This window comes from Candidatus Chryseopegocella kryptomonas, assembly GCF_001536065.1.
Classification (GTDB): Bacteria; Bacteroidota; Ignavibacteria; order Kryptoniales; family Kryptoniaceae; genus Kryptonium; species Kryptonium kryptomonas.
In genome coordinates this window covers 1-57,671 of sequence record NZ_CZVW01000005.1, presented here as the reverse complement: position 1 = coordinate 57,671, position 57,671 = coordinate 1, and the positions used below count along the sequence as shown (strand labels likewise).

Annotated in this window: 55 protein-coding genes and 1 tRNA gene (1 of these 56 running past the window's edge); 42 read left to right on the top strand and 14 right to left on the bottom strand. The window is 36.3% G+C overall.

Annotated features, from left to right (window positions below):
* The 20 genes from AWW83_RS03065 to AWW83_RS02970 form a co-directional block, all read left to right on the top strand.
* Positions 1 to 93, top strand: the 3' portion of a protein-coding gene (locus AWW83_RS03065) for an NADH-quinone oxidoreductase subunit C (protein ID WP_092348272.1). Its footprint begins 414 nt before the window's first position; only the last 93 of its 507 coding nucleotides appear in the window; its start codon lies beyond the left edge, outside the window; its stop codon occupies positions 91 to 93.
* Positions 94 to 95: 2 nt separating this feature from the next.
* Positions 96 to 1,337: an NADH dehydrogenase (quinone) subunit D gene (gene nuoD / locus AWW83_RS03060; protein ID WP_092348269.1), complete on the top strand. Its 1,242-nt coding sequence runs from the start codon at positions 96 to 98 to the stop codon at positions 1,335 to 1,337.
* An 84-nt stretch (positions 1,338 to 1,421) separates the two neighbouring features.
* A complete protein-coding gene (gene nuoE, locus AWW83_RS03055; RefSeq protein ID WP_092348267.1) occupies positions 1,422 to 1,898 on the top strand; it encodes an NADH-quinone oxidoreductase subunit NuoE in 477 nt (158 codons plus the stop codon).
* Positions 1,898 to 3,163: an NADH-quinone oxidoreductase subunit NuoF gene (nuoF, locus tag AWW83_RS03050; RefSeq protein WP_092348264.1), complete on the top strand. Its 1,266-nt coding sequence runs from the start codon at positions 1,898 to 1,900 to the stop codon at positions 3,161 to 3,163. Before nuoE ends, nuoF begins: the two co-directional genes overlap by 1 nt.
* 3 nt (positions 3,164 to 3,166) lie before the next feature.
* On the top strand, positions 3,167 to 3,754 hold the full coding sequence (locus AWW83_RS03045) for a hypothetical protein (protein WP_143713872.1): 588 nt from the start codon (positions 3,167 to 3,169) through the stop codon (positions 3,752 to 3,754).
* A 2-nt stretch (positions 3,755 to 3,756) separates the two neighbouring features.
* The gene (locus AWW83_RS03040) at positions 3,757 to 4,254 is read left to right on the top strand and encodes a hypothetical protein (protein WP_092348260.1); all 498 of its coding nucleotides are present in this window, start codon (positions 3,757 to 3,759) and stop codon (positions 4,252 to 4,254) included.
* Positions 4,251 to 5,108 carry a prephenate dehydratase gene (gene pheA, locus AWW83_RS03035; protein WP_234697232.1) on the top strand — a complete coding sequence of 286 codons (858 nt, stop codon included), beginning with the start codon at positions 4,251 to 4,253 and terminating at the stop codon, positions 5,106 to 5,108. The genes AWW83_RS03040 and pheA overlap by 4 nt, the downstream gene beginning before the upstream one ends.
* Positions 5,105 to 5,983: a cell division protein FtsX gene (locus AWW83_RS03030; protein ID WP_092348259.1), complete on the top strand. Its 879-nt coding sequence runs from the start codon at positions 5,105 to 5,107 to the stop codon at positions 5,981 to 5,983. Before pheA ends, AWW83_RS03030 begins: the two co-directional genes overlap by 4 nt.
* 20 nt (positions 5,984 to 6,003) lie before the next feature.
* Positions 6,004 to 6,348 carry a histidine triad nucleotide-binding protein gene (locus AWW83_RS03025; RefSeq protein WP_092348258.1) on the top strand — a complete coding sequence of 115 codons (345 nt, stop codon included), beginning with the start codon at positions 6,004 to 6,006 and terminating at the stop codon, positions 6,346 to 6,348.
* A gap of 24 nt (positions 6,349 to 6,372) precedes the next feature.
* Positions 6,373 to 6,801: a DUF2231 domain-containing protein gene (locus AWW83_RS03020; protein WP_092348255.1), complete on the top strand. Its 429-nt coding sequence runs from the start codon at positions 6,373 to 6,375 to the stop codon at positions 6,799 to 6,801.
* A gap of 11 nt (positions 6,802 to 6,812) precedes the next feature.
* A complete protein-coding gene (gene trmB / locus AWW83_RS03015) occupies positions 6,813 to 7,517 on the top strand; it encodes a tRNA (guanosine(46)-N7)-methyltransferase TrmB (RefSeq protein WP_092348252.1) in 705 nt (234 codons plus the stop codon).
* 112 nt (positions 7,518 to 7,629) lie between these two features.
* Positions 7,630 to 9,282 carry a discoidin domain-containing protein gene (locus tag AWW83_RS03010; protein ID WP_092348249.1) on the top strand — a complete coding sequence of 551 codons (1,653 nt, stop codon included), beginning with the start codon at positions 7,630 to 7,632 and terminating at the stop codon, positions 9,280 to 9,282.
* A gap of 19 nt (positions 9,283 to 9,301) precedes the next feature.
* Entirely contained in the window at positions 9,302 to 10,219 is a 918-nt protein-coding gene (locus tag AWW83_RS03005; protein ID WP_092348246.1) for a PorV/PorQ family protein, read from the top strand.
* A gap of 17 nt (positions 10,220 to 10,236) precedes the next feature.
* Positions 10,237 to 13,203 (top strand): hypothetical protein, encoded by a 2,967-nt coding sequence (locus AWW83_RS03000; RefSeq protein ID WP_092348242.1) that lies wholly within the window; start codon positions 10,237 to 10,239, stop codon positions 13,201 to 13,203.
* A gap of 18 nt (positions 13,204 to 13,221) precedes the next feature.
* Positions 13,222 to 16,377, top strand: a complete 3,156-nt coding sequence (locus AWW83_RS02995) for a tetratricopeptide repeat protein (RefSeq protein ID WP_092348239.1) — start codon at positions 13,222 to 13,224, stop codon at positions 16,375 to 16,377.
* 22 nt (positions 16,378 to 16,399) lie between these two features.
* Positions 16,400 to 17,263 (top strand): MotA/TolQ/ExbB proton channel family protein, encoded by an 864-nt coding sequence (locus tag AWW83_RS02990; protein WP_092348233.1) that lies wholly within the window; start codon positions 16,400 to 16,402, stop codon positions 17,261 to 17,263.
* 10 nt (positions 17,264 to 17,273) lie between these two features.
* Positions 17,274 to 17,693 carry an ExbD/TolR family protein gene (locus AWW83_RS02985; RefSeq protein ID WP_092348229.1) on the top strand — a complete coding sequence of 140 codons (420 nt, stop codon included), beginning with the start codon at positions 17,274 to 17,276 and terminating at the stop codon, positions 17,691 to 17,693.
* 13 nt (positions 17,694 to 17,706) lie between these two features.
* Entirely contained in the window at positions 17,707 to 18,963 is a 1,257-nt protein-coding gene (locus tag AWW83_RS02980; protein ID WP_092348226.1) for a DUF4159 domain-containing protein, read from the top strand.
* A gap of 25 nt (positions 18,964 to 18,988) precedes the next feature.
* Positions 18,989 to 19,828 (top strand): hypothetical protein, encoded by an 840-nt coding sequence (locus AWW83_RS02975; RefSeq protein ID WP_092348220.1) that lies wholly within the window; start codon positions 18,989 to 18,991, stop codon positions 19,826 to 19,828.
* Entirely contained in the window at positions 19,818 to 21,323 is a 1,506-nt protein-coding gene (locus AWW83_RS02970) for a DUF4159 domain-containing protein (RefSeq protein WP_092348217.1), read from the top strand. The genes AWW83_RS02975 and AWW83_RS02970 overlap by 11 nt, the downstream gene beginning before the upstream one ends.
* A 3-nt stretch (positions 21,324 to 21,326) precedes the next feature.
* On the opposite strand, the gene AWW83_RS02965 is transcribed toward AWW83_RS02970, so the two are convergent.
* The 3 genes from AWW83_RS02965 to AWW83_RS02955 form a co-directional block, all read right to left on the bottom strand.
* Positions 21,327 to 23,501, bottom strand: coding sequence for a S9 family peptidase (locus AWW83_RS02965; protein WP_143713871.1), 2,175 nt, complete (start codon positions 23,499 to 23,501; stop codon positions 21,327 to 21,329).
* Between the two features lie 69 nt (positions 23,502 to 23,570).
* On the bottom strand, positions 23,571 to 24,197 hold the full coding sequence (locus AWW83_RS02960) for a MarR family winged helix-turn-helix transcriptional regulator (protein ID WP_092348215.1): 627 nt from the start codon (positions 24,195 to 24,197) through the stop codon (positions 23,571 to 23,573).
* 60 nt (positions 24,198 to 24,257) lie between these two features.
* Positions 24,258 to 24,749: a cytochrome P460 family protein gene (locus AWW83_RS02955; protein WP_092348212.1), complete on the bottom strand. Its 492-nt coding sequence runs from the start codon at positions 24,747 to 24,749 to the stop codon at positions 24,258 to 24,260.
* A 222-nt stretch (positions 24,750 to 24,971) separates the two neighbouring features.
* Here AWW83_RS02955 and hflX point away from each other — a divergent pair, with 222 nt between their 5' ends.
* Positions 24,972 to 26,234, top strand: coding sequence for a GTPase HflX (gene hflX, locus AWW83_RS02950; RefSeq protein ID WP_092348210.1), 1,263 nt, complete (start codon positions 24,972 to 24,974; stop codon positions 26,232 to 26,234).
* Between the two features lie 2 nt (positions 26,235 to 26,236).
* Here hflX and AWW83_RS02945 read toward each other — a convergent pair whose 3' ends face one another.
* The 7 genes from AWW83_RS02945 to AWW83_RS02915 form a co-directional block, all read right to left on the bottom strand.
* Positions 26,237 to 27,262 carry a bis-aminopropyl spermidine synthase family protein gene (locus AWW83_RS02945; protein ID WP_092348207.1) on the bottom strand — a complete coding sequence of 342 codons (1,026 nt, stop codon included), beginning with the start codon at positions 27,260 to 27,262 and terminating at the stop codon, positions 26,237 to 26,239.
* A gap of 65 nt (positions 27,263 to 27,327) precedes the next feature.
* Positions 27,328 to 28,638: an NAD(P)-binding domain-containing protein gene (locus tag AWW83_RS02940; protein WP_092348204.1), complete on the bottom strand. Its 1,311-nt coding sequence runs from the start codon at positions 28,636 to 28,638 to the stop codon at positions 27,328 to 27,330.
* Positions 28,639 to 28,657: 19 nt separating this feature from the next.
* A complete protein-coding gene (locus AWW83_RS02935) occupies positions 28,658 to 30,286 on the bottom strand; it encodes a hypothetical protein (protein ID WP_092348202.1) in 1,629 nt (542 codons plus the stop codon).
* Between the two features lie 19 nt (positions 30,287 to 30,305).
* Positions 30,306 to 31,421 carry a hypothetical protein gene (locus tag AWW83_RS02930; RefSeq protein WP_143713870.1) on the bottom strand — a complete coding sequence of 372 codons (1,116 nt, stop codon included), beginning with the start codon at positions 31,419 to 31,421 and terminating at the stop codon, positions 30,306 to 30,308.
* On the bottom strand, positions 31,351 to 33,009 hold the full coding sequence (locus tag AWW83_RS02925; RefSeq protein ID WP_092348196.1) for a hypothetical protein: 1,659 nt from the start codon (positions 33,007 to 33,009) through the stop codon (positions 31,351 to 31,353). The genes AWW83_RS02930 and AWW83_RS02925 overlap by 71 nt, the downstream gene beginning before the upstream one ends.
* Positions 32,999 to 34,588 carry a hypothetical protein gene (locus tag AWW83_RS02920; protein WP_092348193.1) on the bottom strand — a complete coding sequence of 530 codons (1,590 nt, stop codon included), beginning with the start codon at positions 34,586 to 34,588 and terminating at the stop codon, positions 32,999 to 33,001. The genes AWW83_RS02925 and AWW83_RS02920 overlap by 11 nt, the downstream gene beginning before the upstream one ends.
* Before the next feature lie 16 nt (positions 34,589 to 34,604).
* Entirely contained in the window at positions 34,605 to 35,459 is an 855-nt protein-coding gene (locus AWW83_RS02915) for a hypothetical protein (protein WP_092348190.1), read from the bottom strand.
* Between the two features lie 266 nt (positions 35,460 to 35,725).
* On the opposite strand from AWW83_RS02915, the gene AWW83_RS02905 reads away from it, so the two are divergent.
* The 4 genes from AWW83_RS02905 (at position 35,726) to AWW83_RS02890 (ending at position 38,918) form a co-directional block, all read left to right on the top strand.
* Positions 35,726 to 36,043, top strand: coding sequence for a hypothetical protein (locus tag AWW83_RS02905; protein WP_092348186.1), 318 nt, complete (start codon positions 35,726 to 35,728; stop codon positions 36,041 to 36,043).
* 21 nt (positions 36,044 to 36,064) lie between these two features.
* Positions 36,065 to 36,325 carry a 4Fe-4S dicluster domain-containing protein gene (locus tag AWW83_RS02900; protein ID WP_092348184.1) on the top strand — a complete coding sequence of 87 codons (261 nt, stop codon included), beginning with the start codon at positions 36,065 to 36,067 and terminating at the stop codon, positions 36,323 to 36,325.
* 79 nt (positions 36,326 to 36,404) lie between these two features.
* Entirely contained in the window at positions 36,405 to 37,481 is a 1,077-nt protein-coding gene (locus tag AWW83_RS02895; protein ID WP_092348182.1) for a 3-methyl-2-oxobutanoate dehydrogenase subunit VorB, read from the top strand.
* 9 nt (positions 37,482 to 37,490) lie between these two features.
* Complete coding sequence (locus tag AWW83_RS02890) at positions 37,491 to 38,918, top strand: 2-oxoacid:acceptor oxidoreductase family protein (RefSeq protein ID WP_092348180.1); 1,428 nt, start codon at positions 37,491 to 37,493, stop codon at positions 38,916 to 38,918.
* A gap of 20 nt (positions 38,919 to 38,938) precedes the next feature.
* On the opposite strand, the gene AWW83_RS02885 is transcribed toward AWW83_RS02890, so the two are convergent.
* From AWW83_RS02885 to AWW83_RS09805, 3 genes are all read right to left on the bottom strand, one after another.
* On the bottom strand, positions 38,939 to 39,973 hold the full coding sequence (locus tag AWW83_RS02885) for a glycosyltransferase family 9 protein (RefSeq protein WP_092348178.1): 1,035 nt from the start codon (positions 39,971 to 39,973) through the stop codon (positions 38,939 to 38,941).
* Positions 39,974 to 40,120: 147 nt separating this feature from the next.
* Positions 40,121 to 41,716 (bottom strand): T9SS type A sorting domain-containing protein, encoded by a 1,596-nt coding sequence (locus AWW83_RS02880; protein WP_159421089.1) that lies wholly within the window; start codon positions 41,714 to 41,716, stop codon positions 40,121 to 40,123.
* Positions 41,601 to 42,911, bottom strand: coding sequence for a PQQ-binding-like beta-propeller repeat protein (locus AWW83_RS09805; RefSeq protein ID WP_143713868.1), 1,311 nt, complete (start codon positions 42,909 to 42,911; stop codon positions 41,601 to 41,603). The genes AWW83_RS02880 and AWW83_RS09805 overlap by 116 nt, the downstream gene beginning before the upstream one ends.
* A 190-nt stretch (positions 42,912 to 43,101) precedes the next feature.
* On the opposite strand from AWW83_RS09805, the gene AWW83_RS02875 reads away from it, so the two are divergent.
* From AWW83_RS02875 to AWW83_RS02835, 10 genes are all read left to right on the top strand, one after another.
* On the top strand, positions 43,102 to 43,533 hold the full coding sequence (locus AWW83_RS02875) for a bis(5'-nucleosyl)-tetraphosphatase (protein ID WP_092348174.1): 432 nt from the start codon (positions 43,102 to 43,104) through the stop codon (positions 43,531 to 43,533).
* Complete coding sequence (locus AWW83_RS09860; RefSeq protein ID WP_159421088.1) at positions 43,530 to 43,667, top strand: hypothetical protein; 138 nt, start codon at positions 43,530 to 43,532, stop codon at positions 43,665 to 43,667. The genes AWW83_RS02875 and AWW83_RS09860 overlap by 4 nt, the downstream gene beginning before the upstream one ends.
* Before the next feature lie 86 nt (positions 43,668 to 43,753).
* Positions 43,754 to 44,701, top strand: a complete 948-nt coding sequence (gene ybgF, locus AWW83_RS02870) for a tol-pal system protein YbgF (RefSeq protein ID WP_092348172.1) — start codon at positions 43,754 to 43,756, stop codon at positions 44,699 to 44,701.
* Positions 44,698 to 45,267 (top strand): hypothetical protein, encoded by a 570-nt coding sequence (locus AWW83_RS02865; protein WP_092348171.1) that lies wholly within the window; start codon positions 44,698 to 44,700, stop codon positions 45,265 to 45,267. Before ybgF ends, AWW83_RS02865 begins: the two co-directional genes overlap by 4 nt.
* Positions 45,268 to 45,441: 174 nt before the next feature.
* The gene (gene gpmI, locus AWW83_RS02860) at positions 45,442 to 47,001 is read left to right on the top strand and encodes a 2,3-bisphosphoglycerate-independent phosphoglycerate mutase (RefSeq protein WP_092348169.1); all 1,560 of its coding nucleotides are present in this window, start codon (positions 45,442 to 45,444) and stop codon (positions 46,999 to 47,001) included.
* A 38-nt stretch (positions 47,002 to 47,039) separates the two neighbouring features.
* Positions 47,040 to 47,252, top strand: a complete 213-nt coding sequence (locus AWW83_RS02855; RefSeq protein WP_092348168.1) for a hypothetical protein — start codon at positions 47,040 to 47,042, stop codon at positions 47,250 to 47,252.
* Between the two features lie 78 nt (positions 47,253 to 47,330).
* Entirely contained in the window at positions 47,331 to 48,611 is a 1,281-nt protein-coding gene (aroA, locus tag AWW83_RS02850) for a 3-phosphoshikimate 1-carboxyvinyltransferase (RefSeq protein WP_092348512.1), read from the top strand.
* A gap of 20 nt (positions 48,612 to 48,631) precedes the next feature.
* On the top strand, positions 48,632 to 49,741 hold the full coding sequence (locus AWW83_RS02845; protein WP_092348165.1) for an ABC transporter ATP-binding protein: 1,110 nt from the start codon (positions 48,632 to 48,634) through the stop codon (positions 49,739 to 49,741).
* Between the two features lie 3 nt (positions 49,742 to 49,744).
* Positions 49,745 to 50,263, top strand: coding sequence for a hypothetical protein (locus tag AWW83_RS02840; RefSeq protein WP_092348161.1), 519 nt, complete (start codon positions 49,745 to 49,747; stop codon positions 50,261 to 50,263).
* Positions 50,264 to 50,321: 58 nt separating this feature from the next.
* The gene (locus tag AWW83_RS02835; RefSeq protein WP_092348158.1) at positions 50,322 to 50,660 is read left to right on the top strand and encodes a metal-sulfur cluster assembly factor; all 339 of its coding nucleotides are present in this window, start codon (positions 50,322 to 50,324) and stop codon (positions 50,658 to 50,660) included.
* An 8-nt stretch (positions 50,661 to 50,668) separates the two neighbouring features.
* Here AWW83_RS02835 and AWW83_RS02830 read toward each other — a convergent pair.
* Positions 50,669 to 50,742, bottom strand: a tRNA-Arg gene (locus tag AWW83_RS02830).
* Positions 50,743 to 50,942: 200 nt separating this feature from the next.
* On the opposite strand from AWW83_RS02830, the gene AWW83_RS02825 reads away from it, so the two are divergent.
* From AWW83_RS02825 to AWW83_RS02795, 7 genes are all read left to right on the top strand, one after another.
* Positions 50,943 to 51,644, top strand: a complete 702-nt coding sequence (locus AWW83_RS02825) for a carboxypeptidase regulatory-like domain-containing protein (RefSeq protein WP_092348155.1) — start codon at positions 50,943 to 50,945, stop codon at positions 51,642 to 51,644.
* Positions 51,645 to 51,659: 15 nt separating this feature from the next.
* Positions 51,660 to 52,508: a cytochrome c oxidase subunit II gene (locus tag AWW83_RS02820; protein ID WP_092348153.1), complete on the top strand. Its 849-nt coding sequence runs from the start codon at positions 51,660 to 51,662 to the stop codon at positions 52,506 to 52,508.
* 23 nt (positions 52,509 to 52,531) lie between these two features.
* Positions 52,532 to 54,298: a cytochrome c oxidase subunit I gene (locus tag AWW83_RS02815; protein ID WP_092348147.1), complete on the top strand. Its 1,767-nt coding sequence runs from the start codon at positions 52,532 to 52,534 to the stop codon at positions 54,296 to 54,298.
* A 63-nt stretch (positions 54,299 to 54,361) separates the two neighbouring features.
* Positions 54,362 to 55,408 (top strand): COX15/CtaA family protein, encoded by a 1,047-nt coding sequence (locus AWW83_RS02810; RefSeq protein WP_092348145.1) that lies wholly within the window; start codon positions 54,362 to 54,364, stop codon positions 55,406 to 55,408.
* 2 nt (positions 55,409 to 55,410) lie between these two features.
* Positions 55,411 to 56,274: a heme o synthase gene (gene cyoE, locus AWW83_RS02805; RefSeq protein ID WP_092348143.1), complete on the top strand. Its 864-nt coding sequence runs from the start codon at positions 55,411 to 55,413 to the stop codon at positions 56,272 to 56,274.
* 23 nt (positions 56,275 to 56,297) lie between these two features.
* Complete coding sequence (locus AWW83_RS02800) at positions 56,298 to 56,948, top strand: cytochrome c oxidase subunit 3 (RefSeq protein ID WP_092348141.1); 651 nt, start codon at positions 56,298 to 56,300, stop codon at positions 56,946 to 56,948.
* Between the two features lie 25 nt (positions 56,949 to 56,973).
* A complete protein-coding gene (locus AWW83_RS02795) occupies positions 56,974 to 57,636 on the top strand; it encodes a cytochrome c oxidase subunit 3 (RefSeq protein ID WP_092348139.1) in 663 nt (220 codons plus the stop codon).
* The last annotated feature ends 35 nt before the right edge of the window (positions 57,637 to 57,671 follow it).

Here is a 57,671-nt window from a genome sequence, read left to right as displayed (position 1 = left end):
TATTATCCGTTGCGTAAAGATTTTCCATTGCAGGGAATTCCAGGTTCAATCCCTTTACCGGGTCAGGAGAAAATAAAAACTCAGCGAGGTTAAAGATGGAAGAGAAAATAGATAAAATAGTTGAATCACTTGGACGAAGGAACATAGAAGCTGAAATCAGACAAGATCCACTTGGGACGGAGATGATTTTAAATGTAGGACCACAACATCCTGCAACGCATGGGGTTTTGAGATTGGTTTTAAAGCTTGATGGTGAATATATCGTTGACGCAGTTCCGGAACTTGGCTATTTGCATCGTGGTAAGGAGAAAATTGCTGAAAATATGACATTTCTTGAATTTCTACCGCATACAGACAGAATGGATTACCTTGCACCTCTTTCAAATAATACCGCATATATGCTTGCGGTTGAAAAACTTTTCGGAATTGAGGCACCAAAAAGAGCTCAGTATATTCGTGTCATTTTAAATGAACTTTCAAGGATTTCTTCGCATCTTGTTTGGCTTGGGACATTTGCTATGGATGTTGGGGCTTTGACCGTTTTTATGTGGTGTTTCAGGGAAAGAGAAAAAATTTTGAGCATATTTGACATCGTCACTGGAGTTAGATTTACAACAAGTTATGCAAGAATTGGTGGTGTGGCTCAGGATATAACCGATGAAGGAATACATGCGATAAAAGAATTTATTGACAATTTCCCGAAAGAACTTGAACAGTGCGAAAAATTACTTAACAAAAATAGAATTTTCATTGAAAGAACCGATGGCATAGGTATGATAACGAAAGAACAAGCGATTGACATTGGTTTGAGTGGACCAAATCTTAGGGCTTCTGGGGTGCCGAGAGATTTGAGAAAAGATGAACCTTATCTTGTTTATAATGAGCTTGATTTTGATATTCCAGTTTATGAAGAGGGAGATTGCCTTGCCAGATATTATGTGCGACTTGATGAGATGAAGGAAAGTGTTAAGATAGTAAGACAGTGCATTGAGAAATTGCCATCAGGTCCGGTTAAAGCTGATGAACCAAAAGCGACTTTACCGAAGAAGGAAAAGGTTTACACAAAGATGGAGGAGTTGATCCACGATTTTATTCTCACGAATTTTGGTGGAACTCCACCAGTTGGAGAAGTTTATCATGCAGTTGAAAATCCAAAAGGCGAACTTGGATTTTATATTGTAAGTGATGGCACGGGTTATCCGTGGAGGTTGAAGGTCAGATCACCTTCATTTACGAACATTCAAGAGTTGAAAGTGAGGGGAAAGGGGAATAGGAGAGATGATATGGTAGGAAGAAGGGGAAGTATTGATACAGTTATGGGAGAAGCGGATAAGTGAGGTTAAAATTTTATAGCTCAAGAGTTCAAGAGTTCAAAAGTTCAAGAGTTCAAATGATTGAAAAATAAATTTTGACTCTGGAAAATGTTCACAGAAGAAAATTTGAAAAAGGTTGAAGAAATCAAAAAAAGGTATCCAACAGCGCAAGCAGCACTTTTACCCGTTCTCTGGATTGCACAGGAACAATTTGGTTGGATTTCGGAAGATGTCATGCGTTATGTTGCAGAACTTCTTGGCTTGCCTTATAGCCATGTTTATGGCGTCGTCACTTTTTACACGATGTATAACAAAAAACCTGTTGGTAAGTATCACATTCAGGTTTGCACTAATGTAAGTTGTATGTTGAATGGAGCATATGAAAATCTTGAATATTTGCAGAAAAAACTTAACATTAAGGTTGGTCAAACAACACCTGATATGAAGTTTACACTCACTGAGGTTGAATGTCTTGGCTCCTGTGGAACTGCTCCTGTCATTCAAGTTAATGATGACTACTACGAAAATATGAACAAGGAAAAACTTGACAAATTAATTGAACAACTAAGTCGGGATAAGAGATAATGGAAGAGATAAAGCTCATACTCAGGGACATACCTGAACTTCACAGAATAGAAGTTTACGAAGCAAATGGTGGATATTCAGCGCTAAAAAAAGCACTTGGAATGAAGCCGGATGATGTGATTGAAGAAGTGAAAAAATCCGGTTTAAGAGGCAGGGGTGGTGCAGCGTTTCCAACTGGTTTAAAATGGAGTTTTATGCCGAAAGATTCACGCCCAAAGTATTTAATTGTCAATGCTGATGAAGGAGAACCCGGAACTTTCAAAGACAGAGCAATAATTGAGAAAAATCCACATCAATTGATTGAGGGCGCTTTGATCGCAGCTTACGCAATAGGAGCTCAGACAATTTATGTTTATATCCGTGGTGAATATGTTAAGTGGATGAAAATACTTCAAATCGCAATTGACGAAGCTTATTCAAGAGGTTACATAGGGAAAAATGTTCTCGGTTCAAGTTTTAGCGTTGATATGTATATCCATCGTGGTGCAGGTGCTTATATCTGTGGTGAGGAATCGGCGCTGATGGAATCAATTGAAGGCAAGCGTGGTTATCCAAGAGTTAAACCACCATTTCCAGCTCAATACGGGCTATGGGGCTATCCAACGACGATAAATAATGTTGAAACTCTTGCAAATGTCCCAGTGATAATTGAAAAAGGTGGTGAATGGTATGCAAAGATTGGCGCCCCAAAACATCCGGGAACAATTCTCTTTGGTGTCAGCGGTCATGTGAATAAACCAGGAATTTACGAGTTGCCAACGGGAATTCTTTTAACTGATTTGATTTACAAATATGCTGGTGGAGTAAGAAACAATAAAAAAATCAAAGCAGTAATCCCCGGCGGTTCATCAACTCCAGCTTTGCGTGGCGATCAAATTGAAGGTGTAACGATGGATTTTGACGGATTGAGAAACGCTGGTTCAATGATAGGAACGGGTGGAGTAATTGTTATGGATGAGGATACGGATATGGTTAAAGTTTTATGGCGAATTGCTAAATTTTACTGGCATGAATCCTGCGGTCAATGTACGCCTTGTAGAGAAGGGACAGGGTGGATGTTTAAAATTCTTGACAGAATTTTAAAAGGAAACGGAAGACCTGAAGACCTTGATCTTTTAATAGATGTTGCTGGAAACATTGAGGGTAATACAATTTGCGCACTTGGTGATGCAGCAGCATGGCCTATAAAGTTTGGGGTTCAAAGATTTAGAGAGGACTTTGAAAAATACATAAAGTTTAAATCAACTGTGCTTGTAGAAAAATAATTTATGGCTAAAATTTTACAGGTAATTTTAGTGTGTTTACTTTTTATCTCGTGTCAACTTTTTAAAACTCGTTCGCCTGAATTGCCAGCGGAGGTCTCAGGTCAATCAAATTGGAAACAGCCCATCACGCCAGATATAACTCTTGAAAATTTACGCAACGCAATTTACGATAGAAACACTGAAAATTACATACGCTGTTTCATTGACTCAAACTTTTCAGATAAAAAATTTACATTTATTCCTACGCAGGAAGCGCAGGTTCAGTATCCAGAAATTTTTAGAAACTGGAATTTAAACAGCGAAAGAAATTATTTCAACAACATAAAGGCAAATGTTCCATCCGGAAATGTTTCTGAACTTATACTTTCTGGAAGTTTTCAAAGTTTGGGAACGGATTCAGCGGTTTATTATGCAACTTACCTTGTGAGTTTTCAACATACTTTGAAAGATGTTCCGCAAAGTGCGAAAGGGAATTTGCAATTTTATCTTGCATCTGATAGAAATGGGAACTGGGCAATTTACAAGTGGATTGATTTAAAAATTCAAAATGAATTCAGCTGGAGCGAGTTAAAAGCAAAATTTAGCTATTGAGAATGAGAATTTTTTATCTTGTGTTTTCAATTTTGTTTATCTCGTGTGTTAATCCCTTTGCACCGGGACTTGACAGAAGCACTGAGGAATCTGAATTGCTCGGAGATCAAAGAACAATTGAAGGAGTTTTTCAAAATTTTAGATATGCCTATACATTTAAGGATACCGCAGTTTACAGCAGGTTGCTTGATGAAAATTTCGTCTTCGTTTATCGTGATTATGACAAAGGTCAAGATATATCCTGGGGAAAGGTTGATGAAATGAGAGCAACTTATGGATTGTTCAGAAATACGCAAAATCTTGACCTGATTTGGAACAACATAATCGTTGACACTGGAGATTCTCTTTACAGAAATGTCGTCCGAAGTTTTAATTTAACCGTGACATTTAATCCTGCTGATATAGTTAAAGTTGATGGCAGGGCAAATTTCATTTTGCAACGACGCAGTCCATCTGAACCGTGGCTTATCGTTTTCTGGCGTGATGAGTCAAATTATTGACGAAAAACAAAATTTTATTTGAAGTGAGTTTAAAAGTTGCTTTTCAAGGGGAAAGAGGAGCTTTCAGCGAACAGGCTGGTTATGCCTTTTTCGGAGACAAGATGAGCGCAGTCCCGCTTCCGACTTTTGAAGATGTTTTCAAATATGTTAAAAATGGGAGAGTTGATTTCGGCATTATTCCAATTGAAAATTCGCTTTACGGTAGCATACATCAAAATTATGATTTACTCAGAAAGTATAATGTTTTCATTGTTGGTGAAGTTAAGTTGAGGATAAAACATTATTTGCTCGCAAATTATGGAGTGAAATTAAGCGATGTGAGAAAAATTTATTCTCATCCTCAAGCACTTGCTCAGTGTGAAGATTTTTTAAAAAAGCTTCGCAATGTTGAAATAATCCCTGTCTATGACACTGCTGGCTCAGCCAAGATGATAAAAGAGAAGAAAATTCTTGACGGTGCAGCTATAGCAGGAAAACAAGCCGGGATTTACTATGGATTGAAAATTTTAAAAGCAGGTATTGAAAATCACAGAAAAAATTTCACAAGGTTTTTGATCCTATCAAGAAAAAAAATAATCGCAAAGGAAAATCCCAAAACATCAATAATTTTTGTCACGAAGAACATCCCCGGCGCTTTATATACTGCGCTTGGTGTATTTGCCCGAAGAAGGATAAATCTTTTAAAAATTGAATCAAGACCGATAATAGGGCAACCGTGGAATTATATGTTTTATCTTGATTTTGAGGGAAGCGTTGCAGATAAAGTTTGCTCTGATGCGTTGAGAGAATTGAACGAATTGGCGAATTATTACAAATTTCTTGGAACTTATGAGAAGGGGAGGGAGGTCGGATGAGATTTGGTTATGTAATTAAAGAAGCGATTTCTGGTTTCAGGAAGTCAAAATTTTCATCTTTTGCCTCAATTTTTGTCCTTTTCATTTCTCTATTTGCGATCGGCTCGTTTGTTGTCGCAGGTTATAATCTTAACAGATTAATCAAGGCGATAAAAGAGAAAATTGAAATTGAAGTTTTCTTGAAAGACGGACTTTCAAATTCTCAGATAGATTCGCTTCGTAGGAAAATTATCTCAATGGATGAAGTTGAAAGAGTTGTTTTCATTTCCAAAGATGAAGCAGCGAAGATATTTGAGGAAGAATTTGGAGAAAATATCTTCAACATCCTTGATTTTAATCCTTTGCCAGCGTCATTTAAAATAAAATTGAAAGAAAATTACAGGACAACGCAGGGCGTTGAAAATCTTGTGAGAAAATTGAGAAGATTTCCGGAGTTTGAGGAGGTAAGATATAGAAAAGCTTTGTTAAGCATCCTTGAGAGGAGATTTAAAATCTTGACCCAATCGTTTCTTTTAAGCGGGGTTCTGCTTGCTTTAATTTCAATTCTTCTTGTGATAAATACAATACGTTTAACTATTCAGGCGAAGAGAAAACTTATAAACACGATGCAACTTGTGGGCGCAACGCGTGGCTTTATAATGTCGCCGTTTTTAATTCAAGGATTTTTGCAGGGATTGATCGCTGGTTTGTTTTCATCAGGTTTGATTTATTTGCTCGTTGAGGTTATAATTCCACAGTTGCCGGATGATGTGATAACGAATGTCAATATACCTTTGTTTTTTTATTTGCTCGTTGTTTTTGCGGGTTGTCTTCTTGGTTTTGTCGGTAGCTGGATCTCAGCACGAAAATACATAACTTATAAAATTATCACATAAAACAAACGAAGACATTGAAAATGAAAGAATGCGTTTTTTGTGAAATCATAGCTGGAAAGATGCCTGCGGATTTTGTTTATGAAGATGATGAAATCGTCGCTTTCCGTGATATTAATCCTCAAGCTCCGGTGCATATTCTCGTTGTCCCGAGAAAACATTATTCAACGCTTCTTGATCTAAAAAGCGAAGATACCGAGCTTGCGGGAAAGATGATACTTGTTGCGAATGAAGTTGCAAAGAAGTTTAACATTCACAACCGTGGATATCGTCTTGTGTTTAATTGCAATCGTGAAGCTGGGCAAAGTATCTATCACCTGCATCTTCATCTTCTTGGCGGAAGAATTATGATGTGGCCACCGGGATAAGCAACAAAGTTAAATCCTGAAAATATGCTTCTTCATCCAATCGTTGTCCATTTCCCAATTTCACTCGTTTTGCTTTCGTTTATTTTTGAATTTCTTGAATTTTTTGGCAAAAGTAAATTTAAAAACTCAACTTTTCTTTTTTCAGGTCTTGCTCTTTTTTTCGCTATCATTTCCGTTCAAACAGGAAACATTGATTCGCAACCTTTGAATTTAAACGAAGAAGTTAAAATTATTTTAAACAATCACCAATCAAATGCAAATTTTTCATTGCTTGCTCTGTCAATAATTTTTCTTTTCAAACTTCATAACATTTTACGCAAAAAAGAGATTAACTTGAAAGTGTTTATCATCTTGCTGTCTTTTTATCTTGTCGCATTGTTTTTCATTTTCAGGACAGCTTACTTTGGAGTTAAACTTGTATATGACCTTGGAGTTAGAGTAAAATTAAATTAGAGTTTTGCGGTATGGACACATTCATAGTTAGCTGGAAAAATTCAACTTTCCCACTTAATCTTGATTTGTTGTTTGGTAGGAATTCGCAGGTTGAGCTTGAAATTGGATTTGGCAACGGAATTTTTCTCGTTCAGATTGCAAGTGATAATCTTGATAAAAATTTTGTTGGAATTGAAATTGTTAATTTTTTTGCTAAGAAAGCGGATAAAAAATTAAAAAAAGCAGGACTTGACAATGTGAGATTATTTGTCGGCGATGCTAAGCTGTTGCTTTTGATTCTGTTTGATGATAAGAGTTTTGACCATATTTATTTTAATTTTCCAGACCCTTGGTTTAAGAAAAGGCATAAAAAAAGAAGATTGTTGAAGTTAAACTTCAATCGCTTGCTCGCAAAACGACTTAAAGATGGAGGATTTGTTTCTGTCACAACCGACCATCCAGAGTTTAGAGATTTTGTTGTTGAGTCAATGATTGATTCTGGTGTTTTTGAAAGTGTTTATCCAGATGGATTTACAACTCAAAATCCTGGTTATTACCCAACCAAATACGAGCAAAAGTGGAGAAGTCAGGGAAAGGAGATTTATTATATGAAGTTTAGAAAAATCTACCATCCTCTTGTTTTTGACATCAATGAATATCTGACAGAAGAAAACCTTTGGTATGTTGTTTATTCAAAAGGTCTTGATAGAGTTATAAAAAAGTTTCAATCGCTCTGATTTTTAGGACATTTTTAGAAAACCCGATTTTTAAGCCAAATTTCCTTGACTTGATAGATCAAAATTTGATAAATTCAATAACTGAAACAGAAAAATATCGCAATGAAATTTTATGCGAATAAAAATTCTGCTTGCTTTTGTCATAATAACAGCATTAACCGCAAAATCACAGGTTGTCACAGATTCTATTGTCATTTCAAATTTCACACAATATTTTGATAGCACATCAAGTCAAGGGGTGGCTCTTTTAAATTCATCAGGGCATGTGATTTTAAAAACTGGGGAACAAGAAAACCTTGCAAAAGGCAGACGGGCAACGATAACTTATTACGGAACAGGTGCACCCAGAACTTCAACGGGCGATATTGACACTGTGACTGGAAATCCGATGAAGGTAATTGACGGAGATACAAGAACTTTTTGCCAAATAAGACCGGGTGGTGAGGGAAGTTATATTTTGATTGACCTTCTGGCTGTTAGAAGAATTAACAAAGTTGTAATTGTGACATTTGGCGGGAATGCATCTTTAAGACCGAGAGCATACACAATTTTTGCCGGCTTGGATTCTCTGCAACTGACAAGAATCGTTCAAAAGACAGATAATCTTGATGTTAAAACACTTGACATTTTTGATCCGATGCTTGCCAGGTTTGTTAAGGTGAGTTTTGATGTCATTGATAGATTTAGTTCAACTGTGATATCTGAAATTGAAATTTATGGAGTTGGATACCTTTCATCCGGAAGTTATGTATCAAAAGTTATAGATGCTGGGCGACCGGTTAATTGGGGATGGGCAGAATTTGATTTTGAATTGCCTGAGGGAACAGATATTGGTTTACAATTTAGAACTGGAGAATTAAATAACACAAACTTTTTCAGTCAATGGTCGCCTGAAATAAAAGTTAAAGATATTTTAAAGGTTGCTGAACCAAGAAGATACATTCAATTTAAAGCAAATCTTAGAACTGCAAGCACGGAAACCCCTGTTTTAAGGAAACTTGCAATTTACTACAACAAAAATCTTGTCGCTAAAAATATCTTCATTGAAGTTGAACCGCAAGTTGTTCCAATTTTAAAGAGAACTCAAATAACTTGCAATTTTGATATTGATGTTGATGAAAATTCGCTTGGAATTGACACTCTTGTTATATTCACACCTTCACCCGCAACTATTGACGCAGTTACTTTGAACGGGAATCCAGTGACTTTTAATGCGATAGTTTCGCCTGATTATGTTAAAATTTCTTTTCCGCAGTCAATTAAAGCAAGTTCAAGATTGGCAGTTAAATTAAGTTTGACGCTTTATCTTGATGTTAACGAGTTTCCAGCGGTTGCGATAAGCAAATTAACTCCAGATAATCCGCAATTTATTGATTCAAAGATAAGGGGAAGCACAAACACTCAAACTGTATTTACCACAGATGTTCCGGAAAAGTTAATCGTTGACTTACAGATAAATCCAAATCCATTTTCTCCAAATGGAGATGGATTAAACGATAGGACGCAAATAAGTTTTTTCCTTGCTAATTTAAATGTTGAGAGAAATTTGAAAATTCAAATTTTTGATTTAACTGGAAAGCTTGTTAAAACCATTTACGATGGGCAAAGCAAAGCGTTTGCTTATATATCTTCAAACTCATTCCTTTGGGACGGTAGAGATGACTCTGGAAGGACAGTTAGACCCGGTGTTTATCTGTTGAGAGTTGCTATTGAAGCTGATAAAGGAGTTGAAACGATCTTTAAAACGATAACCGTTGTTTATTGAAAATTAACACAATTGAAATATGCGAAAAATTTTTTTCGTAATATGTTTTTTGGTTGTGTTTGATTTTGGTTTTGCAGGTGCGTTCAAAGACCTTGGAAATGGTGCAAGGGCTTTTTCACTTGGCTTATCTTATGTTGCGATTTCAAATAACGCATACGGAATTTTTTATAATCCCGCTGGAATTGGACAATTAAAAAATTTATCCTTCGCTTCAACATATTCAAGATTGTATCCTTTCGTTGAAGACGAAAATTTATATTACCTTACGCTTGGTGCGGTTTTGCCAGTGTTTTCAATTTTTGATCTCGGTGCAGGAGTTACATTTTTCAAAACTGGAATGTGGAACGAAAATCAATTGATTTTTTCAGTTGCGAGAGAATTTAAGTATATCAAGGGTTTATCGCTTGGTGGAAGTGTTAAGTTCCTTCGCTGGTCTTCTGTTGCACCTGTTGGTGAATCTGCATATTCATATTTTAACTTCACATTTGATGCGGGGGCTATTTTTGTGTGGCAAAATTTTATCAACGGTTCAGATTTAAGATTTGGGGTTTCAGCAAGAAATATAACTCAACCGAGCATTGCGGTTAATAAATCAAAAGATGCGAAATTGCCTTTGGAAATAGTGGGTGGAATTGTCTATGTCTCAAACTCTTTCAATTATCTTTTTGGGATTGGCGTTTTTAAATCTGATGAGGATTTTAAAGTTGATCTTGGTTTTGAAATTTCTGCATTTTCGGAAAAATTTTTGAATAGTGAATTTGAGTTTGTTTTGAGAGGTTCAGCGGGAACAAGTTTAAACGGAGTTAAACAAAGTAGTGTAAATCCTGGCTTCGGGTTAAGATATTGGAAGTTTAAAATTGATTATGTTTATGTTTATCAATTTGAAATTCCCGATGCTGGTGGAAGCCATAAGTTCAGCGTTGAATTCAATCTATAAAAAATTAGAAATTGGGTATGCTTGGGAAAAAATTTTTAATTTTGCTCCTTCTGGTTTTGGTTTTTGAGGAGTCCAAGGCTCAATTCATAGCACGAGATAAAGAAAGTTATCTGAATTATTCGGGGCGAAATTATGAAAATTACAGCATCTCGTTTTTGCGTAAAAGATTTTATGATAATTTTGGAAATTTTTTGATTGATGGAAGTTTGATATTTGAATTGCTTGAGAATCAGCGACAATATACGGGACAAGAACTTGGCGGTTTTAGCAGTTTGACGAAATCAAGATTTTATTATCAGTATTTTCAAAATCTTGTAATAGCAAGTGATAATTACAGCGATTTTCAGACAAGATTGATGATTGGAGATGCGATAAGAACAAAGTTTACATCTTTGACTTTTGACAAGGCAAGGTTTAATGGAATAAGATGGGATGGGGCGACGACAAAATATAGAGGGACATTTATTGCTTCAAGGGTAAGTGATCCTGTAAGATTTAGATTTGATAGTCCGCTTTTGATAGATGGCGTTCAAAGGGTGAGGAATTGGGCGCAGTATCTTTTCGGTGGGCATTTTGAAACTGATATAGGTGATGTTTTGACAATAGGCGCAACTTATGTAAATCAACACACGCGAAGGATGGATGTCAATGCTCGTGACGTTCCATTTAAAGGGGTCCCGCCGAATGGAGTTCCAAGGATAATTTTTGTCAGAATAAGTGATGATTCGCCCAAAGATGGCTCAGGTCCAATTATCTACGCTGAGCCAGTTGTAAAAATAAACGGTAAAAGAGTTCCAACAAAGAATATAAACGGTAGAACTCCGATACCACAGGAGACAGTTTTGGGGGCGCCACTTCAGTATTATGTTTTTAGAAATTTCAGCATTGATAGAACTCTTTGGGTTGCGGGAGCAGACACATTAAGTTATACCGCATACACACCAATTCAGGGCGGACCGGGTTATAAGTTCCGTTCAATGTTATCTGCACTTCCAGTTTATCCAGAACAGATACCGAGTGATGGGAACATTACATTCGGATACATTATTCCGCCGGGTGTTGAATCAGTTGAATTTGAAATTATAGTTGCGAATGATTTTAAAATTGAAGCAGCTCATGATTTTGTAAATCGTCTTGATGATTGGGAACAGCCAACGGGAGCAAGATTTATTCCACATTATGATTCAATCGCTGTTGGAACACCAACATTTTTCAGATTGATAAAACGAGCTGAAGGAAATGTCAAAGATGCTTCAAATAGGCAAGTTGTGAGATTTAATTACGCATTGACGACGGGAATGAGTGTTTATAGTTTGAATTTCAAATTTAACTGGAAAGGATTTAACATTGAGGGTGAATTTGCTCAAAGTTTGGAATGGTCAAAATATCCGGTCGGCAAGGGACCATGGTTTACGCAGGTTGGAAATGCATTTTATATCAAGGCATCAAAAAAGGTCGGGCGTTTAACCTTTGGATTTGAAAGATACAAAATTGAGCCGGTGTACACAACTGCTTTAAATATTTATTCGCTTGAGAACAGCTATTATATGCAGTTTACAGGTTCAGGTTATGCTTATCTTGCTCCGGATGTTTATGGAGTCACCGCTTACGATGTTTCAAGTAACATTTCTTTTATTCCCGGTGGTGCTTATTTTTCTCTCGTTGATGACAACGATGATAGAGATAGATGGGAAGATGGCTTTTATTTTTACAATGCAACTCCAAATCCAACTTTTGAAAACAGCGATGTTTTAAATCCAACACCTGATCCATTTTTGCTCGGTTATAGACAAAACGCAAATGAGTTAATCGGTTTAACGAGCATCATAAGAAGACCAGATGCTGGCATATTTCCGGGGAAAGATAGAAATAATGATGGGATTCCAGACGATGATCAGAATGCAAATGGAATTCCTGATTATCAAGAGGACTTTTTAACTTACTATAGCGATCCGCCACTGTTTGATTATGGAGATGATTGGAATAACAACGGAGTAATTGATGAGCAAGAAAACGACATTTATCCCGATTATCCGTATGAACCGGATATAAACGGATATCATGCATTTACAAAAATTAATTTTACACGCAATTGGACTGCTCAAATTGGTTTCATAAATGAAAATGCTATCGCAAGAGGTGGAATCAACAAAGTTAGCTATATAAAAACATTTTACACAACTTCAAATCCACGACTTGGTTCGCTCTTACTTTACTATGTAGCAAAAAGAGTTCAAGACGGGATTCCAAATCCGGTTTATCAATACAAAGGCGTGATCACGATAACAAGTCCATTCCCAGTTTTCACAGAAGATCCATTAAATTATCGCAATAGCTTCGTCCATAATCTTTATCTTGAAACAAGATATACGCAAATACCAAATCTTAACATTGAAAACCGAGTTCGTTTTGAGCTCAATTTTCAGCGTCCGCTTGGAGACCCAACAAAAGCGTTGCTTCCGGAGGCAAAATATACAGGCGATCAACTTGAAGGAAGAATCACTCTTTGGGGACTTGTTCATAAGATTGACTACACGATAAAGTTTCTCAACGGACGGCTTGAAATAAAACCACAATTTAAAGTCAGAACTGTTAAAGAAACGAAACTTGGTTATTTTGATGTCGGCGGTCAATTGCGTAGGATAACTGTTATAAATCAACATACACAAGAGACAATTCCAATTTTTAGAGTTGGATACAAATTAACCGATAGATCTGTTTTTAATTTTGGATTGCAAGGACTGACGATGATTGGATTGCCAGATGCATTTGCTTACAGAATAAGAAATCTTAAAGATGGCACAGGAAGTGAAAACAGGTCAACGATTGCTTTCTCACTCACAAATCAAAGCTCGTATAAAGGTTATTCAATAGTTGTTGATTTTGGATATAAATTCACAAAGAGAAAATTCATAAAACCAGGTGAAGAAAGATACAGCCGTGATGAATCAGCGATATTTTTCACGGTAATAGCTGGATTTTAATTATGGAGGTGATTTAAGATGTGGAAAATTATCATAATAATTACGCTTACCGCATCAATAGTTGCAAACTTTGTTCCGACACCGCTTGAACTTCAAAAAGCTTTTATTTCAGGTCAGAATTTTTATGCATCTGGAGATTTTAAAAAAGCGATAAAGCAATATGATTTGATCATAAACACGAAGAGCAAATTTTTAAACGAAGACAGTGTTAAAGTTCAACTTTTCAGCGGTGATCTCATTGTTAGTGTTAAAACCGCAGCTTACTATCAAAAGGGAAATGCTTTACGGAAACTTAAAATTACAGATGAAGCAATTAAAAATTTCAAAATTGTTGCGAATGAAAGGTTTGACTCACCATGGCTTTCCGCTCTTGCTCAATATCAGATCGCAGACATTTACTATGAAGAGGGAAAATTTGAAGAGGCGATTAAAGAAGCAAAAAATTTAATAAATAAATTTCCCACCGACGAGCGAGTTCCTAAAGCGTATTATACAATTGGTTGGGCTTTTAAAGAATTGAAAATGCTTGATAGTTCAATTTTCTATTTTAAAACCTTGATTGAAAAATACCCGAAAGACAACCTTATCCCACATTCAATGTATCAAATCGGGCAAAATTATTTTGAAAAAGGAAGTTATGATCTCGCTTTAAACTGGTTTAAAAACATAACGGAGAAATTCAGACCAGAAACATTTAAGAAAGAGGAATTTGAAAAAATTGAGCTTAAAGCGGTAAGAGAAAGGAAAGTTTTTGAAGCCGTCACCCGAAGGGAAGCAGAAGAAACACCTCTTGAGATAGTTGCCAAAGCAAGTTTAAGAATTGCGGATTGTTACAGGGCAATGGATAACTTTGAGGAAGCAATTAAATCATATAGAAATGTCATAGCAACTTATTCTCTTTTGCCGAGTTTGATTGAAACCGCATACATAAAAATGGCACAATATACATTTGAGAAAAAAGGACTTAACGAAGGCATTCTTGTGTATAAAGAAGCAATTGACAGAAATTTTGATAACAAGCAGTTGCGGGCAAAAATGCAGTATTTAATTGCGAAGGCATATCAGGATTCACTTCAATATGATAAAGCAGCAAATGAGTATGATTTTTACATCAAAGCGTATGGCGAAGTTGCATTTTTAATTGATTTCCCTGTTGAAGACGCAATTTATTCAAAGGTTATTTGCCTCTATAATGCGAAAAAATACAAGGAAACCATTGCTGAATGTGACTCCTTTCTTATCAAGTTTCCAACTTCTTCATATATTTCAGATATGCTTTTCTTTAAGGGGATTTCACATCTTGCGCTTGCTCAATATCAAGACGCAGAAAAATGTTTTGTGGATATAAAGACAAAATATAAAAACACACCTCAATATGTTCATGCCCGTGTTCAACTTGGGAGAACTTTTTACGAGTCAAAAAGATATGAAGAAGCAATAAATGAGTTAAACGAAGTTCTCTCTGAAAATCCGAAAGATTTGAATAAAGATGAGGTTTATTATTATATGCTTTTGATTTATTTTGACACGCAGAAATACGATAGTTTGTTAAATGTTTTCTCAAAAATATCTCCATCTTCAAGTTTCTTCTTGCCTGCTTTCATCAAGGTTTCAAAATCTTTCAGCATACAGAACAAGTTTGCGGAGGGCGAACGCTTTATAAAAGATGTTTTAAAAACAGCCGAAGCAATGAAAGATAGCATTTATTTCATTCCAGAAGTGCATTTCTCACTTGCGGACATTTACATTGGGCAAGGGAAATATAAAGAAGCAGTAAATGAATTAACATTTGTCATAAACGATGAGAGAGCGAATGCGATTTTAAAATTGCAATCACATTATGCCCGTGGTTCTCTTTATTACCAGCAAGAACAGTATAGCGATGCGATAAAAGATTTTGAAGTTTGTCTGTCAAATCAAAAGTTTAACGAAGTTTTATCGCAACTTGTCCCGCAGGTTAATGAGAAACTCGCTCTATCGTATGTTAAGTCAGGTCAGATTGAAAAAGGAATAAACTTTGTTTCAAAGTTGATTGATGTTTCGCCCGAACCGAGCGAGAGGATAAAATATACTTCGGTTTTGGCTGAAGCGTATTTTGAAGCGAAGGATTATAAAAACGCAATAAAACTGGCAAATGATGTCTTTCAGAGCGATGTTTCAGATGAAAGCATCGTTTCAAAGGCAGTTTATATACTTGCAAATTCTCACAGAGAAATTGGAGAATTTGATAAGGCGTTGAGCGTTCTTTCAAAAGCAGGAGAAAAATATCCGAATTCAAAATTTATACAAGATGTGTTTTTCACGGTTGGCGCAGTTTATTATGATAAAGGAGAATATGAAAATGCAATTGAAATTTTTGACAGATATTTGAAACTTTATCCGAACTCGGAAAATTACAAAAATGCTCTCTTTTTCCTTGCCTATTCTCAATTTCGCCTTGGATACTGGGATAAAGCGATAAACTGGTTCAGAAAATTTGTTCGTGAATTTTCAAAGGATGAATTTACAGCCGAAGCTTATTTTAACATTGCAGAATCATTTTACAATATGGGGAAGTATGAAGATGCGATTCGTGAATACAGAAATGTTTACAGAATTTTCCCGAACAGTGAATTCGCCCCGATAGCGATGTATAGCGAGGGTTGGTGCTATTATGAACTGCAAAAGCCCGAGCAAATGATTGAAATTTTTAAACAACTTGTCAAGCGTTATCCCAAAAGTGAATATGCTCCAATAGCTTTGTTCACGATTGGAGATTATTATTACAACTCAAAAGATTATACAAAAGCTCAAAAGGCGTATGAAGAATTCGTTGCATCTTATCCAGAACATGAAAAAGCAAGTGAGGCAAAGCAGTTGATACGTGATTTAAAATTGATAAATGTTTACGCAGAATATCAAGAAGCGATGAAATACTTTGACAACAAAGATTATAGAAAAGCAATAGAAGAACTGACGAAGATCTGGCAGAAGTACCCAGATTCAGATATAGTTGTTGGGTGTCGTGTGAATATAGCAGCAGCTTATGAACAACTTGGTGATTGGCGTAGGGCAGCGAAAATGTATGAGGAGATAATTCGTGATTATGAGAATTCAAATGATGACAACGCACGAGCAGCGGTTCTGTTCGCAAGGGAACATCTTGAATGGTTAAGGAGCAATTTCAACTTTTGAAAATAAATTTCGGTGATAATTTATGTTGCTTTTTATTGAGCAAAAATCGTGGTGGTCGTGGCTTTGGGATAACTGGCTTGTTGACATCATAATCAAAGGCGGACCTGCCATAATGGTTCCGCTTTTCATCTTTTCAGTGATTTCGCTTGGGATAATTATAGAAAGAATTTACAGGTATTTGCGAATTCCAAAGGATAAGAGAATAGCTTTAATTCTTGAGGAGGTTGAGAAAATTTTGAAGGAAAACAGAAAAATTGAGCCAGTTGTTAGTTATTTTGAGAATAAAAAAGATGCTTTATCTTTCGTATTTTTGTCGGTTTTAAAAAGATATGAATTTTTGCTTCAAGAAAATCGCTCAATTAACGATATGCGTCAGGAGCTTATGGATACAGCGGTTGATTCAACATCTGAATATCTTGAGGAATTCTTGCCTGTTGTAGCAACAATTGCGAATGTTGCGACGCTACTTGGACTTTTTGGGACGATTGTTGGAATGATAATGTCTTTTGATGAGCTTGCGAAAGGAGGTCGTGGTGATCCAGCGGTTGTCGCACATGGCATTTCAGTTGCGCTCTTAACGACAGCAGCTGGTTTGACGGTTGCAATTCCGTCGGTTCTTGGATATAGTTTTTTAAGAAGAAGAGCCGAAAAAATTACAAGGCGACTTGAACCGTTTGAAAATCATTTCATTAACACACTGCTTCGTGAACATGGCAGAATTGAAGCATATAAAGCAATAGTTGCAAGCATCTATAGGAATGGAAATTTAACGGAGGAAGAAAGTGAGTATTTGAGAAGAAAAAGAATTGAACTTGACATTTCCGACGATGAAGCAAACGCAATTGAGAAAGAAATAATTGAAAAATTGAAAGAGAAAAAAGATTAAAATTTTTGCCATGAAAAAAAAGAAAAACAACGATTATGCAGTTGACATTAACTTAACACCGATGATTGATTGTGTTTTTCAACTTTTGATATTTTTCATGGTGACGACTGTTTTTGCAGTTCAAAGCGGTCTTAAAGTTGATTTGCCTACGGCTGCTTCTTCAGATGCACCACCCGAGAAAGATTTGACAATTGTTATATCTTCAAATGGGGAAATGGATCTAAACGGAAGAAGAGTGACATTTGATAACCTTCAAGAGGAAATGCTCAAAGATAAGGAGATATTTGGTAGCAAAGTTTTGATAATAAAAGCTGACAAAAAAACTTTGCACGGGATTGTTGTGAAAGTTATGGATATTGCAAAGTTGTGCGGTATTGATCAACTTGCGATTGCTACGGAAAAGGAAGAAGAGGAAGTTCAAGTAAAATAGCGGATTTTATGAAATGAACAACGGAAATTACAAAATACCGGGAGTTGAGTTAAGTGATAAAATTGCGAAGTTTATTTATGACAACAGAAAGGCATTGTTGAAGTTTCTGTTGATAGCGTTTTTTATTCATAGTTTGCCGGTGATTTTGAACATAAAACTTCCGGAGAAAAAAGAAGCAAAACGTCCGCCCACGACAGTTAAATTCATTCAGCGTCCGCCAAGATTGACAAAGAGCATAGAATTTAGAAAGATGCCAACTATTGTTGAGCGCGTTCTTCAAAAATTTACAGCGCCTCAAAAACCACGAATGTCAGCTCGTTCAATGACAACCGCAGCTGTTCACGGTGGGACTTCGCTTGCTTCACTTGCAAGACCAGGCGAATATATAGAACGAACATATTCTCCGCCTGCAATCCTTTCAGGACCAAGTTTGAACTATGACATAACAGATACGCGTCAGGCTGGTAGAACTGTGAAAAGTTTGCAAGAGGAATTGATAAGTTATACAAATTTTATGGATAGATTTGAAGGATGGCTTGAAAGAGGGAGAAGCAAAGAGGATTGGAGAGGCTTTTTGAATGTTTATCAAGTTGAATACAGAAGCAGTAAATCTGCGCCAAATGGTGAGCCAATGTGGAATTACAGACCCGCTGCTTTACAAAATCTACAAAGATATGCAATGGAGGTTTTACCAAATCTTCAATTAAATTTGATGGGTTCAATACGACTTGATTCTAAAAACATTATGGATGTCCCAATTTTGATAATGATGGGATATGATGGTGAAGTTATATACACGAAGAATGAAGTTGAAAATCTTGCGAAGTATCTACGTTCCGGTGGATTTTTATTCATAGATGATGGGCTTGCCTCAGCTTATGGACCATTTACGCGCTCCGTTAAACAATTGATTAAAGATGCCTTGGGCTATGATGCGGTTTGGGAGAGAATTCCAAATAATCACCCGATTTATCACATCTGGAAAGATTTTGACGGTCCGCCAGCTGGTGATGATCTTGCAAGGGTTGATTCAAGAAGACCAGCAAGGGAAATTTATAATTATCTTGAAGGAATTTGGCTCGGTGGGCGACTTGCTGTTGTGCTTTCAAATAGAGGTTATACGCAAGCTTGGGGCGACTGGCCTTATGCGACACCCCCGCTTGACAATTCAAGACAATTGCAAATGGGTTTGAATATACTTATCTTCGCAATGAATCAACCCGGCGGAATTGTCGCCAAAAATAAAGAAAAAGTCGTAATGCAACAATAAATTTTTTTCAGGAGGGCGAATTAAGATGAAAATTAAGTTTTCAATAATCCTTGTTCTCATATTTTTGTCTGGTTGTGCTTATCTGCTTGAAGAAAATTATGATAAGATGCCCGAGCCGACAAAAGTTGTTCTTGCGGTTAAAGAGACGCTTGCAACAGTTGTGAAAGATAGCATTAAAATAAGTGTAAAATTGCTTACACCCGAAGAAATTAGAAAATTATCCGCTGGAAAAGTTTATGATAAAAAGGATTTTGAAAAAATTTTGAAAGACGAATACATAAACTATGCCGAAGAGGATAATGCCGAGATTTTATCCGCTTACAACGAGTATATGCACATACAGGAATACGGAAATTATTATGATGTTTTTGGAAATCCAATTTCACCACGAAATATCCCGAGCCCGTTTGAAGATGATTTCGGGAAAATACCGTATTTGATTTTTGATGTCAGAATAGAAAACATGCGAAATGATAAAATAGAAATTAAACCTTCTCTGTTCGTTTTACTTGATGATAGAAGAAATCAGTTTAGAACCCTTGAAATTGACGACATAATTCAAACCGAGACAGTGCCTTACCCAATGCGGTATATAACTCCATATACAATTTACGATCCATTCTGGGCTGGCTATCTTTTGACAAGTCAAAGAAGGACAGAACTTAACAAAAAATTTCTTCGTGAGATTTTGTTAAGAGACGAGAAAATATATCCAGGCGTTGTCAGAAGAGGTATCGTCGTTTTTAGAAAACCAAAAGAGAAAGTGAAATGGCTTTTGCTTGTTATACCCGAAATTGCAATTTATGATGAAAATGTCAAAACAAAAGAGATTGATTTCAAATTTGAGTTTGTAAATGAAAATTAAAGCACTTTTAAAAATGTTGAGAAAAATTGCTTTGATTCTGATTTTAATTTTTGCATTGACTGGATGCGATAATGTTTATCGTTTTCTATTTTTTCCACCTCAAAAAGTTGAATATGAAATCGTCCCCGATCTTGAGATGCTTAAAATGGTTGGAGATACAAGTTATTACATCGGGAAGGACTCAATGACCATTGTCTTTGACAAGGGAACTTTCAAAGTTGAGATAAAATATATGAGCGATTATCAACTTAACAATTTTGAATTTCCAGAAGAATCAAAAGGCGGAATTTATTCAACAAACCCATATACCTATGGCGACTGGGTTGATCCTGAACTTGGCTATACTCCAAATCGTTTTACCGTCTTTAAAGTTTCAATTTACAATTACACTGCACCAAAAATAAATTTTGACCCAGAAAACGCAATTTTATTAAGCGACAGAGGTGATAAATTCATCGCATATGGACTTGAAGCGAAAACAAGCAAGTTCCACAGCATTGAGGAGTATTACAGGGCAAGGAAAGGTTCAAGCGGAATTGATGAAGATGTCTTTGAAGCAAGGATGGGGATAGCAAGAAGAACTATGTTAACTTATGGACGTCCGCTATATAAAGGCGATAGCCGTGAGGGGCTTATTGTTTTTGATCCATTGTCGGAGGGAGTTGAAAGGGTTAAAGTTGTGCTGAAAAATTTTATAGTTGGATATGATGAAAATAATATGCCAAGTGATTTTATTGACATAAACTTTTATTTCAAAAGAGTTCCTGTGATTCGTAAAGTTGGCGAGGTTGAAAAGATCATTGCTTCTGCGAGTGAAAACATTGATATGAAAAGTTTGAAGGAAAAGGAAATAAAAATTTTTCAAGTTAAATACGGTGGGGATGGCGAAGAAATCGTTGAAGCGGGAATAAAAAATTTAATTGATTTTTTGAATAAAAAAGAAAATTTGAAAATTACATTTGAAAGCGGAAGAGCGGAATCACCAAGCATTGCAAAATCAGACCTTGTCATCATAAGCGGTGGTGTTGTCAAACCTCAATTCTCACCTCTTGCAGTTGATAATTTCGTCGCATGCATAAAAAACGGTGGAATAATTTTGATTGATGATCTAAATCATTCAAGATCAAGCCAGTTTAATCTCGGTGCAAGAGATTTGCTTGAACGCATAAAATCAAGATTTGACGGAAGTTATGTTGATAAAATTTTCTTAACCCATTCGGTTTATTCTATCTGGGCGAAGATAAAAGAGCTTCCTCTTGGAGCTGACGACATCGTTGAGACAAAAGAATTTGAGAGAGAAGAGAAATATAATTATCTTGAAGGTCTTTTCTGGCAAAAAAGATTAATTGTCGTTTTTTCAAACAAAGGTTATATGAGAATTTTAAGTAAGTTTGACAATCCACAAATTGACAACACATCTCAACTTCAACTTTTCTCCAACATTTTAATTTACGCCGTCTCAACTCGTCAGGTTGCGATGAAATCAGAGCGATAAATTTTACAAATTCTCAATGATGAAATTTGTTATAAGTGTGAAAAGATGATAGCGTGTGTCTCTGCCGGCTATGCTGTGGTCTTTGTTTGGATAAAACATCGTGTAAAATTGTTTTCCAGCTTTTTGAAGTCTATCAACAAGTTGAATTGTATTTTGCCAGTGAACATTGTCATCTGTCGTTCCGTGGATCACAAGATATTTACCTTTTAATGCATCTACATATTTTAACACAGAGCTTTCTTCATAACCTTCGGGATTTAATTCAGGTGTTTGCATATATCTTTCCGTGTAGATTGTATCATAAAGTTTCCATGTCGTAACTGGCGCAACAGCGACCGCAAGTTTAAATATATCGCCGAATTTGAAAAGTGTTAAGCTTGACATATATCCGCCGTAACTCCATCCCCATATTCCGATTCTCTTCTCATCAACAAATCTGTATTTTTTTACAAGGTAAATCGCTGCTTCCGCTTGATCTTTTGATTCATAATAACCGAGGTTTTTATAAATCACACCTCTAAATGCTTTTCCTCTTGCCCCAGTTCCACGCCCATCAACGCTGAAAATGATATAGCCATTTTGAGCAAGATATTGATACCAGAGGTAGTTTCCAAGATATGCGTTTCTCACTGTTTGACTTCCTGGTCCACCATAGACATAGAATAACACTGGATATTTTTTCGTTGAATCAAAATTTGCTGGTTTTATCATCCAGGCATTTAACTTAACACCGTCGCTTGTTTCAACGACTTCAAATGTAACTTCTCCTTTATCGTAGCCAGCAAGAATATCGTCGGGATTATCAACAAGTGTTCGGATAAATTTCCCAGTGTAATCATAAAGTTTCCACTTCGGTGGTTTCGTTATTGTTGAGTAATTGTCAATGAAAAATTTTCCACTTGGAGAAAATTCAACATTGTGCCAGCCCGATTCAAGCGTTAATCTCTTTTTTTGCGTTCCTTTGAAATTTATGACATATAGGTGCCTCTCAAGCGGTGAAACCTCTGTTGATGTATAATAAATTTTTCCATTTCGTTCATCAATGAAACAAAGCTGGTCAATTTCAAATTCGCCTTTTGTAATTTGATTTACAAGCTTTCCATCAATCCTGTAAAGATAAAGATGAAGCCACCCATCTCTTTCACTTGCCCATATAAAGTGTCTCTTATCGTTGAGAAATGTTAAGTAATCGTGAACATCAATCCAAGTGTTTGATTCCTCTGTTAAAATTATTTTTTGCTCGCCTGTTTTGATGTTGTAAAATATAAGTTCAAGTTTGTTTTGCAACCTGTTAAGTTTTTGATAAGATAAAATTTCTGGCTCTTTTGTCCATTGAATTCTCGGGATGTAAATATCTTCATTGCCAAAGTCAATGTATTTAACCTCGCCAGTTTGAACATTTGCAATGCCAATTTTAACTGTTGAATTCGGAAAACCTGCATAAGGGTAGCGTTGGTCTATCACTTTCAAATAAGTCGGCTCATAATCAATCAATTTGAAAACAGGAACATTTGATTGATCAAGTCGCCAGAAAGCGATGTATTTTTCATCCGGAGACCACTCATATCCGTCAATTATGCTGAATTCCTCTTCATAAACCCAATCAAAAAGCCCATTTAAAATTGTCTCCGAGCCATCAAATGTTAATTGTTTAAATTCACCTGTTGAGATATTGTAAATGAATAAATTGTTGCTTCGGACAAAACTAATATATCTTCCGTTTGGAGAAAATTTTATAATTGCCTGTTGTTCTTCGGTGTTTGTTATCTGTTTCAAAATTTTTGATTGAGTGTCATATAGGTAAAAATTACCGCCGGTTTTTAATCTTCTGGCTGGCAAACTTCCCGTGAAAAGTATGTATCTTTTATCCGGTGAGAAAAAGTAAGCACTGACATTTTTTGAAAAATTTTCAATTTGTGAGTCAAGTTGCGCATAAGAGACAATTTTTTCATCTTTTGCAGTTTTTAAATCATATTTGAAAATAGCCATTGATTTTGTCAGGGAATCATACTTTAAAGTTGTGTAAGCGTCTTCACCTGCTAACCATTGCTTGAAAAGAAAGTTTGTCCTGAATTTGTTAGTTTTGAAGATGTCTTCAAGTGTTAATTTCTTTTGGGCTTGTAAGGGAAGGATGAATATTAAGATGAGCAAGATAAAATTTAATTTCGCTTTCCTCATAAGAAATTTAAATTTTGTTTTCAATCTTATGTAATGTTAATTCAAAATTTTGAAAATTTCAAGCATTGATTACTCTTCGTTGGAAATGCTGACATAATCTTCACAATCAAGTCGGAGTTCAACAATTGAAAGGGGTTTGTTAAGAAAATTGCAATGGTGAGGTGAATCTGAATCCGGGTGAGCGTTTTTCTGAAAATATGCGCAGGAAAAACACATTCTTTGAAGTGTTATAATTCCAGCGTTGTAAAGCGACTCTATCAATTTGAATATAAAAGTAAGTATCGTTTCTTTTTCTTCTTTGTTAAATTTTTTCAAACTATCCTTCAAAGCATCAGCCCAAGATGAAATCTGTCCGGCAACTTTTCTACCTTTTGGAGTTAGTTTGATGATGTAACTTCTTTTATCATCTTTGCTTTCAATTTTTGAAATTAAATTTTTTATTTCAAGTGATGAAATCGCATCGCTTACAGTTGCTTTTGTAAGATTAAACTCATTTGCTATGTCGGTAATGCGACATCTTTGAGGTGGATTGAAAAGAAGATATGTTAAGAACTGAATTTGAATTGGGCTTAAATTTACATCTTTTGAAACATCCCAGAGCAGAGTTCTAAATACTCTTGAGATTCTCTCAAGCCCAGCGAGAATTTTAAAATCAATGTTTTCACTTTGTTCTTTTGGATCAAAGATAGAAGTCATTTCAAACTTGGTTTTATTTCAAAAAAGCGGGGCACGAAAGCCCCGCTATTTGCTTAAAATTTACTTCCTGTATTGACTAAAAACAAAATCTGTTGATTCCTGCGACGCATGGCAGGAAAAACAATCTTGTTCAGCATTTTTGACGACCCTTTCTTTCGTATTTCCCTTGAACGCTTCAAACCCCCATCCACCAGTTTCTTTGAACTTCCTTGAATCCTTATACATCACTCCAACAACTTTTCTCTCACCCTCAACATATGTGTTATTTTCAAATTTCGCTTCAAGAAGATCAAAAACAATTACAGAACCATCAGGGAATTTGCCTGTTTTATAGCCGGTGAGGGCTTTGCTGTTTGCGTAAATATGATGAATTCCACCAAAAGCATCGTAAAGCGGATGACCTTGTAAGATAAGCATTGATTTTACATGAACCCAGTTGCGGTATCCCTCTGGGTATGGAACAGTTGATTTTGATTCACCGGCGAGATTGAGAATTGATATTGAAACGGCAAGAGAAACAAGCCCGACGAGAAGAATTGCTTTTTTAATCATAGCTACACCATAAGTTTAGTTTTTAAATTAGTTAGGATTCCTAACAAATATAATAAATCAAAATCTAAAAGTCAAGTTTAAGTGGCTGGATTGGATCTGGGGTATTTAAGAAGACAAAATCGGAGGTTAGTTTTATGAAACTTGATTTTTTGGAATTCTTGTTTAAATTATAAACGGAAAATGAAAAAGAAATAAAAACAAAGCAGAGTTAAAAAGCGAGATTTGGCGTATAACAACAGAGAGCGGGAAAGAGCTATAATCGTTGGAGTTATCTTTCCAAATCAAACAAGGGCGCAGGTTGAGGAATATCTTGATGAACTTGAACTTCTTGCTGATACTGCAGGAGCTGATGTGATTTACAGAGTTTATCAAGAAAGAGAAAGACCTGATCCGGCTTTCTTCATTGGAAGGGGAAAAGCAGAGCAAATAGCAAAGATGGTTGATGAAGATAAAATAGATATTGTAATTTTTGATGATGATCTTTCCGGAGCACAAGTCAGAAATCTTGAGGAAGTTATTAACTGTAAAGTTATAGACAGAACAACCCTTATCCTTGATATTTTCGCTTCGCACGCAAGAACAGCGTCTGCGAAAATTCAGGTTGAACTTGCCCAGCTTGAGTATCTTCTCCCGAGATTAACCGGAAAATGGAGACATCTTTCAAAACAATATGGTGGGATTGGGACGAAGGGTCCAGGTGAAACTCAACTTGAAACTGATAGACGGCTTGTTAAGAGAAAAATCGCTATTTTGAAAAGAAAGCTTAACGAAATTGATAATCAAAGAAAAGTTCAAAGAAAGGGAAGACGAGATATTTTCAGAGTTGCTCTCGTTGGCTACACGAACGCAGGAAAATCAACCCTTCTAAATGTTATGGCTGATGCAAACGTTTATGTTGAAGATAAATTATTTGCAACTCTTGATGCAACGACAAGAGTCGTCAGATTATCACCAACGAGAAAAATTTTACTCACGGACACGGTTGGTTTCATAAGAAAATTACCACATCATCTCATCGCATCTTTCAAATCAACCCTTGATGAAATTGTTGAAGCAGACATCTTAATTCATGTTGTTGATATTTCAGCTGTGAATTTTAGAGAACAAATTAAAGTTGTTGAGCAAACGCTTGATGAACTTGGTGCTCTTGATAAGCCAATAATTACCGCATTTAACAAAATTGATAAACTTGAAGATAGAAGTTTGATTTACAATCTTGCAAATGAATTTAAAGATGCGGTCTTTATCTCCGCATCGCGTGGTGTTAATATCCAAGCATTGAAAGATAAAATTTTAAGCATCATTGATGATTATTATGTTGAAATTACAGGAAAAGTAAGCGTTTCAAATTCTGAAGCGATGTCTCTAATTTACAAACTTGGTGAAGTTCTTGATGTGAAATATACGGATGATGAACATTTGACCCTAAAAATTAAGATAGAAAAAAGACACCTTCCAAAAATTTCATCGTATCTTTTAAGTTGAGTTCATTTCCAACTGTCAAGTTCAACCGTGCACCAAGCTTCATTATCAACATATAAATCGTGGACTGATTTTATTTTCGGAAGTTTTCTAAGTTTAATTTTGTCATACGCCTCAACTCTAAAAAATGAGGACCTGAACCAATTGACATTAGGAATGCCGATTTTGAGTTTTCTGTTTATGAGGTAATAATTATAATTTTCAATCCATTGATTTTCATCTTCGGGATAATATGAGAAATCACGAATTATATCCGTTATAACCATCCCTGTTGAAAGTATAAACCTTTGAATTTGATACCACTTTTCAAGATTTGCTTCAATGTGCGTAAGCCCAAAATACCCAACCGAATTTCTCTTTTTCAATGCCTGCATACATCTGTAAATGAAAAGTATGAAGCCCTGCAATGTCTCAACAGGATCAGTGAGGAAGGTATCATATTTGTTCATTTCTTTTCTCGGAAAGGAATCAAGGACATCGTGTGTTATGGTTTTGATGTTCAGATTGTATTCTTTTGCGACATCGTTTATGAAATCGTTTAATCTCTTATCTATTTCAAGAACAGTTATATTTTTTGCAACGCCAAGCAATCCAATTACAATGCTTACAAGGTCATCGTCTCCAAGGATAAAGATTGATTTTCCTTCAATGTCTCCTCTTTCATACATGAAAATTGCTCTTCTTATCGCATCTTCAGCGCTTATAAAACCTTGGTCATATTCAATTGATGGCAGAGGTCTGTTTTTTACGATCTCTTTATAAGTTTCAAAAATTTTGATGTAATCACCTTTTATTTGTATCCCGCCTCTACAATTCTCACATCTTGGATCAGGATATGTTTTTAGTTTAGGTTGACCATTGAGATAAAAAATATCGTTTTCTCTTTTTATCACATTTTCTTTTAAGAGTTTGTTCAAGGTTTGGTATAGTTCTTTCAGGGTTCCATCCTGTCGGTTCATAATTTCCCAGAAAGTTTTCGGTCCAGATGAAAGCGAGCGTAAAATTTGATTCTTTATCCTTTCGTTCGCCATAACCACCGCCTTTGAATTTTTTTAAATAAATTTACAACTATGCGTGTTAATTTGCAAAGGTTGGGTTAATTACCGCTTTTTTGAATTATTTTCACCCCAATCTTTTTAAGCAGATCGTATGGAAGGGTTCCACCTATAAAGATAAAAACATAATCGTTCGGGAGTTCAATCTCTCCGTTTAGAGTTTTTAAAATTACCGAATTAGGTTTTATCTCTTTGACATTTGAATTAAAAATCACTTTGATTTTGCCCTCTTGTATATATTTTTGAATTCTTTCGCGATTTCTTTGCTTTATTGATTTGAAAGCATCCCCACGGTATGAAATCGTGATGTTGTTGTTTATTTGATTTGCTAAAGCCATTGCGGATTCCACAGCGCTGTCTCCTCCACCAACTACAAGGATGTTGCAGTTGTTGTAATTTTCTGCTTCAATTAATTTGTATGAAACTTTGCCAAGTTCTTCACCTGGAACGCCAAGTTTTCTCGGAGACCCGCGCCTTCCAAGGGCAAGGACGACATTTTTGGCATAATAACTTTCTCCTTTTTCAGTTAAAACTTTGAAAAGCCCATCTTCAACTACAATGTCAACAACTTTTTGCTCCGTCTTTATGTTTAGAGAAAATTTATTAACAATTTCAATCCAAGCTTGATATAGCGTCTCCTTTGGAACTTCATAAAATTTCAACTTGCCATAGAGTGGAAGTTCAACGGGAAAAGTCATTACAATTTTTTGTCTTGGATAGTGCAAAATTGTTCCTCCGATGTTCTCTTCTTGTTCAAGCGTTATGTATTTTAGTTTGTATTTTAGCGCAGAAAGAGAGGCGGTCAATCCAGCCGGACCAGCACCTACAATTATAAGGTCATATTGTTCTTGGGTTTCGCTTTTGGGTCTATTTTTTGCGATATATTCAATACATTTTTTTGCTTGTTCAACCGCGTTTCTAATTAATCCGATACCACCAAGTTCGCCTATGATAAAGATGCCCTCAACATTCGTTTGATAATTTTCATCAACTTCTGGGACTTCAATAACTTTTGTCGGGCTACCAAGAACAAGTTCAATTGCTCCAACAGGACATACTTGGGCACATAAGCCATGTCCAACACATTTATAACCATTTATGATCGTCGCCTTACCTTCAACAACTTCAAGGACATCTCCTTCTGGACAAGCCTTAACACAGCTACCGCAACCTATGCAAACATTTTGATCTATTTTTGGATGAAGCCCGTATGCTTCAACCAATCCATCAATTTTAGCTTCTTCAAGTTTTTTCTTTGCTAATTCCTCTTTTCTCCTGAATCTAATGTAATACGGAACAAAAATAACGAAGATCAAAAAAATAGTGATGCCAAGCGTCGCTAATGTTTCCATAAATAATCTCTGTTGATTTTTAGAATCTATACGAGATCTCACCGAAAATTAAATTTGTGCCTGCTGATTTTTGCCAGTTTCTTTCATAGTCAATTAAAACGCTATAACTTTTGCCAATGTTAAAAATAAAGCCAGCGCGCAAAATTAAATTTGTAAATTTCTCACCAACGGACGCTGTATAAGCGTATGAGGTAAAATTGCAATTCAATCCGATGTTTCTATTACTGAAAAATTTTTCAAATGAAATTTCTTCGCTCAAAATTTTGCTGAAACGTGTATTTGCGTATGATAAACCAGCTGTTATGTCAAACCCTGATGAAAAAATATCGTCAATGCTGACATACCCAGATGAAAAAGAATCTTTTCTTTTTTCGCCTTGAATTGAGCGAAGTGATGAAGTTAAATTTAAAGTTATGTCAAAAGGCAGGTTTATATAAAATCTACCGCGGAGATCGCTTCTAAATCTTTTATCAATGATTGAGTCCGGCAAATTTTTCATTGTTTCAAAAAGATATGCGCTTCTATAAGTGTTAAAATCAAGTGAGAATCTGAACCAGTTCAATGGTGTAAATGACAAAGATGTGAAAACATTTCGGAAATTTAATTTTTTAACAGTTTGTCCATTTGTTGATTTGTTTAAATCAACCTGCGCAGATAGATATATATCTGTTAATTTGCTAACTCTGATGAAGTTTTGAACATAAAGGAATTCTTCTTCTAGTTTTCTGTTTTTGAGAATTTTTGAGTATGAGAGCGACATTCTTCCGGAGATTGATGAATTTCTAAAATCTTTTGCGATAAAAAACGAAAATTTTGGATTTGAAAAGTTGAATGTGTTGTTGTCCATTTGTGGTTGAGTTCCCGCTACAAAGCCAAATGAAAGAGTTTGATTTCTCATCATTAGTTGAATTCCATCGCTTCCGCCGATGCCCGGGCTTTGGTATGGGAAAATCCTTCCTGCCGAAAGGACAAGATTTGTGAGTTGGTATTCAATTGAGAGTTGGTAAATCAAAAGCCGGGTTTGTTTATTTGACGAAATTGGACTTTTTGAGAAATTATTCTCAATTTTTGCATAGGTGTTAATTTTTAGATTGTCAAAAAAGAACTTGTCAAAATTTGCAACGAATAAAAGAGCGGGTCTTTGATAGCTGTAAGATTGTGAAAACAGGGAATAATTTTGTAGTGCAATCCTGCCATGCGACTTTAATGTCTGTCCTTTTTTAGTTAAGGCTTTAAATTCAACCTTTTCAGTTTGTAGCTTTACATTGTTTTCTTTGTTTTGTTCGGATAAAATTTTTACCTCGTGTTGTTCTTGGACTTGTTCTTTAATTTTTCGCACTACGGCGATATCCCCAATTTTTATATTTTTGACTTTCTCAAATTCTGATTTTGCTTTAGAATACTGTTCTGAAATATCTGTGATAAACAATGAGTCAATTTTTGAGTCATTTCTGAAAATTAATACTGTGTCATTTACCGAGAGCCCATCTTTTGCGCCGATGTCAAAATAAACTTCGTCAATTGTTAAAAAAATTACTTTACCTTTTATTTCAATTGTATCCTTTTTTATCTGAGCGAATAAGTGGAGTTTAAATAATAACAGAGATACCGTCGCAAAAAACAAGATTTTAAACTTTGAAGTTATCATAGAGCACCAAATTTAGTTTTTAAACATTTCTATGGCAAGAATAGCAAGCAGAACTTTCATATCTATAACCAGATACATTTCTATGCTTTCTATCAGTTGAAGCTTGCGAATGGCAATATGTGATGCATGAAAAGTTTTTGTAATCCGCTGGATTAATATGACAATCGTTGCAACTTCTCCATTTGTTTCTATGCTCTCCCGAGTAAATTCTGAAAAAGTTTTTATCGTGATCAAAATTAGTTGCAGGTCTCCAGCTTGAGGTATTGTGACAAACTGAGCAATTGGTTGGGAAACCAGCAAGTTGATGATTTGGATTTGTTGTTTGTTCATATTGCGTTTTATGACAGCTGTAACAATCTGCGGGCAAAGTTAAGTTAAATTCCCAGTTTTGATGGCATTTATCACAGGATATAATAGCATGAGCCCCTGTTAGAGGAAATCCAGTTTTGTTGTGAAACGCTCTTTCCCCATGCCACGAAACTGTTTTAATCGTATGGCAATCATTGCAGTTTTTGCTGAAATTTAAAGAGATATGGTTTGGTTTTTTCGCTTCAATGTAATTTTTCTCGTGGCAGGATATGCATTCAAGTGGAATTAAATAAGTTTGAAAGATCCCATTTTTTAAATGACAACTTTCGCACTTTACAGATGCATGAGCGCCAAGGAGAGGAAATCTTGATTTGTTGTGTTTTCTTACAACATCATATAATTTCCATGTCTTGAAAGAATGACAACTCTGACATTTGTCTCCAAGGTTGCCATTGTGAAAATCAAAATGGCAGGCAGAACATCTTGATTCAACTTTAGAAAAAATTAAACTTCCATCTTTTTCTTTCTTATGACAATCAATACAATTAAGTCCAGCGTGTGAGTCAAGCAGTGGAAAGCCAGTCGTTGAGTGATCAAAGTCAATTTTTTCCTTTATCGGTATCCATTCAGATGTTGTATGACAGTTTGAGCAATCAATTTTAATTTCGCCATGCGGTGATTGTGAAAACACAAAACTTGTAATTAATAAAAGCAAGGGAAAATATCTAAACATCTTTCGGTAAAAATTTTTGTTTTTAAACATTTCTATGGCAAGAATAGCAAGCGTTGTTATCATAGATGTAGCCCGAAACATTTTTGTGTTCATTATCTATTTTTGTTCTGTTGTTATGACATTTCGTAGTGCATGAGAACTCGTTAAACGAATTCGGAGCTGAAAGATGACAATCAGCACAAAGTTTCCATCGCCCCTTAGAAAAACTATGTTTTCCAGAGTAGATTTTAAAGTACTGAGCATCGTGATTAAAGCTTGATGGTCTCCACCCGCTTGTTGTGTGGCACATTTCACAATTATACGGATAACCAACTGTATGCACAGGTATAAGCGCATTAGCATAGTTGTTTTGATGACAGGAATAACAATCTGTTGGAGTGCCTTTGTAAGTTGATTTATGGCAATCTTGACATTGAACTGCTGTATGTTTTCCAGTTAATGCAAAATTTGTTTTGTTATGGTCAAATGTAGCAGGTCTCCATCCATTTGTCGTATGACATTGTTCACAATTTGTTGGAAAACCAAGCAATTTATGATCTGGATTTGTCGTTGAAGCAAAATTGTTTTGATGACAGGAATAACAATCTGTTGGAGTGCCTTTGTAAGTTGATTTATGGCAATCTTGACATTGAACTGCTGTATGTTTTCCAGTTAATGCAAAATTTGTTTTGTTATGGTCAAATGTAGCAGGTCTCCATCCATTTGTCGTATGACATTGTTCACAATTTGTTGGAAAACCAAGCAATTTATGATCTGGATTTGTCGTTGAAGCAAAATTGTTTTGATGACAGGAATAACAATCTGTTGGAGTGCCTGTTAGCGTTCCTTTATGGCAGGATGAACATTCAACTGTTAAGTGTGCACCTGTGAGTTTAAAACTTGTTTTATTATGGTCAAATGTTGATGGTTTCCAGCTATTTGTTGTATGACATGAACTACACTCATGATTAATTCCTGAATTTACATGATTGGGATTTTTTGCATTTACGAAATTATGTTGATGGCAACTAAAACAATCTGCTGGGGTGCCAGCAAATATCCCATTATGACATTTATAACAATCCGTCATAGCGTGTTTACCATCAAGTTTAAGAGGTTGGTCAGGATGAACGAAATTTATGTTTTTCCAAGTCAGCGCATTTACAGGATGACATTCAACACAATTTAAGCTAAATTTGGCAAGTGCATGATTTGGAAAAGATACATTTTCATAATTTTTCTTATGACATCCATAACATTCAACGGGTAAGGATGAGAATTCGGCAAGTGATTTATGGCAAGATGAACAATCAAGATTTTTATGAGCGAACGCAAGTGCAAATCTGGTTTGATTATGCTTTTCACGAAAATCTGGAATTTTCCATGTATCAAAGTTATGACATCTCTGACATTGAAGACCAAGGGTTGATTTATGAAAATCGTAATGGCAGGCGACGCATTGCGTCGGCGTTTTTGAAAATATAAGTTTCTGATGGCAATCATTACATTTTATGCGACTGTGTTGCCCGAGTAATTTAAAGCCAGTTTTATCGTGGTTAAACTTTATTTTGTTTAAATCAACCTTCCATGTTTCAGTTGTATGACAATCGGAGCAGGGAAAATTTATCTTTCCGTGTGGTGAATTCTGCGAGTAAGCAAAACTTTGAAAGAGAATAAAAAGCAAAATTAATCTAACCAGCATGGCAACCCTCACAATTTATTGGCAATGGTTTATATCTCGTAAAATTACCTACTGGTGAATTCTCAATTTTATGACATTTTTGACATTCTAATTTTTCATGAGCCCCTGTAAGTTTAAATTTTGAATCAGTGTTGTGGTTAAATTTAAGTTCTTTCCAACCTTCTGGGGTGTGGCATCGTGAACAATCCGTATAAGAATTATTGCTTGCAAATTGTCCAAGATGTATATCTTTATGGCATGATTCACATTCAAGTGGTGTGTTGACATACTTTACAAATTGAAAATTATTCACTGTTAATTTTTCGTAATGACATTTATTGCAAGGAACTTGATTATGTTTTCCATCAAGTTTAAATTTCGTTTCGTTGTGATTAAATTTTAAATCATCCCATTTTGTCGTTTTATGACATCTTTCGCAGTATGTTTCGCCTTTATCGTTTGCAAACTGGTTTCCGTGGTTGTCAATGTGACATGATTGACAAAGCAAATTAATCCAATAAAAGTTTTGGGTGTTATTTATTCTATGGCACTTGAAACATGGAATTGTTAAGTGTGAATCTGTTAATTTAAATCTTGTCTCAAGATTATGTCTTGTCGTTGTGAAAGTTATCAGGGCAAACCCGCTGGTATTATGACAATCCGAGCAATCCCCTTTTGATTTTCTTTTCATAAAGACCCCGCCGTGATAGTCCGTGTGACAGTCAAGGCATAACTTGTGTCTAATTTTGAAATTGCTGATATAATCACTTTCATTTTTGATCTTTTTGACTTTGTTATGGCATTTTTCACATTTGAGTAAATTATGCATACCATCAAGCTTGTAATCTGTTAAGTTGTGGTCAAATTTTATTTTTAAATTTTGCCATCCGGTTGTTGAATGACATTTTTCGCATTCGCCGAATTTACCTTTATGGAAATCATTATGGCAATTTGAACAACTTGAAAAGATTAGATTTTTAAAAACGGTAAAGAGCACATTTCCTGATTTAGATTTCGGATGACAGGAATAACAATTTACATTTTTATGAAGCCCGGTGAGTTTAAATCTTGCCTTATCGTGGTTAAATGTTTTTAGAGCCAGATCCCATTTTTCAAATGTATGACATTCAAGGCAGTTTTGACTTAGCTGTCCCATATGAGCATCTTGATGGCAATCCAGACATTTTGTTCCAAGTCCGAGGAAAGTTCCGTTTTTGTATTTCTCACCTTTAAAAAATTTTTGATTATGGCAACTTGAACATTTTAATTTTGCATGAGCTCCTTCAAGTTTAAATTTGGTGAGGTTGTGATCAAAAGATTTTTCATCAAAGTTTACCAACTTGAAATTTCTTCCAAAATGTTCTTTATGACAATTTGCGCAATTTTCATCTTTAACGAAATAGTGGTATCCCTTTTCGTTTGAGATTAAATTTTTTATCTCAGTATGGCAGTTCAAACATTTATCATTTGTAATTTTTTGAGCAACGGCGTGACATTTTAGACAATTATCTACGCCTTCAAGATTTTTATGTGATTCGGATAATTTCCCCGGCGATATTTGGAGTAAGATAAGCAAAATTATGTATGTGAAATTAAACATATGTTTTCATTCTTTTTTAGAAAATCCAGAGATACCCAAGAATAAAAGCGACAAGCACATGCACCGTAAGAAGAATAAACATAATTATCGTAAACGGCAGATGTATTACATGCCAGTATTTGAAAATCTGTCTCAATGTGTCAAGCAAAATTATTCTACGCATGATGAGATACCGTTGTTCTTCAAGTTTCACGAGATTTTTTAAATCTTTGTGTTTTAATCCGTAACTTTTTAAAAGTTTTTTCAACCGTGAAAATTTTTTCCTCCGTCCGATCAAATCGTCAACAAGAAGTGATAAAATTACGCTTAAAGTTGATTCCTTTGTTGGCTTTTTGAAAGTAATTATCTTGTCAATTGCGTTTAAAATATCTGAATTTAGCTCTTTAAATTCTTTAATTATTTTGCCTTGTATTTCCCTTCTCATTTCTTCAAGCTCAATTGCTGTAAGTTCGTTTCCTTTGAGACCCTTTGGAATTTGAATATAGATGTATCTTCCTGTTATACCGCTTAACACAACTGATAACATTGACCACAGCGATGCGCCTGCTATTCCGGAAAATTTAAATGTCGTATGAAAAAGAATTAAAATCGGACCTGTAAGGCAAAGAAATATGTGTATGTTTAGCCAGTCCTTTATATTTCCAGCAGTTGAAAGCATTTTTAATCTTTTTCTTGATGAATAAGATGCAACTCCAATTATTATCATTGATGTTCCAATGATCCCAAGTCCATGCCCTACTTTACCACTGGGTTTAAGTGCTTCGTGTTCCCTTTGTAAAGGTCTTTTCTCAAAAGATGAGGTATAATAGGAAAAACCATTTATGAAAATAATTGCACCACTTACGAAACTAATCAATAAAAGAAAAAGCAAATAATGACTATGAAGCCACCTTCTCACTTTTTGAAGTAAATTTAAAATCTGCAAATTTTTATGTCAAGTGATGTAGGTCAAAATTAATGAACTCTAATGTTAAAAAATTCTACGCATAGTTTTAGAATGTGTCAGTTTGGGACAAATTTTTTTGAAAGTTTCAAGATTTTTCGTGTTATCGCAGGGAATCATCTGGCACATAGTTTGCTTTTTAATGCGAATGGAAATAAATTTAAAAGTGAAAAAACAAAAGCCAAATTTAAAAGATGCGAAATATAAACTTTGCTGAAAGAATAAAGCGAGTGAGCCGGTACTTCCGAAGAACTTCAAAAGAAGAGGTGATGATTTTGATAAATCAGGCGATAAAGGAACTCGGGGAAATTGAACGGAGAACCGATGAAATATGGGCTAACATTTTGGAGATGAAAGGGAAAAGAAATAAAAAAATTTATCTTGATCTTATAGGTGAAGAACTTGACAAGATATCCGATAGCGTTGAATCTGTTAAGGAGATTTTAAACAAAGCGAAGGAAAATATCCGTCTTTCGCAGAGGAAAGAATACGATATTGATCTCTGGATTTAAAACGAAATTTTTGGAGGGAAGATGCAAATTACACTTCAAAAAGCCTTCATCAAAATTAACAAGGAACAATGCAAAGGTTGCACGCTTTGCATTGAGACATGTCCTGTGGATGTATTGAAAATTTCTGACAAGTTCAATTCAAGAGGTTATCATTATGCTGAATATGTTGGGGATGGTTGCACTGGTTGTGGTGTTTGTTTTTATGCGTGCCCAGAGCCTGGTGCTATAACTGTTTACAAACGTGGTGCAGTTGTTGATGAAGAGATTTTAACTTTAAATTAAGCGAGGCAAAAATGCCTCGCTTTTTAATTTTAACTGCTAAAAACATTAGCAGTGTAAAAAACAAAAAGGAACTTTGAAAATGGCTAAACAATTGATGAAAGGTAATGAAGCGGTTGTAAGGGGAGCAATTCTTGCGGGTTGTAGAGCATTTTTCGGTTATCCGATCACGCCAGCAAGTGAGATTGCAGAAGCAGCTTCTCTTTTAATGCCAGAAGTAGGCGGTGTGTTTATTCAAGCTGAAAGTGAGGTAGCTGCAATTAATATGCTTTTTGGTGCAGCAAGTGGTGGTGTAAGAGCTATGACTGCATCATCAAGCCCAGGTATAAGCCTTATGCAGGAGGGAGTTTCATACGCAGCTGGAGCAGAACTTCCGATGGTTATAGTTGATATTATGAGAGGTGGTCCAGGTCTTGGTAATATCGCACCGGAGCAGGGAGATTATTATCAAGTTGTAAAAGGTGGCGGACACGGTAATTATAAAGTCATTGTCCTTGCTCCAAATTCTGTTCAGGAAATGTGCGACTTAACATATCTTGCTTTTGATCTTGCTGAAAAATACCGAACACCTGTTTATGTCTTGGCAGATGGTTTTATAGGTCAGATGGTTGAACCTGTTGAATTTCCAGAGCCGAAGTTTCCAGAAATTGATAAATCGTGGTGCGTTGATGGAACGGCTGAAACAAGACATAATTTGATCACATCAATTTATCTTGCCCCAGAGGAACTGGAACAGCATAATTTGCGATTGAAAGAGAAATATGAAAGAATTAAGAGAAATGAAGTAAGATATGAAGCTTATAAAACCGAAGATGCCGAAGTTATACTCGTTGGATACGGAATTGTGTCAAGAATTTTAAAGAGTGTTGTTGATATAATGCGTGAAGATGGATATAAAGTTGGTTTGTTAAGACCGATTACTCTTTTCCCGTTTCCAGAGGAAAAAATAAGGGAACTTGCAAAAACTGCAAGTTTATTTTTCGTTGTTGAATTAAGCACGGGTCAAATGGTTGATGATGTGAAACTTGCTTTGAATGGAATGTGTGAAGTTAGATTTTATGGAAGATGTGGTGGGATGGTTCCATCGGCTGAGGAAATAATTGAGCAAGTTAAAAATGTGTTTAAGGAAGTTGAAAAAGAAATTGAACATCAAAAGTGAGGTGAGAAAATGGCGACAACAATACTTAAAAAACCCGGAACTTTTTATGAGGTTTTCACAAGAAAACCAGATGCAGACAAAATTAACACGCACTATTGTCCCGGATGTGGTCATGGAAAACTTCACAAGTTAATTGCAGAAGCAATAGAAGATTTTGGAATTCAAGATAGAGTTATAATCATAAATCCAGTTGGTTGTTCTGTTTTTCTGTATTATTATTTTGACACAGGTCATATTCAAGTTGCCCACGGCAGAGCTCCGGCAGTTGCAACGGGGATAAAAAGAGTTCATCCGCACAGCATAGTCATAAGTTATCAGGGAGATGGAGACCTTGCTGCGATTGGTGGGAATGAAATTTTGCACGCTGCAAATCGTGGTGAGCACATCACTGTCTTTTTTGTTAACAATGCAATTTACGGAATGACAGGCGGGCAGATGGCCCCGACAACATTGCCTGGTATGAAGACAACAACAACACCGCGCGGTAGAGATATTCGTAATGAAGGTTACCCTCTTAAAATGGCTGAATTAATTGCAACGCTTGATGCACCCGTTTATGTTGAAAGAGTGGCTCTTACAGATGCTAAAAACATGGCTCGTGCAAGGAAAGCAGTCAGAAAGGCAATTCAAATTCAGATGGAAAATAAAGGTTTCGCATTTGTTGAGGCGCTTTCCGCTTGCCCAACCGGTTGGGGAATGAATCCACCAGACGCAGAAAAATGGATAAATGAAGTTATGACAAAGTATTTCCCGCTTGGAGTTTTTAAAGACATCTCAGACAAAGTTGAACCTGTAAAATTTGAAAAGAAAGTTTTAAGCCCAGAGGAAATTAAAAAAGCAATTGGCGTTGATGGTGAAACATTAACGATGAAAAAGTATCAAAGAAACATAGTTGCTGAAAAATATAAAAATCCGAAGATAAAAGTTGCTGGCTTTGGTGGGCAAGGAATTTTGTTGCTTGGACTTGTCCTCGCACAAGCGGGAATGCTTGAAGAGTATAATGTGTCGTGGCTTCCATCTTATGGACCTGAGATGAGAGGTGGAACAGCAAATTGTCATGTCAATATCTCTGAATTTGAAATTGCATCGCCCCTTGTTTCAATTCCGACAGCTTTAATCGTTATGAACAGACCTTCACTTGAAAAATTTGAGCCAACAGTTAAATCTGGTGGTTTGATTATTTATGATAACTCGTTGATTGACATTGAGCCATCAAGAAAGGATGTTGAAGTTATTCCAGTTCCTGCTACGAAGATTGCCGATGACATCGGTTCAACGAAAGTTGCAAATATGGTTATGCTTGGTGCGTATATTGGATACACGGGGATACTCACGAAAGAAAGTGTTTTTGATGCACTTGATATAGTTGTGAAGAGGAAAGAACTTAACGAATTAAATAGAAGGGCTATTGAAGCTGGGATTGAATATGTGATGTAAATTAAATTGGGGCTGTTTTTTCAGCCCCTTTTTATTATTTTTGCAACCTCATTGAAAACCATATCAACTGTCAATAACTTCATACACTTCATATAATCTTCACCTTCGCGATTACAAAAATCAAGATGGCACGGATGACATTCAACATCAACTCTTAACGCTTTATGTCCTTTGCTTTCCGGGTATGGAAACCATATATCTTCTTCGCCTGGACCGAAAAGTCCAATTGTTTTGGTTCCAACCGCAACTGCGATATGCATTGGACCGCAATCGTTTGAGATATAAAGATCAAGCAAAGATAAAACTGATGCAAGCTGTCTTAAATTCAAGCTATCAAGGATGAAAATGTTTCGTTTCAAAGTTAAATTAAAAACTTCAATTGCCAGGTCTGTTTCTTTTTCGGAGTGAGTTATGATGACATCAGCACCAATTTTAGTTACAATTTTATCTGCAAGTTTTGCAAAGTTTTCCTTCAACCACATTTTTGCTGGCCAAGTTGCGCCCGGATGTATGCCAATTATTTTTTTGCCTAAATCAACTCCTTTACTTTTCAAATAATTTTTCGCCCAGTTTCTCTCCTCATCCGTTAAGAAAATTTCTGTCTCAAAATCATCGTTTACTTCTATTCCGATTGGTTTTAAATAGTCAATGTGAAATTTTATTGCGTTTTTCTGCTCGTTCGTTCTTGGTATTGGATGAGTATATAAAAATTTTCTCCATCCAAATGCTCCACCAATTCTTACCTTTCCCCCACTTAAAAAACTCAAAATTGCACTTCTCGGATTTCCGAATAAATCAATAACGAGATCAAATTTTTTTCTTCGTATTTCTTTTATAAACGAAATTTGTTCCTTCAATGTCCAACCAAAATCAAATGGGATGAGCTCATCAAGATATGGATTATTTTCAAGCAGAGTAATTGCGTTTTTATCCGCAAGATAAGCGATATAAGAGTTTGGAAATTTTCTTCGCACTGCTCTTATCACGGGCGTTGTCAATACGACATCTCCAATGAAACGAAGTCGTGTTATCAAAATTCTTTGAAAAGTTTTCATCTTTAATGTTGAAAAATTTTTGAAAAAATTTAAGCAGAAAACAAAAAATTTGAAAAACTTTTGGAAATAGATGTGAAAGCGGGGGATAAAGTGAGGGGTTAAATTTTTAATGAAAAAGCGCCGGGCACAAATGCCCGGCTTTAAATTTTATTTAAGAAGTATCATTTTCTTAACACTTACAAAATTGCCAGCTTCAAAACGATAAAAATATACACCGCTTGAATATCCACTCATATCAACATTGACAGTGTATCTACCCATTTGAAGCTCTTCATCAACAACTCTTTTTACCTCTCTACCGAGAATATCGTATATAATGAGTTTTACATGCTCTTTCTTTGGAATTTCAAATTCTATCTTTGTTGATGGGTTAAATGGGTTTGGATAGTTTTGATAAAGTTTGTAATCGTTCAAAATGACAAGTTGATTTAGTTCTTCTACGGATGTTAGAACATCCTCAGCATAAGGAGCGATAAAGAAGAAAGGCATTGGATAGTAAGCCCCTGTTATATCAGGATTGCCAAAGAATTTACCACCTATGTAAACATGTCTATATTTCGGATTAACGGCAATGGCACTAATGTCTATCCTTGGAGTATTGTTGTGCCAGCGCCTGCTCACTTTTTGAGCCGTTCTCTTGCTAAATGCATCAACTCCCCAATTCCCACCAAAATAAACAACTGAATCTGTCAAAGCAATGGAAGTGTAATAATTTGATCCTAGAGATGAAGTAGATGGTTTCCATCCCGTAAACTTTCCATCGCGAGTGTAAATTGATGCGATACGTTCACGAGCAGAATCACCCGAAGTTTTAAACGTGCCACAAATGTAAAGCACAGAATCATCAAGAGCCATATTCCATATGGTTGCGGTCAATCTATTGTCACTATCGTATAAAATTTGAAATGGTCCTGATTGCCAATTAAGCAATTTAACACTATCAAGGCGTGTTGAAAACGCAGCTATATATGTTCGCGGTATAGTGTCAAGAACTTTTGTAAACCATCCAGCAACAAACAATGTATCATTTTTAATGGCAACTGAACGAGCTCCACCCCAGAGACCAGCGTTCCAGTTAAGGATATTTCCAGTTGATCTGTCAATCACAACAAACCCTATTTTACTTCCAGGGACTTTTATCCACCACAGACCACCTGCAACATAGATTGCATTTTGAGTTGGGAGTATCTTTTTGATGCCATCATATCCGTTCGCCCGATTTAAAAGATCTTCTGATTTATCAAATGTCCATTTTCTTCTAACTTGTCCTGTTTTAAGATCAAGTGCCACAAGTACTTCTGGATAATCCCGAATATCGCAGTAATAACTATACCAGTGTGGACCTTTTAGAGACATATTACCACCTACATAGAGTGTTGAATCATCTATTGCAAGTGCAGAGACATATTTTGCGAGCGTCTTTGAATACCAGGACCCGATTTTATCATAGTAACATTCCACAAAAGTAAAATCGGGACCTTTCCATCCTCTTATCACTTTTCCGGTTTTTGCATCAATCGCAGCAACTATGTTCCTTTCTATCACCTGTCGTCCAAGCGATCCCATTATGTTTTGTCCGCTGAAAAGCTCCCCTCCAACAAGCAATTTATTTCCCCAAACCTGTAAGTCATTTATCATAGCGCCGTATACAGAATATCCCAAAATAGGTGCATCTCCATATAACGCACAGCCATCCCAATTTTTTAAGTTTCCAGTGACAAGATCTAATGCTACGAATTCCATATTTAATAACTGTATCAGTGCCTGTTGTAATAAAAGCGTTAAGATTGTCGCCAGCAATAAACAAAGTGCTGTCAACAATTTCAATGTCATATACTCCCAAAGAAAAATAATCTGGAACATAATAAGACGAATAGGAGCCAGTGCTACTTTTAAGCCTCAGAGTGAAAATTACATTTGCTTGCCAATTAGTTAGCTGTCCTGTCGCAAGATCAAAGCAAGCGATATTTTCTCTTCTTACTGTGTCTATTCTTTCAAATGATCCACCCACGAATAGTTTAGAGCCATATACTTTTAATGCATATACATAAGAAGATGCATTCGGTGCCCAATTTGTAACTTCTCCAGTTATTTTGTTAATAGCAGCAAGGTTAGATCGTTTATATGTTCCCACCGAATCAAAATCTCCGCCGATATAAACAATGTTGTTATAAACTGCTATTGAATGGACTTCACCCTTTACCTTCGGGTTCCAAGGCAGAAGTTTTCCTGTCCTTATGTCAAATGCTGCAATGCCCGTTCTTATTGAATCTCCAACCTGTTGAATATCTCCATAGACATAGAGAGTTGTGTCATATACAGCAATTCCCGATTTCCAAAGAGAGTTAAAAGCAATTGAATCAGTTTTCCAAGGCAATACTTTTCCTGTTCTCGCATCAAGAGCAGCAAGATATGTTCTTGAAGAGTCATTTACTTTTTGAAAATTTCCCAGCACGAAAAGTATTGTATCATAGAGAGCCATACTGTGAATAGGAGCATTGGTATATGGCTTAAAGGAGGGCGCATTAAAGTTTTCATCAACGCTTCCATCAGGATTTACATGGATTATGCTATTAAAAGATTTTGATGTCCCATCCCTCTTAAGTAAGTTTTTGGTGCCCATGCTTCCCGAACCGCATATGTAGAAACCTCCATTATTGTCAAGCAGTATTTTGTATACAGGGGTGCTTAATCTGAAGAAATCAAGGTCAACATCTCCTGTTGCCAAATCAAAGACGCCGAAACTACCAATTGGAGGACCCCAGAAATGGAATGAACCGCCAACAAAGATAGTATCGCCATAGGGAAGGATTGCTAAAACAGGACCATTGGGAACTTCTGGATTTTGGAATAACTTGAAGATTGAGCCATCTTGAGAGTTCAGTGGAAAAGAAATTAACAGAATGAATATCGCCGATAAGATGATTTTCTTCTGCATAGTAGCACCTCCGTTTGTTTGATGGATTAAATTTGCTTCAATAGAAATTATGAAAAATTTAAAAATGTTTAATGTGAAATAAATCACATTGTCTCAATTTCTGGGGCGTTTTATTTAGGTGTGGTGTTTTGAAATTTTTTTATTTTTTGACAAATTTAAATCAGGAAAACTAACTAAATGAAAAGTCACTTTGGTAAGAGAGCATTCGGCTGGAGCTGTAATTTACAGGATTGAAAATGGGGAATATAAATTTTTGATCTTAAAATACGGACTCGGGCACTGGGATTTCCCAAAGGGAAATGTTGAAAAGGGAGAAAGCGAACTTGAAACTGTCAAACGAGAGGTTGAGGAAGAAACAGGAATAAAAGAGATTGAGATAATTGATGGGTTCAAAGAAAAGGTTGGATACTATTACAGAATGAAAGGGCAACTGGTTTACAAAACTGTTAACTATTATCTTGCGAAAACGAGCGAAAAAGAAGTTAAACTTTCATATGAGCATGAAGATTATGCGTGGGTGACGATTGACGAAGCGTTGAAATATCTAAAACACAAGAACAGCATAAATGTTTTAAGCAAAGCATATAAATTCTTAAAAAACAAATTTGGTGATGTAAAGTGAAAAAATTTGCCTCATTTTTCCTTTTTGTAATTTTGCCGATCGCTCTTATCATTGCTTTCGTTCTATTACTTGCGAAAATCTCTGGAGAAGAGACCGAAAATTTTGCATTTGATGAGAGCGAATTGTTTATCTGATATAAGATGTGCATTTGATTTTTGCTTGACTTTTGTCTCATACTTTTTTATTTTAAATTAAGTCAAACAAAGAAGGAATTTTAGCAATGAAAGTAACAAGTTATCTATTGGTTCTGTTAATGGGGGTTTGGTTTTCATTTTCAATTTATGGCTGTGCGTCAACAGCTGAACAAGAAGATATCTACGGGGAGGCAATTAAGGAAACAACGGAAGGAATTGATACAGTTCAAATTGCGACCCTTTCAGAGGAAAACAAAGCATTGAAATCTCAGATAAGTCAGCTACAATCGCAGAATGCTCAACTTCAAAATGAGAAAGCAGATCTTGAAAAGAAATTGCGTTCTCTGCAAGAAACAAATACTCAATTAACAGCGAAAATTTCTGAACTCGGTGAGCAACTTGAAGCGGAACGTCAAAAGACAAGAGAACTTTCAGCAAAACTTTCCCAATATGAAACACAACCAGTTGGAGGTGAAGTTGAACTTAAAGCTGAAATTGCCAAACGAGATAGCGAAATTGCGGAGTATAAAAAACAGATAAGAGACCTTCAAGCTAAACTTGCTGAACTTGAAGTTAAAGCTTCTTCTCAACCTGCAACAGTTGCTGGTGAAGTTAAAGCGACATATCCAACGATTATTCCTGAAACACCGACTGTTAAAATAACGGAAAAAGAATTTAGAGTTTATTATAATCGTGGTTTAAATGATTTTAGAAATCGCAAATACCAAACCGCAATCGCATATTTTGACACGCTGTTAAAGAGCAATGTTGAAACAAATCTTAAAATCAACGCTGCTTACTGGATTGGTGAAAGTTATTTTGGTTTGAAACAATATGAAAAGGCGATTGAGTATTTCAATTATGTTGCTCAGACGAAGTCAGCCAAAACCCCAGATGCTTTGTATATGCTTGGTCGTTGTTATGCTGCGCTTGGAAAGATAAAAGAAGCAAAGGAATATATGAACCGTGTCATTAAAGAATACCCAAAAAGCCCCGTTGCTAAAAAAGCAAAAGATAGATTGGAAAGATTATGAAATTTAAATTTTGGCTTTTGATATCGCTCCTTGTCCTTGTCTCATCCTGTCAAAAGGAAAACCAAGACCAGTTCCTACCGTATATAAACTTAACAGTTGATGGAAAATCATTTAAAATTGATTCAGTTCTTGCGGTTTATGACGATTCGGCTCAGGTTATGACATTGATCGGTGCTAAATATACCGATGGGAGATTGTTTAGCACAATTGCGATTGGATTCAAATTTTCAACGGGGATGCAAATTCCAAAAACTTACGACGCAACGAAGAAACCAATTGAACTTTTTGCAATTTATGTTGATTCAGCCGAAGCGGTATATTCAACCGCAACAATTGATTCAATGCTTAATCCATCTGAGCCGATTGGGACAGGTGTTTTGAACTTAACATATCACAACTTGCAACTTCACAAGATCGCTGGTGATTTTAACCTGAGACTTAAAGAGATTGATCCAAATACATACGAACCAAAGACGAAATTAATTCAAATAACGGGTTCATTTCAAACATATTACGCCTTTCTTGTTACTGGGAGTCCTCCACCCAGACCTTTGAAGATTAAATAGGCAAGTGATAAAAGTATTTATTTTGATTGATTTTTAATCATTTTCCCCGCCATTTTTATGCTCTGCGGTATATTCTGCGAAATTTGAAACGGGAAATTTTGAAATTATTGAAAATGAGTGTAAAACTTTTTATATTTCAAATTGAAAAGATTTTTAAAACAAAGTTTTCGTAGAATGAGAAAAGTCATTTTAATAATCCTTGATGGTTTCGGAGTTAGGGATGAAAATATACCGATTGAAGGAGATGCAATAGCACTTGCAAAGAAACCAACATTTGATTTTCTTTATGCGAATTATCCGTGGGTTGCACTCCATGCATCGGGTGAATATGTTGGACTTCCAGACGGTCAAATGGGAAATTCAGAGGTTGGGCATTTAAACATCGGTGCTGGAAGAATTGTTTATCAAGATATTGTGAGGATAAGCAAGGCGATTAAAAACGGAGAATTTTTCAGGAACGAGGCTTTGCTTGGGGCAATTGAAAATGTTAAGAAAAATAATAGTGCATTGCATCTTGTTGGACTCTTGTCTGATGGTGGAGTTCATAGTCATATGGAACATCTTTATGCATTACTTGAACTTGCGAAGATGCACAATGTTGATAAAGTTTATGTCCACGCTCTTCTTGATGGGAGAGATACACCACCTTCAAGCGCAATTGAATATGTAAGACAATTTGAAGCGAAAGCAAAAGAAATTGGCGTTGGAAAAATTGCTGTCGTCGGCGGAAGATATTACGGAATGGACAGAGATAACAGATGGGAAAGAACTGAAAGATATTACAGGGCGATGACCGAAGCACAGGGAGAAAAATTTAAAAGCGCAGAAGAAGGAATTTTGAAATCTTATGAAAAAGGAATTACTGATGAATTTGTTGTCCCATTCATAGTTGTTGATGAAAATGATAAACCAGTTGGTCAAGTTAAAGACGGTGATTCAATTATATTTTTCAATTTTAGAGCGGACAGGGCAAGACAATTGACAAGGGCATTTATTGATGAAAATTTTGATAAGTTTCAAAGAAAAAAACTTGATGTTCACTTTGTTACAATGACTGAATATAATGATGATTTTGATGTTCCCATTGCTTTTAAACCAGTTTATCTGACAAATACACTTGGCGAAGTTATTTCAAAACACGGGTTGAAACAGTTAAGGATTGCCGAAACGGAAAAATATGCGCATGTGACTTACTTTTTCAGTGGTGGTAGGGAAGATCCATTTGAGGGCGAAGATAGAATTTTGATACCATCGCCAAAAGTTGCAACATATGATTTAAAGCCGGAGATGAGCGCTTATGAGGTGACTGATAAAGTTATTGAAGAAATTAACAAGCAAAAATATCATTTGATAGTTTTGAACTTTGCAAATCCAGATATGGTCGGGCACACTGGAATTATTCCAGCAGCTGTTAAGGCAATTGAGGCGATTGACACATGCATTGGAAGAATTTACGAAGCGGTGAAACAAAACGATTATGTTATGATAATAACTGCGGATCACGGGAATGCAGAAAAGATGATTGACCCAGAGACAGGCGAACCGCACACTGCACATACGACAAGTCAAGTTCCTTTCATACTTGTTATGGACGATTACAAAGGCGAATTGAAAACTGGAGGCAAACTTGGCGATATAGCACCAACGATACTTACAATTATGAATTTACCTATCCCTGAGGAAATGGATGGAGAAATTTTGTTGCTTGAAAAAGTGCCGTATATGGCGAAGTAAAATTAATTTAATCAAAACTAAATCAGGAGGGAGAGCTTATGGCAAAGGCGAAAAAAGCAGCGAAGAAACCGGCGAAAAAAGCCCCAGCTAAAGCCGGCGGTGTTTCAAAAAATTATGTTGACACGAAGTTTAAATCTCTTCAACAACAGCTTGATGAACTTGTAAAAAGAGTTGAAGCGCTTGAGTCAAAACTTGGAGTGGAGAAGAAAGAGGAAGTATCTGTGGAATCAGCTGGGGCAACCGAAGCTTAAGCTTCGGAAGGTTTAACCAAGGGGGTTGCTTTAAGCAACCCCTTTTGTTTTTAAAGTCAATCTACCCGAATGCAAGTGATGAAATTAAGCAAAGTGAAAAAATTAAAAGGAGTAATTTATCCGCCCGGAGATAAATCAATTTCACATCGTGTTGCTTTAATCTCTGCACTTTCAACGGGTGAAAATTTAATTGAAAACTTTTTAATTGCGGATGATACTTTAAGCACATTAAATTGCCTTAAAAATCTCGGAGTTGAGATTGAACTTTCCGACAAGTTGAGGATAAAGGGTAAAGGATTAAAAGGTTTAAAAAAGCCGGGTTCAGTTCTTAACGCAGGAAATTCTGGAACGACGATCCGTCTTCTTTCTGGAATTCTTGCGGGACAAAATTTTGACTCTGAAATAACAGGCGATGATTCGCTTCGGCGCAGACCTATGATGAGAATTGTAAAACCATTGAGAATGATGGGAGCAAAAATTGAAGCATCTGTGGATGGGACTCCACCGTTAAAAATTTTTGGCGTTGAAAAATTAAATCCGATTGAATATGAGCTTGAAATACCAAGCGCGCAAGTGAAATCGTGTCTTATATTTGCTGGGCTTTACACAGATGGTAAAACGAAAATAATTGAAAAAATCCCAACCCGCGATCATACAGAAAGATTGCTCGGGCTTAAAACTTATTTGGAAGACAGTAAAAAAATAATTGAGGTTGATGGCGGACAAAAAATTGAAGCGAAAAATTACTTCGTCCCAAACGATATATCATCGTCTGCGTTTTTCATAGTTGCTGGCTCAATCATTCCTGAATCAACTCTGGTAATAAAAAATGTCGGACTAAATCCGACACGAACAGGTTTTATTGATGTGCTTAAAAGAATGGGAGCAAACATTGAAGTAGAAAATTTGCGTGAGATTGCAAATGAGTTGGTTGGAGATGTTATCGTCAGATCTGGAAAAGATATAGAACTTAAAAACTTAACACTTTCTGGCGATATAATCCCGAACATAATTGATGAAATTCCGATACTTGCAGTAGCTGGTGCAGTCGCCCATGGAAAATTTGAAGTTAGAGATGCGGTTGATTTAAGAAACAAAGAAAGCGACAGGATAAAAGCAATTGTTGTAAATTTGCGAAAGATGGGAATTGATGTTGAAGAATATGAAGATGGCTTTGCTTTTGAAGGAGTAAAAAAATTAAAGGGAGCTTTAATTGAGACATTTAATGATCATAGAATTGCTATGGCTTTTTCAATCGCTGGATTAATTGCTGATGGAGAGACGATAATTGATAATCCGAATTGTGTTACGATTTCTTTCCCCGGTTTTTACGATGTATTAAAAAATCTTCAAAATTGAAAAATGGAGGTGTAAAGAATATGGCAGAGGTGAAGCTTGAAAATGTGAGCAAAATTTATCCAAACAATGTTGTAGCCGTAAAAGATGCAACCTTTGATGTGAAAGATGGAGAATTTATGGTTTTGCTCGGTCCATCTGGATGTGGTAAAACGACGACGCTTCGGATGATAGCAGGGCTTGAAGATGTGACAAGCGGTTATATTTACATTGACAACAAAATTGTAAATGATGTCCCGCCCAAAGACAGAGATATAGCCATGGTATTTCAAAATTATGCGCTCTATCCGCATATGACAGTTTATGAGAATATGGCTTTTGGATTAAAACTGCGCAAATATCCGAAAAGTGAAATTGACAAACGAGTTAAAGAAGCAGCAAAAATTCTCGGGATTGAGCACCTTCTTGATCGGAAACCGAAGGAACTCTCTGGCGGACAAAGACAGCGAGTTGCTGTTGGAAGAGCCATCGTGCGAAATCCAAAAGTTTTTCTCTTTGATGAACCATTGAGCAATCTTGACGCAAAGTTTAGAGTCCAGATGCGAACGGAAATTTCAAAACTTCATCAAAAACTTGGTGCAACGATGATTTATGTAACGCACGATCAAATTGAAGCCATGACGATGGGAGATAGAATTGTTGTTATGAAAGATGGGATAATTCAGCAAATTGATACACCACTTAATCTTTACAATTACCCAAAGAATAAATTTGTGGCTGGATTTATCGGTAGCCCGTCAATGAATTTTCTTGATGGAAAAATAATTCAAGAAAATGGATTAAAATTTGTTGAAAACAGCAATGGCGTTAAACTTTCTATTCCAGAGGAATTTTACGATAAACTTAAAAATTACATTGATAAACCGATAACGCTTGGCATAAGACCCGAACATATTTACGATCCACTTTACACTCAAATAAGCAATGGTGAGAGGATTAAAGTTCTAATTGATGTTGTTGAGCCGATGGGAAACGAGATTTATCTTTACTTTGCAACACCGACTGCTCAATGCGTTGCACGAATTCCAGCACATGAAGAACCGAAAACCGGGATTTATAAAGAACTTATCATTGATATGAGAAAGGCGCATTTCTTTGATAAAGACACAGAAGAATCAATTTTATACAAATAAGAGATGTCAAATCGCAAACTTTCAAAAATAATTGAGGAGATAATTGCAAAAGATGATGAGATACTTGTCCCGGCGAGGAAAATTTATCTTTTGATAAAGTATAATCATCCTGAAATAAATCTTCCTTCTTTTTCAGAGTTTGTAAACTTCTTAAAGCGAAGCAGGAAATTTGAAGTTGTTGAAACCAGTGAAACAACTTTTTATGATTTGCCCGAAAGCGTTGAGAAACTTTTAATGCAGATTGAAATATATGGAACTGGACCACGGGTGAAACTTCGCTCTGTTAAATTGACACCAAAATTGATGCGTGATGCGTTTTTAAAAAGTTATCAAAAGATGAGGGCGGGGCTTGAAAATTTGATTGCACAAATTTATTCTGAAAAAGATATAGCAAGTGAAGATTTAAACAGGGTAATTTCATCGTTTATGGAATTACGTGAGCAGATAGACAAAACAATTCAACTTCTTGAAAAACTTGAACTTTACGAATCAAGCGTTAAGGCACGGAAGAAAAGAAAATAATTTTTAAAAGTTTCAATGAGGTGTTATATTAAAAGAAAAACAAAAAATTGAAACAGCCATGGTGACAGAAGAACAAGTATATGAAGCTTTGAGAGAGTGCTATGACCCAGAAATCCCGATAAATATCGTTGACCTTGGGCTTGTTTATGAGGTAAAAATTATTGATGATTGGGTTGGTGTTAAGATGACGCTTACAGCTCCGGGTTGCCCTGCGCATACATTTATAAGTCAGCAGGTGAGAGAAAGATTGCTTAAAATCCCTGGTGTTAAAGATGCGGATGTCGTTGTTGTGTGGGAGCCGAGATGGAATCCAAGCATGATGTCAGAGAAAGCAAGAATGCAACTCTTTGGAGATCTCGGATTAAGCACAGGTGAAGAAAGCGAAGAAGAGAAGTAATAAGTTAGCACGCCCGGAGGGACTCGAACCCCCAACCTTCTGGTCCGTAGCCAGACGCTCTATCCAGTTGAGCTACGGGCGCAAATTCACTTTAAATATACGAATAAATTTTTTCTCTTTCAAGTTTCATCCCGCGCTTGGATTTTATCCATTTAATTTCGTTTTCGGAGTTTGATGAGCAAATTCTAATTTTGTGAGGTTATGAAAACTTGACTTTTATTTTTTAATGTATTAAATTAGGATGGCATTTATCCTAATTTAAAATAAAAATTGGTGATTGAAATGAAAAAATTAATTTCCATCGTTTTGTTGTTTAGTTTCATTTCCTTCGCATTTGCACAAAATGCAACGGTAAAGGGGGTAGTAAAATTTAGCGGTGAAGCCCCGAAGCCAAGATTGATAAGCATGAAAGCTGATCGTCAATGTGATGCTATACACGGTGGGAAGCAAGTTCAAGCTGAAGATGTCGTTGTCAATCAGAATGGGACTTTGAAGTGGGTATTTGTCTATGTGAAGGAAGGAGTAAAAGGCAAATATAATCCGCCTTCCGAACCAGTTGTTCTTGATCAACAGGGTTGCTGGTATCATCCGCATGTGTTTGGAATAATGGTAGGGCAAAAGCTTGAGGTCAGGAATAGTGACCCGTTGCTTCATAATATCCACGCAACACCAAAAAAGAACAAGCCATTTAACATTGGGCAACCAGTTAAAGGGATGAAGAGTTATCATACCTTTGACACTCCCGAGATTATGGTTCCTTTCAAATGCGATGTTCATCCTTGGATGAGTGCGTATGCGGGAGTTCTTGATCATCCATTCTACAGTGTGACAAATGATAAAGGTGAATTTGAAATTAAAAATCTTCCGCCTGGAACGTATACAATTGAAGCGTGGCATGAGAGATTAGGGACGCAGACGCAAACCGTGACTGTTAAGGCAGGAGAAGTCAAGACGATAGAATTCACATTTGAAAGGAAGAAATAAAAGGGTTAGAAAGCCATGGAAGAAAAGCAGAGCAAATTTCACGGATTATTATTTTTGTTTTTCTTTGTTTTTGGTATGATTGCGAGTGTGTGGATTGTGTTAAGAAATGGATGGTGGCTTCCGGAACTTGCATCGGATAGAGAAACGATTGACAGAATTTTTATCACAATTTTTATAATTGCTGGGATTTTGTTCGTCATCAGTGAATTGGTTTTATCATATTTCATTTTTAGGTATTCTGGTCAACCTGGGAAAAAAGCGTTTTATCTTCCGGGGACTACTCGTAAGGAGATTTTGTGGTCAATTTTGCCTGGAACTCTCGTTGTGATAATTCTTGAAATAAGCGCTGAATTTCTCGGTGGTGCTTCGCTTTGGGGAAAAATTCATGGTGAAATTCCAAAGGATGCTTTTCTTGTTGAGATCACAGGAGAGCAATTTGCTTGGAGTTTAAGGTATCCGGGTCCAGATGGAAAATTTGGTAGGACTGATCCAAGTTTGATTTCATACGATAACCCGCTTGGGATTGATATAAGTGATGAAGCTGCAAAAGATGATATTGTCTTTCCAGCGGGGCAGGGGATTATGTATTTGCCACTTGATCACCCTGTTGTTCTTTTAATCAGATCAAAAGATGTGATACACAGTCCTTTTCTGCCGAATTTCAGAGTTAAGCAGGATGCTGTCCCCGGGATGACAACGAGGACATGGTTTGTTCCGAAGAAAGAAGGGGAATTTGAGCTTGCATGCGCTGAACTTTGTGGACTTGGACATTATAGAATGAAATTGCCAGTTGTTGTCAAGCCGATGGAAGAAGTTAAACAGTGGTTGAGTGAACAGACACCGGCTGGTGATATCTATTACTAAAAAAATTTACGGAGGAAAAGACAATGGCAATTCACACGGAACATACGGAGGTTGCACATAAACAAAGTTTTATAACGAAATATATCTTCAGCACAGACCATAAAACAATAGCAAGGCAGTATTTGATCACGGGAATATTTTGGGGAGTAGTTGGAATGATTTTATCTTGGTTGATGAGATTGCAACTTGCGTATCCAAATCAGCCGATGCCGATACTTGAAAAAATTCTCGGAAAATGGGCTGAGGGTGGAATTTTGAAACCCGAGTTTTATGTTGCTTTGATCACAATGCATGGAACAATTATGGTTTTCTTTCTCTTGACTGCTGGTTTGAGCGGGACATTTTCAAATTATCTTATACCTTTGCAGATTGGAGCAAGGGATATGGCTTTTCCTGTTTTGAACATGCTATCATACTGGGTATTTTTTGCAGCTTCTGTTGTGATGCTTGCTTCATTTTTTATTCAAACGGGACCAGCAGCGGTTGGCTGGACATTTTATCCGCCATTGAGTGCGCTTAAAAATTCAATTCCGGGTGCTGACTTAGGCGCAACGCTTTGGCTTATAAGTATGGCTTTGTTTATAGTGTCTTCGCTTCTTGGTGCATTAAACTATATAACGACAACTTTGAATTTCAGAACGAAGGGAATGTCAATGGGAAGATTGCCCATAACTGTGTGGGGAATGTTTGTAACTGCTATACTTGGGCTTCTTTCATTTCCTGTTTTGCTTGCTGGTGCAGTTATGTTAATTTTTGATCGTGAATTTGGGACGAGCTTTTTTGTCCCAAGTGGATTAGTTCTCGGTGGTCAGCCGGTTCCTCACGAAGGTGGAAATCCAATTTTATGGCAACATTTGTTTTGGTTTTTGGGGCATCCGGAAGTTTACATAGTTGCAATACCTGCTTTTTCTCTTGTTGGTGAAATTCTTGCAACAAATGCGAGAAAGCCGTTATTTGCTTATAAAGTCAGTGTTGGTGCGATAATTGGAATTGGAGCTTTAAGTATGATCGTTTGGGGGCATCATATGTATGTAAGCGGAATGAATCCGGTTTTAGGTGAGGTTTTTGTTATCACGACGCTTGCAATTTCATTTCCAACAGCAATTTTAGTTTTTAATTATCTTGTCACGATATGGCGTGGTAATTTGAGATTTACGCCAGCGATGTTATTTGCACTTGGTTTCCTTGGATTGTTTATCCCGGGTGCATTAACAGGAGCTTTTCTTGCGACGGCGCCTGTTGACATTCAATTGCACGATACATATTTTGTTGTTGCGCATTTCCACTTTACAATGGCTACATCAGCTGCTTTTGGGATGTTTGCAGGTGTTTATCATTGGTTCCCGAAAATGTTTGGGAGAATGATGAACGATAAACTTGGTAAACTTCATTTTTGGGGTTCATTTATCGGTGTTTATTTAATTTTCTTCCCGATGTTTTTCCAAGGCATTGCGGGTGTTCCAAGGAGGTATTATGCGTTTACAGAGTATAACTTTACATCTCAATTTCTTGGCTTAAACAAATTTATAACGATTGCGGCGTTTGTAGCTGGAGCAGCGCAGTTGTTATTCCTCTTCAATTTCTTCTGGAGCATATTCAAAGGCAAGAAAGCGGATAAAAATCCTTGGAAGGCGACGACGCTTGAATGGCAGACGGATTCGCCACCACCCCATGGCAATTGGGGTCCTGAAACCCCTGTTGTTTATCGTGGTCCTTATGAATACAGTGTCCCTGGTGCAGAAGAGGATTACATTCCGCAGACGGTTCCAGTTAAAGTTGAAACAAAGTGAAAATTTTAAAACTGCGGGGAGAAAATTTCTCCCCGCTTTTTGGAAAAATAAAGTTAGTTTGAAATGTATTCAAAAAATTTACATAGGTTTGCAATTTTAACCGCTATATTTGCTGTGTTTTTAATTGGCGTTGGCGCTTCGGTCACAAGCACAGGGTCAGGAGATGCGGTTCCAGATTGGCCACTTTCTTATGGAACATTATTCCCGAGAATGGCAGGTGGAGTTTTGTATGAACACGGACATCGGCTTGTTGCGGGGACGGTTGCAATTTTGATAACGATACTTATGATATGGCTTTTGCGAAGTAAACAGCCAAAGTATATGAAAGTGTTTGGAGTTGTCGCATTTGTTGCGGTCATTCTTCAAGCAACGCTTGGTGGATTAAGAGTTCTCGTTGTTTCAAATCCAAATCTTCAAGATACTGTAACAGGTCTTTTTTCAGTTGGACATGTTGAACCTGTTAGAATGGCAATTGCTATTACTCATGCAACGCTTGCTGAAATTGTTTTATGCATGACTTTTTTGATCGCTCTTTTCACTTCAAAAGCGTGGGAAAAATTTAAGTTGAACGAAATTAACACTGGTGTAAAAATTGCAAAATTATACACTTTAACATTTGTTTTTGCATTTATTCAAATTCTTATCGGTGCTCTCGTAAGGCATACTCAATCTGGAAATATAATTCCTGATTTTCCACTTTCATTTGGGAGATTGATTCCGCCGTTTGGAAATCTTCCTTATGAGCCAAATGCGCCTTTTCCGATAAGTTATGCTGAACTTCAATTTAAGGTGGCGATTCATTTTGCTCATAGAGTTTGGGCTTTTGTTGTTGCTGGTTTTGGAATTTATGCGTCTGTTTTGGCTATAAAAAAGAGAGTTGAATTGTTAAGTCAATTTGCAAAGGTTTGGATTGTTTTGATTATTCTTCAAATTTTGCTTGGTGCTTTAGTTGTATGGACGAAACTTTCTGTTCCAATTACAATTCTTCATGTTGCAACGGGTGCGACTTTGTTTGGGACAACGCTTGTTCTTGCAGTTTTGAGTTGGAAAGGTGTTGCGGTTTCGGAGAGAGTTGAAAGTGAATTAGTTTTGACAAAATCGGGAGGTTGAAGATGATTAAAAAAGTTTCAAACTTTTTGGGTGATTTTCTCATTTTGATAAAACATCGTTTGACATCGCTTGTTGTTTTTACGACTGTGATGGGATATTTAATTGCAAATAGAGGTGTTGTTGATTGGTTTGGTTTTATTATGACAGTGATTGGAGTTTTTCTTGTTGTTGGTTCTGCGAATGCGATGAATCAGGTTTTTGAGGCTGGGGTTGATGCTTTGATGAAAAGAACTGCTGGCAGACCAATTCCACGTGGGAGAATGAAGAAGCACACGGCAATTTTGATTGCAATTTTAATGTTAATTTTTGGTCAATTCATCCTTTACACTTATGTTAATTTCATCAGCGCATTGCTTGCTTTAATTGCCTTTTTGATTTATGTCTTTGCTTATACTCCTTTGAAAAGGATAACTCCGCTTTGCACTTTTGTTGGAGCAATTCCTGGGGCGATACCGCCTGTAATTGGTTGGACTGCTGTGAGAGGTGAAATTGAACTTGGTGCGGTGATTTTATTTGGGATTCAATTTTTGTGGCAATTCCCACATTTTTGGTCAATTGCTTTGATATGTAAATCTGATTATGAAAGGGCGGGTTTTAAAGTTTTGCCATCTTCGGACAGTAGGAGTGTTGCAATTAATCTTGCAATTTACACATTTATGCTTTTGCCGATGGGACTTATGCCAACAATTGCAGGATTTGCAGGGAAATATGCTTTGCTTGTTTCTGTTTTTGGTGGGGTGTTGTTTTTTGCTCAAGCACTTTCACTTTTGAAAGATGCATCCGTTCGTTCTGCGAAAAAAATTATGTTGACGGCGGAAATTTATCTTCCTTTGATTTTGATAATACTTTTGATTGACAAAATTTAAAAAAATTTCGGAGGCGAGATAAAATGGTGATAGAGAAAAAGCGACCGAAATCTGGGGCGATGGATATAGATTTTAATGGGACTTATAGCAACGGAGGTGGCGGTGGTGCTGGCGGGCATTCTTCTTCATATGCTTTGCCCGTTCAGCCCGCAAAGTTTGGTTTATGGCTTTTTATATCAGCAATTATAATGCTTTTTTCTGCTTTAACAAGTGCATACATTGTCAGACATTCGGCAGGAAACTGGTTGAGATTTGAAATGCCAGAAATTTTTTGGTTCAACACTTTTGTTTTGCTTTTGAGCAGTTTGACAATTCAGTTAAGTTATTTTCAATTGAGAAGGGATAAAGTGGCTTCGTTTAAAGTTTTATTTGCGATTTCAACTTTTTTAGGTTTGCTCTTTCTTGCAGGTCAAGTGATGGGATGGAATCAATTGAGAGAGATGGGAATATATGTCAGCACAAATCCATCAAGTTCGTTTTTTTATCTTTTAACAGGGGCTCATGCGGTTCATCTTGCAGGTGGAGTTATATCGTTGATTTATGTTTTTGTTAAATCGTTGCTTGGGTATTATAGTTCTCGCAATAAACTTGGCGTTGAACTTTGCATAACTTATTGGCATTTTCTTGACATTTTATGGCTTTATCTTTTCGTTTTTATAAAAGTCACAACTTAAAAACAAAATCTGGAGATCGTTTAAAATGACACAGGAAGTGACCCTTGAACAGGAAAAAGTTTTGAAGTCGCCATGGGGTGGAGGTAAGCCACCGCTTGCATCACGTGAGAAATTTACAATGTGGATTTTTATTCTTTCGGATGCGTTTACATTTGGAGGTTTGCTTGCGGGTTATGGTTCATTGAGAGCGAGCTTGCCAAGCTGGCCAAGTAGAATTGAAGTTTTTTCAGCGTTTCCTTTTACAAGTGCAAAATTGCCGTTGCTTTTTGTCAGCATTATGACATTTATTTTGATTTGCAGTAGTTTAACTATGGCGCTTGCTGTTGATGCAGGTAAGAGAATGGACAGGAAGGGAGTTATTAAATATCTTTTGCTTACGATTGGAGGGGGACTTTTGTTTTTAATGTGTCAGGCGTATGAGTGGGGTCATTTGATTCACGAGGGAGCGCGTTTGACAAGCAATCCATGGGGCGTTCCGCTTTTTACAGCATCATTTTTTGTGATAACAGGTTTTCACGGTTTGCATGTGTTAAGTGGCGTGATCGTTTTGACGATTATGGCGATAAGAGTTGCTAAGGGAATTTATGATAAGCGTGGCTCTTATGAAGGTGTTGAGGTTGCTGGACTTTACTGGCATTTCGTTGATCTTGTTTGGGTTTTCATTTTTGCATTTTTCTATCTTCTTTAAAAACAAAAAATTTAAAATTTCAAATGAGCGAAGCA

Coding starts and splice junctions, on each gene's coding strand:
- nuoF (WP_092348264.1), top strand. CDS start 1,898: ATGGAAGAGATAAAGCTCATACTCAGGGACATACCTGAACTTCACAGA.
- AWW83_RS09805 (WP_143713868.1), bottom strand. CDS start 42,911: ATGCAGAAGAAAATCATCTTATCGGCGATATTCATTCTGTTAATTTCT.
- AWW83_RS02895 (WP_092348182.1), top strand. CDS start 36,405: ATGGCTAAACAATTGATGAAAGGTAATGAAGCGGTTGTAAGGGGAGCA.
- AWW83_RS03030 (WP_092348259.1), top strand. CDS start 5,105: ATGAGATTTGGTTATGTAATTAAAGAAGCGATTTCTGGTTTCAGGAAG.
- AWW83_RS02880 (WP_159421089.1), bottom strand. CDS start 41,716: ATGGAATTCGTAGCATTAGATCTTGTCACTGGAAACTTAAAAAATTGG.
- AWW83_RS02935 (WP_092348202.1), bottom strand. CDS start 30,286: ATGATAACTTCAAAGTTTAAAATCTTGTTTTTTGCGACGGTATCTCTG.
- AWW83_RS02985 (WP_092348229.1), top strand. CDS start 17,274: ATGAAAAAAAAGAAAAACAACGATTATGCAGTTGACATTAACTTAACA.
- AWW83_RS02835 (WP_092348158.1), top strand. CDS start 50,322: ATGGTGACAGAAGAACAAGTATATGAAGCTTTGAGAGAGTGCTATGAC.
- aroA (WP_092348512.1), top strand. CDS start 47,331: ATGAAATTAAGCAAAGTGAAAAAATTAAAAGGAGTAATTTATCCGCCC.
- AWW83_RS02980 (WP_092348226.1), top strand. CDS start 17,707: ATGAACAACGGAAATTACAAAATACCGGGAGTTGAGTTAAGTGATAAA.
- AWW83_RS02840 (WP_092348161.1), top strand. CDS start 49,745: ATGTCAAATCGCAAACTTTCAAAAATAATTGAGGAGATAATTGCAAAA.
- AWW83_RS03010 (WP_092348249.1), top strand. CDS start 7,630: ATGCGAATAAAAATTCTGCTTGCTTTTGTCATAATAACAGCATTAACC.
- AWW83_RS03045 (WP_143713872.1), top strand. CDS start 3,167: ATGGCTAAAATTTTACAGGTAATTTTAGTGTGTTTACTTTTTATCTCG.
- AWW83_RS03040 (WP_092348260.1), top strand. CDS start 3,757: ATGAGAATTTTTTATCTTGTGTTTTCAATTTTGTTTATCTCGTGTGTT.
- AWW83_RS02905 (WP_092348186.1), top strand. CDS start 35,726: ATGCGAAATATAAACTTTGCTGAAAGAATAAAGCGAGTGAGCCGGTAC.
- AWW83_RS02815 (WP_092348147.1), top strand. CDS start 52,532: ATGGCAATTCACACGGAACATACGGAGGTTGCACATAAACAAAGTTTT.
- AWW83_RS02795 (WP_092348139.1), top strand. CDS start 56,974: ATGACACAGGAAGTGACCCTTGAACAGGAAAAAGTTTTGAAGTCGCCA.
- AWW83_RS02865 (WP_092348171.1), top strand. CDS start 44,698: ATGAAATTTAAATTTTGGCTTTTGATATCGCTCCTTGTCCTTGTCTCA.
- AWW83_RS02955 (WP_092348212.1), bottom strand. CDS start 24,749: ATGATTAAAAAAGCAATTCTTCTCGTCGGGCTTGTTTCTCTTGCCGTT.
- AWW83_RS03020 (WP_092348255.1), top strand. CDS start 6,373: ATGCTTCTTCATCCAATCGTTGTCCATTTCCCAATTTCACTCGTTTTG.
- AWW83_RS02940 (WP_092348204.1), bottom strand. CDS start 28,638: ATGGAAACATTAGCGACGCTTGGCATCACTATTTTTTTGATCTTCGTT.
- trmB (WP_092348252.1), top strand. CDS start 6,813: ATGGACACATTCATAGTTAGCTGGAAAAATTCAACTTTCCCACTTAAT.
- nuoE (WP_092348267.1), top strand. CDS start 1,422: ATGTTCACAGAAGAAAATTTGAAAAAGGTTGAAGAAATCAAAAAAAGG.
- AWW83_RS02975 (WP_092348220.1), top strand. CDS start 18,989: ATGAAAATTAAGTTTTCAATAATCCTTGTTCTCATATTTTTGTCTGGT.
- AWW83_RS03000 (WP_092348242.1), top strand. CDS start 10,237: ATGCTTGGGAAAAAATTTTTAATTTTGCTCCTTCTGGTTTTGGTTTTT.
- AWW83_RS02930 (WP_143713870.1), bottom strand. CDS start 31,421: ATGAACACAAAAATGTTTCGGGCTACATCTATGATAACAACGCTTGCT.
- AWW83_RS02820 (WP_092348153.1), top strand. CDS start 51,660: ATGGAAGAAAAGCAGAGCAAATTTCACGGATTATTATTTTTGTTTTTC.
- AWW83_RS02890 (WP_092348180.1), top strand. CDS start 37,491: ATGGCGACAACAATACTTAAAAAACCCGGAACTTTTTATGAGGTTTTC.
- AWW83_RS02945 (WP_092348207.1), bottom strand. CDS start 27,262: ATGGCGAACGAAAGGATAAAGAATCAAATTTTACGCTCGCTTTCATCT.
- AWW83_RS02965 (WP_143713871.1), bottom strand. CDS start 23,501: ATGAGGAAAGCGAAATTAAATTTTATCTTGCTCATCTTAATATTCATC.
- gpmI (WP_092348169.1), top strand. CDS start 45,442: ATGAGAAAAGTCATTTTAATAATCCTTGATGGTTTCGGAGTTAGGGAT.
- ybgF (WP_092348172.1), top strand. CDS start 43,754: ATGAAAGTAACAAGTTATCTATTGGTTCTGTTAATGGGGGTTTGGTTT.
- cyoE (WP_092348143.1), top strand. CDS start 55,411: ATGATTAAAAAAGTTTCAAACTTTTTGGGTGATTTTCTCATTTTGATA.
- AWW83_RS02990 (WP_092348233.1), top strand. CDS start 16,400: ATGTTGCTTTTTATTGAGCAAAAATCGTGGTGGTCGTGGCTTTGGGAT.
- AWW83_RS02920 (WP_092348193.1), bottom strand. CDS start 34,588: ATGTTTAATTTCACATACATAATTTTGCTTATCTTACTCCAAATATCG.
- AWW83_RS02825 (WP_092348155.1), top strand. CDS start 50,943: ATGAAAAAATTAATTTCCATCGTTTTGTTGTTTAGTTTCATTTCCTTC.
- AWW83_RS02925 (WP_092348196.1), bottom strand. CDS start 33,009: ATGCTGGTTAGATTAATTTTGCTTTTTATTCTCTTTCAAAGTTTTGCT.
- AWW83_RS02995 (WP_092348239.1), top strand. CDS start 13,222: ATGTGGAAAATTATCATAATAATTACGCTTACCGCATCAATAGTTGCA.
- AWW83_RS02970 (WP_092348217.1), top strand. CDS start 19,818: ATGAAAATTAAAGCACTTTTAAAAATGTTGAGAAAAATTGCTTTGATT.
- AWW83_RS02855 (WP_092348168.1), top strand. CDS start 47,040: ATGGCAAAGGCGAAAAAAGCAGCGAAGAAACCGGCGAAAAAAGCCCCA.
- AWW83_RS03005 (WP_092348246.1), top strand. CDS start 9,302: ATGCGAAAAATTTTTTTCGTAATATGTTTTTTGGTTGTGTTTGATTTT.
- AWW83_RS02885 (WP_092348178.1), bottom strand. CDS start 39,973: ATGAAAACTTTTCAAAGAATTTTGATAACACGACTTCGTTTCATTGGA.
- AWW83_RS02900 (WP_092348184.1), top strand. CDS start 36,065: ATGCAAATTACACTTCAAAAAGCCTTCATCAAAATTAACAAGGAACAA.
- AWW83_RS02960 (WP_092348215.1), bottom strand. CDS start 24,197: ATGACTTCTATCTTTGATCCAAAAGAACAAAGTGAAAACATTGATTTT.
- AWW83_RS02845 (WP_092348165.1), top strand. CDS start 48,632: ATGGCAGAGGTGAAGCTTGAAAATGTGAGCAAAATTTATCCAAACAAT.
- AWW83_RS02800 (WP_092348141.1), top strand. CDS start 56,298: ATGGTGATAGAGAAAAAGCGACCGAAATCTGGGGCGATGGATATAGAT.
- AWW83_RS03025 (WP_092348258.1), top strand. CDS start 6,004: ATGAAAGAATGCGTTTTTTGTGAAATCATAGCTGGAAAGATGCCTGCG.
- nuoD (WP_092348269.1), top strand. CDS start 96: ATGGAAGAGAAAATAGATAAAATAGTTGAATCACTTGGACGAAGGAAC.
- AWW83_RS02810 (WP_092348145.1), top strand. CDS start 54,362: ATGTATTCAAAAAATTTACATAGGTTTGCAATTTTAACCGCTATATTT.